We start from the raw sequence: 57,671 nt of genomic DNA, 5'->3' as shown, positions 1-57,671 counted from the left end.
ACACTCTGCCATATAGTTAAAGCTCTCGCCGAGCTCGCCTATTTCGTCATTGGTTGTGACATCTATTCTTCTGTCGAAGTTTCCATCGGCTATTATTCTTGCCGCCTTATTCATCTGGAGAAGAGGTCTTGTTATCCTTCTTGACAAAATATATATCATTGCAATGGCTATTCCGAAACCGACAACAACCGAGAATATCATTATCTCAATTACATTCATCAATGTTTCCTGTATTTCCGGCACAGGCGAACATACAAAAATTCCGCCGTATACATTTCCGTTGGATTTAATGGGATAACCGACAGTCATCATGTTTTCGGAAAACATACCGCCGAGTCTTCCCTGTACGGTAACAATCTTTCCGTTGAGTACACTGTTTATTGTTTCATCGGTTATGGACTTTCCTATCCATTCACTGTTTATCGATGAGGATACAACAGAAACAGAGCCTTTGATGTCTATAACAAATATGCTTGTTCCCATAAAATCCTCTATAACTTCCATTTTGTTTTTAAGACTGTTCATATCAATAACGCCGCTGGACACATATTTTGAATACTGCTTTGCTATTGATCTTGCCTGATCCGTAAGCTCTATGCTTTTCTGGTCAAAATAATAATTACTGCAAAAATAATAAACAGAAGCAGACATTATAACAAGTGCAATCAGAAATGTTCCCAGATATGCTAATGTCTGCTTAAAAAACAAAGATCTTCTTTTTTTAACCTTGACCATGCAATCACCTTGTTTTTCGTTATTTATACGAATTATAAGAATTTATTCGATTAATCATTTGGTTTCAAACTTATAGCCGACACCATGAACGGTCTTTATTGACCATACTTCATCATCACGATTAAGCTTTTCCCTTATTCGTTTGATATGTACGTCAACCGTTCTTGAATCTCCGACATATTCATAGCCCCAAATTTTATCAAGAAGCTGTTCTCTTGTAAAAACCTGATTTTTGTTTTCCGCAAGGAAATACAAAAGCTCAAGCTCCTTGGGCGGAAAAGCAAGGCTTTCACCATGATAAACAACAGAATAATCGCTGAGGCTTATTTTAAGATTTTCAAAGCTGACTGTTTTTGTATCATGTTTTTCCTCTCTTGTTTCACTTCTCCTTAAAACAGCTTTAACCCTTGCGACCATTTCTTTCGGATCGAAGGGTTTAACTATATAATCATCTGCCCCCATTTCAAGACCGAGAACCTTATCAAAGGTATCGCTTCTTGCAGTAAGCATTATTATAGGCACATTGCTTTTCTTTCTTATTTCTGTACAGATCTGATAGCCGTCCATACCCGGAAGCATTATATCCAGAAGTATAAGTGCAGGTGCAAAGGAATAAAACTCATCAAGTGCTTTTCTTCCGTCATCAACCTGTCTTGTTTCGTAGCCTTCCTTTGTAAGATAAAGTGAAATCAGTTCTGATATATGTCTTTCATCATCAACAATCAATATTTTCGTCTTTTCCAATGTTGTCATCCTCCTTAAGCGCACTTTCGATTATTTTGTGAACTCTTTCGGGAAGCTCGTTCTGCTCATCCTTAGACATTCCCTTTGTTTCGATAATCGGGTGATATGTGAGCTTAATATCGGTTGTTTTTATCCAGCCGTTATTATCCTCCATAAGTCTGTGTGTGCCTTCTATCGTCAGCGGAAGTATAGGTGCGCCTGTTTTTGTGGCAAGCTTAAAGCTGCCGCCTTTAAATTCAAGCATCTGCTTTCCGTCGTTTCTTGTTCCTTCGGGGAATATGCCGACGCTTATTCCCTGTTTAACCAGTTTTATTCCGTTTAATATTGTCTGCATGGACTGACGCATATCACTTCTGTCCATAAGCAGTCCACCCATAGCCTTAAGCCATCTTACAAGAATCGGAACCTTTCCGAGCTCTGCTTTTGCCACAAGCGAAATCGGTCTGCCTATTGTGCCGAGAAGATAAAATATATCAGAATTGCTCTGATGATTTGCTATGAGAACGAAAGGTCTGTCATTAGGAATGTTTTCAAGACCTTCGACCGTAAGGTTTGCACCTATGTCCTTAACTCGCTGTGCGGACCATCTGTTGGCAATGTCGCATATATACTCTATTCTTGCGACTTCTCCCTGTTCTTCATTTATTTTTTCCGCAGTTTTTAATCTCGGCGTATAATAAAGAACGCCGGCAATCATTTTAATATAAACCTTAAGTGTTTTAAAAAACATAAGTTAAGCCTCCTGTTTTTTCCAGTGCTTTCTCCATTTTCCCATATGAATATAAATAGAATATGTTATTGCCGAGAATATAGGTCCGGCTATCCATGTGATTGCAATACCTCTTAATCCGAGAGGTGTACGGTGGCTGAGGAAATATGCAGCCGGTATCTTAAGCAGATACTGAAGGAAGAGGCTGTTTACAAGTACAAAGCCGGAATTTCCGCTGCCCTTTAAGAAACCCTGCTCCGGATATGTAAACGCATATGAGAAATACATAAAGCAGGCCACCTTAAAATATGAAACCGATATTGCAATTACCTCCGGGTCCTTTGTAAAAATCGAAGTAAGATTCTGTGCAAAGAAGAAAATAAGTAAAAATACGCATATTACATAGGCAAACGCTATTTTTCTCGCAGACACTATTGATTTTAAAGCTCTGTCCTCTTTGTTTGCACCGAGATTCTGCGATGCAACGGACGCAACAGCATCGTTTATTGCCGAACATGGAAGTATAGCAAAGCTGTCCAGTTTAACGGCTATACCGTAAGCCGCCGCAGATGCAAGGCCGAATGAGTTAGCCATTCCGGTCATACACAGGTTTGAAAAATGTACGCTTACCTGCTGTGCCGCACTTGGAAAACCGTTTGATGCAAGCAACACTGCATAATGCTTGTCAAAGCAGAAATCCTTCGGTGAAAATGTTACTATATGCTTTCTTCTTCTGAAATATACTATACCCAATATGAACGACAAACCCTGTGATATTACTGTTGCATACGCCGCACCGGTAACGTCCATTTTAAGTATTCCCATAAATATATAATCCAATATAATATTGGTTATAGTTGCCGCAAGAACAAAATACATTGAGCTTTTCGAATCACCAAAGCCTCTTTGCAAAGCACATATAAGGTTGTAGCCTATTGTGAAAATCATTCCGCCGAATATAATTCTCAAATATCTCTGTGCATATATAAATGCTTCTTCCGGAGTTGATATGAGTCTCAATATAGTCGGTGTAAGGAACAATCCGAGTATAGACACAACTATTGCCGCAGAAAGGAACATTGTTATAGCTGTGTTTGCGGCTCTTTTAAGAACCTCTTTGTTATCCTGTGCAACATATCTTGCTATAAGCACGCTTACACCTACACCAAAACCGGAAACAGCCATAAGCATTACGTTTACAACCGGTCCGCTTACGGAAACACCCGTCATCTGTGCCGTACCGAGAAATTTTCCCGTAAAATACATATCAACGGCATTATAAAGTGCCTGCATTACATTTGATATAATAAGCGGAAAGGCAAACGCAAGAAGATGTTTATTAATACTGCCTTCAGTTAAATCATTTGATAAAGCCATTGTTTTCTCCTCCAATTCTAATTAACTATCTAACTGGAGTTTATCATACTGAATTTGTTATGTCTAATATATATATCCTCTTTGAATCAATACCTAAAAAGCATTGATACTGTAATTTACTTAATAGATAAATATAATTATACACTCGATAACCTAATGCACAACAAATATCTATCACATTTTATCATTATATTTAGCTTTTTTAAAGAGGAACACCATTAAATTTTATTAATATACGCAAAAAACGGCCCGCCCATATACACAATGTATATGAACGAGCCGTCGCTAAAAATACGGTTCAGCTGTCAGCCGTATTTTACAATCAAAATCAGATTAAATATTTTTTAACCGCTTCGGGAACGGAAGCTTCGGGTTTGCTGTATATAAGAGCAAAATCAACCGAATAATCGTTAGAAATTCTTTCAAGAACTTCACATAAAGCTACAACATCATCATCGGGGAGTTCATCAACTATATTTCCCAGACCATCAATAAATACTTTCTGAATATCTCCGTTCTGAGAAAGTATACCATAAATAAAACCAATCAGAACCTCATAGGAGCAAATCTTGTATTTTGATGTTTCAACAAAACGTATGCCGTAATGAAGGTCATACATATGTCTGCTGTCATCATCAATAAAAACAACATTTCCGTCTACGGTTTTGGAAGCCTCATTAGCCATATCAATGAGCTTTTTTGTTTTACCCTGTCCTTTTTCACCTGCAAGAATCTGAATCATGGTAATTCCCCCTTTTTATGTTGTAAATATACTTATCCGGCATTGCCGGTAATATTCACATATTTTATTATTTTGTTTATACTTATATAATTCTGTCTTAAGTTAAAAAATCCTCTTTTTTTATTACTTAATTATACACATATTTTACTGAAAAAATTTAGTAAACATATATCTATACTTTTAAATAATTCAGCATTTTTATACAACTAATGACATTAATTTCAGCATACATAGTCAAACCAGTCCCATTCGGCCATGGCTATTGCTCTTGCAGTCGGTTCTTCGACAGGCTCAACCGTTCCGAATATTGTAACAAATTCGTGGTAAAGCTCCCCTTCTATAACTGCGTCGCCTGTTATTGTATAAGTATTTTCTTCATTTTCGACATCTTCGATATATTCGCCGATAAGCATAACATCTTCGCCTTCAAGCTCTATTTTATTAACCTCGTCCTGTTTATCCTGTTCAGTAAATACATATTTCATAATCAAATATCACCTCATTTGACATTTTATCATCAATTCATACCGTTTACAATCTTATATATATTAAAATTATGTTGTACTTACCGAAAAAAATGTTATACTATAATAATGTTACACATTAATATATCATAATTTTTTATCATAAACACAATCCGGAGGAAAAGACATGAATTATATAGTCTTTGATCTTGAATTTAATCAAGCTTTTGATTTTAAAACAGGCTCATATTCAAAAAGTAATCCCGAATGCCCATTCGAAATAATACAGATCGGTGCAGTAAAGCTCAACAGCCATTTTGATACGATAGGTGAATTTAACTGCTACATAAAACCGGTTATATATAAACGGCTTCACCCATATGTTGAAAAGATAACAGGAATAACGCAGGAAATAATGGAAAACGGAATAAATTTCAATTCGGCATACGAGGAATTTTCGACATTTGTTTCAAAGGACGATATTCTCTGCTCATGGGGCGGAGATGATGTAAAGGCGTTATTCAGAAACATAAGATACCACAAGCTTTCATCTTCCGCAATGCCGGACAGATACATGAATATCCAAAGCTTTGCCACAACCTATCTCAAATACGAGCCGGGAAAGGCAATCGGTCTTAAAAACGCAGTTGAACTTCTTGAGCTGGAAATAGAATCTGATTTTCATAACGCACTTAACGACGCAATGTATACGGCGGAAATATTCAAAATAGTGCGACCTGAAATTCTCATAACCGAAAAATTCAAACCGTCGGACATTAAATGCAAAAAAACATCATCATCTAAAAAATTAATAAACACAAAAGGATTATTCAAATATTTTTCCCAATCTCTCGACAGAGAGCTTACCGCAGAGGAAAAAGCAATCATACGTACAGCCTACAAATTCGGACGAAACAATACATACGATATTTAAACCAAGAACCCGATACCATCGAATAAAAGTATCGGGTTCTTGGTTTATATCAGCTTTCACTCTACCTTCCGTAGGTTGTATGCCAACCTCGGCTATGTTATTCTGATTTCAGAAAAACGAAAACGGAGGAATAAAAAATGAACAACTATGTTACAGGCAGTACAATAAAGTCACTGCGTGAAAAAAAGAACTACACCCAGAAACAGCTTGCGGATATACTCTGCGTAAGCGACAAAGCAATTTCAAAATGGGAAACGGGCAAAGGCCTTCCCGATATATTTCTTCTCGAGCCGATAGCAAAGGCACTCGGAGTATCTGTTGCCGAGCTTATTTCCGGCGACTGTATAATAAACGGAAACCGTTCCGCAAATATGCTCAGAAGCAAATTTTATGTATGTCCAATATGCGGAAATGTTATTCACTCAACAGGCGAAGGCTGTTTCAGCTGTTGTGGAATAAATCTTCCTATGGCAGAAGCCGAAGAGCCTGACGAAAAGCATATGATAAAAGCTGAACGCATGGAAAACGACTGGTATATATCCGTTGGCCACCCTATGACAAAGGAGCATTATATATCATTTATAGCTTATATCACATCATCAAAAACGCAGCTTGTTAAGCTTTATCCCGAACAGAACGCAGAGACAAGACTTACATCATGCGGTCATGGAATAATATATGCTTATTGCAGTACACACGGTTTATTTTCGATAAGAGTTTAAAAGAATTGTATGTAAACCTCAATATCTGCTATAATCTTCATGGGTGATTATAATGCTTACTTGCTGTTTTACGGGCCACAGAACCTTTTCGAGAGAGCTGTATCCCGAAACATATGACAGGCTTTTGGACACAATAAAGGACGCATATTCAAAAGGCTATACAAATTTCATAATAGGTGCCGCTGACGGTCTGGATTATGAAGCGGCATATGCCTTGAATTTTCTTAAACAGCTCGGCTATAAAATAACCGTCGAATCAGCCGTACCATATCCGCAAATGCTCGAAAAACACACTGCGGCTTATTCCGCCTATGTTGCCGATAAGGTTACCTATGTCTGTGAAAAGCCGTCGGCAGGCTCATATCTTACAAGGGACAGATATATGGTCGATAACAGCAGTCTTGTTATAGCCGTATATGACGGAAGAAAAAGCGGCGGAACTCTTTATACAATGAATTATGCCAAAAAAATCGGAAATGAATTGATAATTATTAAATATGATAAAAAAAGTGACTGAAAAATTTAATTACTAAAATTATAAAATATAATATTTTATAAGCGAAAGGGTTCGGGAAGCCGCAAGCTTCCCGAGTAAAATCCGCAGACGGAATTCACTCCCGTCGAGGAGAACGGAGAGTTTCAAGGATTTTTTGAATTTTAAAAATCCGATGGAATGAACCGTTCATACCTTCAGTAAACAAGTTGAAAACAAAGTTTTCAACTTAACGTAGTATATGCCGCTCCGTATATTCCTGCCTCATTTTTTAATGAGGCTATTTTTATTTCCGTATTCTTTACCGACTTAAAAGCAAAAACATCAAAGTATTTTTTCACAATATCGGTAATGATTTCTCCGGCATATGCAACTCCGCCGGAAAGAAGTATTATCTCCGGATTTGTAACCACAGCAATATTTGCCAACGCCATACCGAGGTATTTTCCGAATACATCAACAGTTTTGAGTGCAACATTATCACCGTTTTTTGCGGCATCAAATATGTCTCTTGCCGTCAAATTTTCTTTTGTCAAAACAGACTTTTCTCCGCTATCCAGAAGCTCTTCCGCTGTTCTGACAATCCCCGTTGCCGAAGCATATGTTTCCAGACAGCCGTTTTTGCCACAGTTGCAATGCCTTTTGCTGTTCATTTCAACTGTCATATGCCCTATTTCACCTGCCGAACCACCAAAACCTTCTATAAGCACTCCGTTATTTATAACCGCTCCGCCGACTCCTGTTCCTATGGTGACAAGAACGACATTTTTATAGCTTTTTGCACTGCCCTGCCAAAGCTCACCGTATCCGGCGGCATCGGCATCATTAAGCACAACGGTTTTTATGCCTGTAAGCTTTTCGGTTATTCCGGCGGCATCTATTTTATTCTGCCAGCCTAAATTCACACAATGCTGAACAACATTGTTCACAACAGGTCCCGGCATACCTATGCCGATACCGGACACGTTTTTCTTTTTTACGGAATTATTTTTCAGCACTTCTTTGACAGCCTCTGCCATATCGCTGAAAACAAATTCACAATTATTTTCATGCCGTGTCGGTATTTCTTTTTTATCAACAAGCCTGCCGTTTTTTTCGAACAGCCCTATTTTTATTGCAGTTCCGCCGACATCAATGCCGACTGCATACATATTTATACTTTCCATAGCATCAAAACAAGTCAACAAGCTCTATCGGTTTATGTATTATTGCGGCCGCACCGGAATTTTTCAAAGATTCCTCTGTATCATATCCGTATGTAACTCCGATACACTTTATTCCGATTTTGTTTGCTCCTTCCACGTCGTAATGTGTATCGCCGACCATTATAATATCGTCCTTATCGGAAATATTCATGCTCTCCATTACATAATTTATAACGGCTGTTTTATTCGGTCTTGTATGTTCTGCCGTATCTCCTCCGATAAGATCAAAATATTCCGTAAGTCCGAAATGAGCAAGAACATCCTTTGCGGCCGCCTCAGGCTTGGAGGTTGCAACACAGAGCACCTTTCCCATTTCTCTGAGCTGTTTAAGTGCATCAACTATGCCGTCATATATATTGCATTCATATTTTCCTATCGGATTATATCTTTCTCTGTAAGATACAAGAAGTTTATCAGCCATTTCCTGCGAAACGCCGAATACCTCCATAAATTTTTCTCCGAGCGGAGGGCCTACAAAAATTTTAAGCTCTTCAAGAGAAGGCGATACCATTGAATTTTTTTCAAGTGCATATTTTATTGAACGTGTAATTCCGGGATCTGACTCGGTTATCGTTCCGTCAAGGTCGAAAAGAATATACTTACAGTTGAATTTTGTCATAATAAATCCGTTTCCTTTCAAAAGTTTATTATTTAATTTATCATTTATTACAAATAAATACAAGTCAAAATTTAAAAGCACAGCATATATATACACTGTGCTCACGAATTGTTTTATGTTATTCTTTTATAATCGGAAGGTTCTGGAGCTTTTCGCCTATCCTTCTTATTGCTTCTGCGTCCTCTTCACCGATATATTCCTTTATTTCATTCTGGGCCTTTTCCCATATGGGAATTGCCTTTTCAATCGTGTCTCTTCCGAATTCCGTAAGCTCAAAAACCTTTCCTTTGCCTTTAACGACATGAATAAGTCCATGCTTCTCCAAGGTGCCTACATTTCTGACCATTGTACTGCGTTCAAGTCCCACATATTCAGCCCACTGGGTTATATTGGCTTTTTCAAGCTCCATAAGTCCTGTCAAAAGATAATATTGTGCTCCCGTTAAGCCAACATTCTTAAACGCATTGTCATAATATTCCTTAAGTGCATTCGCACTTCTTCTCGTATTTATACAGTAGCACGGACTTTTATAAACTCTTGGCATACTCCGACCTCCGTTTCAATTGTGTATATACACTAATGTTAAAACATATTTCATTTTATGTCAAGTACGCCGAAGGCTATATTCTTTATATTATTATTGATAAAATCGGTATTGTTATTATGGAAAGCAATGTAGACGTAAATATCAACGCCGCCGCATATTCTGCATCACAGCCATATTTCTGTGCAAGAATTGCCGTTGTGGAGCCGGCAGGCATAGCCGTCATAATAAGTGCCATACCGGAAATCATTCTGTCAACGCCAAGCGCTCTCAGCGGAACATATGTAATAACAGCAACAAGAATAAGTCTTACAAAGCAGAAAAACAATACGTCCTTCTTAAAAAGCTGTTTCTTATCGGTTCCGCAAAGAATTGCTCCTATAACAAGCATAGAAACGGGACTTGTGCATTTGCTGAGTGAGGCTATCGTTTTTCCGAAAAATCCCGGAATTGTCACTCCGCCGAGCATAAGGAAAAATCCACCGACACAGGCGATTACGCAGGGATGTGTAACAACCTTCTTTATTGTTTCTTTTCTGTCTACATTTGTGAAAAGCGAAAGACCTGCCGACCACATTGTAAATCTTGAAGGAATCTGGAATATTGCTGTATAAAGCACGCCGAGATTACCATACATACACTCTGCCACAGGTATTCCGATAAAGCTTGAGTTTGAAACAATAAGTGCATATTTTGCCGCACTTGCTTTATTCTCCGGATAATTTCTGAACAGAAGCTTTCCTCCGTATATGGACACAATCTGTATTACACAGGATATTGCCACAGAAAGAAAGCAGTTGAATATAAGCTCCGAAGAAACCTCAATGCCGCTTGTAAAGCTGCTTATGATATTACAAGGAAGTATAACATATATAAGCAGATCCGAAAGCGATTTTTTCGATTCATCATTTAAAATACCGATATATTTACAGAAGTAGCCAACAGCCATGAGTAAAAAAAGCTGAAGCTGCAACTGTATCATTGTTGAAAATAAACCCATTACCTGTACCTCCATCAAAATAAAAAAACTCCGTTTCATCAACTGAATTGGAGTTTAGCACTACGTTCTATCCATGTCTAATACCTATTTTCTATAATATAATATAGCTAAAAAACATTGATAAAGTTTATAAATCTTTTAACCGCCGGTGACGGAACGGTATTTTTTCCCCATATCAATATTGCATCGGCATGTCTTTCCGGCCTTAACGGAACAAATACAAGCTCTCTGCTGTCGGCATACTGCAACGCCGTCTGCATTGCAAAGGCATAGCCCAAACCATGCTTTGCAAGCATTATTATGCCGGATATAGAGTTATAAGTGGCATATATATTCATATGTGATTCGTTTTCTCTGAACCATTTTTTAAGCCAGTCATACTGTGCTCTTGTATGCGGCACAAGCAGCGGAAGTCCCGAAAGCATTTCCTGTGTTATATATTTTTCTTTGGCAAGAGGCATATCCTTATTCATTATTATTCCCCATTTTAACGGAGCCTCTATGCTGATACAGTTATAATTTTCATGGTTTATCGGCTCAATAACAAGTCCGACATCCATTATTCCGTTGAGCACCTTTTCCTTTATGTCATCTGTATTTCCGTAAAGCACATCAAAGTTAATATCGGGAGATTTTTCCGTAAATGCCTTAAGCAGCTTCGGCAAAGTTTCCGCTCCGAGAGTTTCTGTACAGCCGATTGAAATAAGTCCGCCGAGCTGTCTTTTTCTTGCGGAAAAAACCTGTTCCGTTTTATCATTGAGCGATATAATTTCTTCCGCATACTGACGGAGTATTCTTCCCTCTTCGGTAAGCGATATTCCTTTTTTACTGCGTTCAAAAAGCTTTGCGTCAAGCTCGTTTTCGAGCTGCATAAGCTGTCTGCTCAATGACGGCTGTGCAATGTTCAGTCTTTCGGCAGCTCTTGTTATATTTTCCTCTTCCGCAACTGCAATAAAATACTTAAGCACACGAATTTCCATAATTCCATCCTCCGAAATATTAGCTTAAGAATATAATAGTCCGTACCATATCCACAAGTCAACAAAAAACGCCGTAAGCCGGTTATTTACCGACCTACGGCGTTAAAATTCTTACGCTCTTGCCATATCCAGTTCATTCATTATAAACGGCAATACTTCCTCCTGCTTTATATTCAGCACAACGGAAAATTCACTATGGAGCATTTTCTGGGCCTCTGCAAAAAATCTTGCATCGCTCTGGTGAAGCTTTTTGCCCTTTGTTTTGAGCTCCTGCTGATGTCTGTGAACAGCTTTTATAAGCGATATAAGCTCCTTATGTCTGCCGTTTTTGATAACCTCCTGATAGGTTGCCTTTCTTACCGACTCGTTATCAATCCACATTTCCTCCTGCTCCGGCATTTCGGAAATAAGGTTCATAATTTCTTCGGACGAAAGTATTCTGTGCATCTTTGCCTCAAGCTTCGGATTTCCGACCGGAACATATACCGTCGATTTTTTATCTCCGACAGGTACAAGAATATAATATTCCTTATCTGCGCCGTTAAACTCCCTAAGCGTAATATCCACAATTTTGCACACACCTTCTGATCCGTATACCACAAGGTCATCCTTGCTGAACATCATAATCCCTCCCTGTTTTTAATAAAAATATTTATTTATACATTTTCTACACATTGTATACATATTATAACATTTATTTTTTTAAAATGTAAGTTTTTTTGCAAAAACAGTTGATTTATCCTGTAAATTAATATATAATAATAAATTTTATATATTTTTTGTACAAAAATAGATACAAAATTTAAAACTTTTTAGTGTTTTTCACAAATATTATTGCCTTATTTTTCGGTTCATATTCACTTTCACTCAGAACCATCTGCATTTATATTGTTAAATAAAATGTTATTTACAATAATTTAAAGCCTTATATGCCTTTTCAATATCCGGTATATAAAATTTTTTCTTTTCATACATAACTACACCTTTATCTTTCCAATGTGAAACACTTCTATTAATACTCCTTAACGGAGCACAACACTGAATACACAAATTCTGTTTATCCATATTTTCAAGCTTGCCTTCTTCATTAGCCAAAAGCAGACAATCCAACACTCGCTCATCAACAGTCATGCTTGAAAGCCTTATTACCTTCTGGGTAATATATACCGCTTTTGTTGAAATCTCGTCAAGCATAGTCACTGCAAAATCCGGACGTTCATTAATCCATTTTAACAGATTATCCTGATTTATCAGAAGCAGACGGCAATCGGTTATTGCCGTAACGGTAGCAATATTTTTTATTTTACAGAATATCTCCATCTCTCCGAGAATACTCCATGGTTCATTCACAAACAGCGGCATAACGGTTCCTCTGCTCAAAAGTATTGATACGCTTGCCGTACCGCTTATAAGAATATACAAAAACTTATGCTCATCATTCTGGATAAGTATAGGCATACCGGCAGATACATTTTTTTCAATCCAGCTTTCTTTAATTTTCTTCGGAGCGTCCTCTAAAATTTTCTGCAATTTATTCATAGTATTTTTCATAATATTTCTTCCTTATTTTCAGTCATATTTACCGATTTTTTATCATTATTTCAAAATTAGTCACTTGACCTTTTTTTAATTTTATACCGGTATTATACTAAAATCAACAAAACACAGGAGGTATTTTAAATGAGAAAGCTTATTATTGACACAGACACAGGCTCGGACGACGCTGTTGCTATACTTATGGCACTTCTTTCCGATGATATTGAGGTGCTTGCAATGACAACAGTAAGCGGAAATGCTCCTCTTGAGCTTGCAACGGCAAACTGCTTACAGACTATGGAGATAACAGGAAATATTGTACCTGTTTATGCCGGAGCAGACAGACCGCTTATAAGAGAACGTGTTCATGCACAAAATGTACATGGTGAAGACGGAATGGGCGATATGGATTTAATCCACCCTACATTAAAAGCCGTTGAAGGCGTTCATGCGGCCGATGCAATTATCGATATTGTCGAAAAAAATCCAAACGAGGTTGAAATCGTTGCAATAGGACCGGTTACTAACATTGCTCTTGCAATATTAAAAGCTCCCGACACAATGAAAAAGGTTAAAGCAATATGGACAATGGGTACAGCCGGATTCGGCCCCGGAAACACAACTTCTGTTGCCGAATTCAACGTATATGCCGATGCTGAAGCATACAGAATTATGATGAACTGCGGTGTTCCCATTTACATAGGCGGATTTGATATTTGCATAGGTGCTGCGGCGTGGACTGTTAAGGATATGGACGAATTGCTTGCATCAGGAAAGCCGATTGCAAAATTCGCCGTTGAATGTAACGAAGGTCTTGCTCAGTTTAATATACGCTGTAAAGGAAGACGTTTTGTTGATTTGCCCGATGCCGTAACAATGGCCCGTGTTCTTTGGGACGATATATGCGATGTAGTTCCCTGCATGGGATATGTATGTATTAATGAGCCTGCTACATACGGACAGGTAGTTCTTTATGACGGTTCTCCGCTTGCCGGCTTAAACGGATTTGAAGACAAGCCTTTCGGTTTTTCCGAACCAAACTGCTATGTCATGAAAAACTTCAATTCAAAGCTCTATAAAGAACGTCTTGCAAAACTACTCACAAAATAAATTTCCGTAACTAAAAAGCTCCTTTATTCCGGTTTTTATATTCGTGCCGGAATAAAGGAGTTCTAATTTTTATGCTTCTACATTTTTAATGTTTTCAACAAGAATATTATACTGCTTTTCAACAGCCGCAAACATATCTGAACATTCCGGAAGCTTATCCTTGCCTCTAAGCTCATCTGTAAGTGCCGCGCTGACCTCGAAAAGCTTGTCAAAGCCGAGATTAAGGCAGATACCCTTTAACGTATGTGCAGCTCTGAAGGCTTTTTCAACATCATTATTTTAAATTCCGTCTTTAAGCTCATTAAAGCTTGGATCATTGAGAAATTTTATTGCAAATCTCTTTACCATTGCACCGTTTCCGAATCTTTTAAACACACTCTTATAATCTGATTCTATTGCCTCATAGCATTCTTCAATCGTCATTGCTCTCTCCCTAATTTTATTTTTTAATATATTTTGCTATTGTTGTAATAATTTTTTGTGAATCAAGGGGCTTTGCAAGATGTTCATTCATTCCTGCCTCCCTGCTCATTTCCATATCCTCTTTAAAAGCATTTGCCGTCATTGCAATAATCGGTATTGTAGAAGCATCAGCTCTGTTCATAGATCGGATAAGCTTGGTTGCCTGTATTCCATTAAGTTCAGGCATCATAAGATCCATTAATATAACATCTATATCTCCCGGCTTAGATTCTCTGAAAATATCGACTGCCTGCTGGCCGTTCCATGCTTTTGTTACAATCGCTCCTTCATTTTCCAAAATGAATTCCACAATTTCCATGTTAAGGTCATTATCTTCAACAAGAAGTACTTTCACTCCTTTTATTAAATCACTTTCCTGTGCTGTTTGTAAAGAGTTATCATCTTCTTTTGCATTTTTATTTATCTCAAACGGTATTTTAACACTGAAGGTTGTTCCTCTGCCTTTTTCGCTTAAAACCGAAATACTTCCTCCCATTTTTTCGACAAGACTCTTAGTTATTGCAAGACCGAGTCCGGTTCCTTTATAAGACGTTCTTACATCACTGTTTTCCTGTGTAAACGGTTCAAACATATGCTTCTGGAATTCTTTGCTCATTCCTATACCGGTATCGTAACAAATAAATTCATATTCCGAACGGTTCGGAGATATTTTTATTTCTCTTGTGCATAATGTAACAGAGCCTTTTGCCGGAGTATATTTAACCGCATTGCTTACGATATTCATATATATTCTTCTCAGATGTAAAGGACTTCCGATTATATTCGGATTTTCAATACTGCCGTTGTCTATTACATCAAATGTAACACCTCTTTCGTTTGCCTGAACCTTTGTCATTGATACAACGTCATTAACAACCGAATTATAATTAAACGGTACATTTTCAAGAGTTATTTCTCCGGATTCAAGCTTACTCATATCCAGTATATCGTTGACCAAGTCAAGCAGATACCCCGACGCCGACCATATCTTTTTTCTGCATTCAGTCTGCTTTTCCATATCATTCGGAAAATGATTGGCAATCTCAAGCATGCCTCGTATACCGTTTATCGGTGTTCTTACATCATGGCTCATTCTTCTGAGAAAATCGGTTTTGGCTATATTTGCCTTATTTGCTTCCTCTGCACTTTTTATCAGCTTATCGTTATATTCATGCTCTTTTTCAATCTGCTCGGTAACATCTCTTGTGGCAAGCACCGCAGAAACTGCATTACCTTCCGCATCTTTTTCTCTCGGAATTATAAACGTCTGATACCATGTACTGTAAATATCCTTATATGTAAAGCTTAAGTTTTCCATATCCTTAAGTCTTTCCTGCATTGTTGATATATCAATAAACTCACTGTATGCCTTACGATATTTTTCGTCCACATACAGATCACAAGCCTGTGTAAGTGCATGGTAATCATTATCCGTATGTCCAAACATACCATTTATTGCTTTAGGTGATTTAAACACCTTCACAACTTGTCTTTTTATATCAACAAGGAATGTTATCAAGTATATTTCACTTATTGCGCCTATAATACTGTTCTGTTTATTAATCTCCATTATATGTGCATTATTTGATTTCTGGTGAATTGCACTCATTATAAACAAAAATGCAACAATTATGAACAGTGTATACAGCATAATATTCATACACTGGCTAAAGGCAGACATCATAGGATAATATACATACAAATGATAATCACGGCATTTTGCTTTTCCGCCGTAATAAGTTTTTCCGTTATACGAAAACTTCAGCAGATTTCCGTTTTGTTTTGTATTATCGAGAACCGATATAACATCGCAGTCTTCAACGTCTTTTCCGTTTATATTTTCATCATTGGCAGAATAAACTCTTTCTCCGTCCGTTATAATAAGCGTTCCGTCCATATCAAGATTATAAACGCTGAGAAGATTTTCCACAGCGGTATATTTTGAACGGACAGCACCCGTATTCTGACAATAGTATCCAATCACAACTCCCGGTTTGTCTCTTCTCGAAACCGCAGCAAAATCATATATTGCACCGTTTGTTTCAACTCTTTCGACAACAACCTTTTCTTCGTGTTCTGAAACATCGCTCATTGTTTTGCTGTCAATAATGCTCTTCCAGAAATAGTAATCAGAATCCGCTTTATTATATTCGCAAAGAAGCTCATTATTTTCGTCCGTAACAATAATTCCGGTTAATCTTTGTCCGTCAGCATGATTTTTAAGATAATTTGAATCAATCGCAGTATTATCCCTTTCCATATCTCTGACTACTTCAATAACTTCATCACTGAGCCACATAAGACTTTTTGATTTATCGGATGCCGTTACCGCATCATAGCTGATACACTGTGATTTAAGATAATCCAGCGTTCCTTGTATCTCGTTTTCGAGATTTCTTCTGTCTCTTATTGAACTCAAAGCAAAAATAATCAAAAATATAGTAATGCCTATAACGATAATCAGCTGACTGAAGCCTTTTTTATTGCTTTTAGGTTTATCTGATGTATTCTTACTCAAATTCCTTTACCTCCAAAGCTTTGTTAGCATCAATACCATATTTTTGTAAAATTTCTTTAGATGTTCCGTCGTTTCTCATTTCTTCAAGTGCCTTTGTCAGTTCATCGGCAAGCTCTTTGTCGCCGTCTTTTTCAAAGGCAACACCGACTTTTGCGTCCAAAAGGCTTTCATCCAAAATTTTATATAATTCCGGAAACTCATTTATATATTCAGCCGCAACAACCTCATGGCAGGCTGCCGCATCAGCATACTCATTTCTTAGCATTGCAAAAACTATATCCATATTTTCAACCGAATATAATCTGCCTACTTTCGGAAATTTATCATTATCTCCTTCCAGCAGCAGCTCCTCCGGCTTTGTGCTGGACATAACGGCTATTGTTTTTCCGTTTAAGTCATCAAGCTCATTAATATCGCTGGATTTTCTGACAACAACAATCTGTCTGCTGTTCATATATGGTCCTGCCCAAAGATACTTTTTTTCTCTTCCTGTATATGTAAAGCAGCTCCATATACAATCTACTTCGCCGTTTTTAAGATATTCATCTTTGTTATCCCATTTAATCGGAATGAAAACCGCTTTTCTTCCTATTCTTTCACAAGCTTCTTTAGCAAGTTCTATGTCTATTCCTGTTAAATCTCCGTTTTCATCGGTATATGTGTACGGCTCGTACACTCCGTCAATTCCGATATTAAGCTCCGGCAGATTATCTTCTTTATACGATTTGTCTGCATTATTTTTTGCACAGCCGCCAAGAAGAGATACTGCCATAAATAAAACACACGGTATAAAAAATTTATTTTTCATCAGGTCAGCTTCCTTTGTTATTTTTCTTCATTGTATCCGAACTGCCATAAATTTGGTTTATCAGATACCCCCCCCCGAAAATTCCCAGTTATTACCTAGCATTTTAGGAGCCTGCATACTCATATTTCTTTGTTTCTGTTCTCTTTCATCAAGGCCGTAACTCATTTCTTCTTTTATTCTGCCCTGTATGTCAACAAGGCACTCGAGAAGAATTGGATTAAATTGTCCGCATTCACCGTTCAAAATCATCTTCATCGCCTGTTCATGCGTAAACGATTTTTTATAAACACGCTTGCTGACCAGTGCATCATACACATCGGCAAGCGAAACAACCTGTGCCGAAATAGGTATTTCATCGCCCTTAAGTCCGTCGGGATATCCCTTTCCGTCATATCGCTCATGGTGCCATCTGCAAATGTCCCTTGCTGTTTTAACAAGCTCTTCGTTTCTGTACACATCAAGGTCTTCCAGTATTGATGCACCTATAACGGTATGTGTTTTCATAATTTCAAATTCTTCATCGGTCAGCTTACCCGGCTTATTAAGTATTTTTTCATCTATTCCTATTTTACCGATATCATGGAGAGCCGAAGCCGTTGTTATAATGACTCCCTCTGCCCATGTTATATTGTATTTATCCGTTTTCTGTACAAGTCTTTCAATCAGCATTCCAGTCAGAATATTAATATTCTGGACATGAAGTCCGCTTTCACCATTTCTGAATTCGACAATCTGGCTGAGTATACCAATCATCATACGGTTATTTTTCTCTTTTTCATAAATCTGGTCTATAATAAGAGTTATAAGTCTTCTCTGTTTAGCATAAAGCTTTATTGTATTTGAAACACGCTGGTATACTATCTTTGCGTCAAACGGTCTGCTTATATAGTCCGAAACCCCCATTTCGTAAGCTCGCCTTATATAACTCTCCGAATCCTCACTGGAAATCATAACTACAGGTATATCTTCTATCCAGTGATTCCTGTTCATAACGCTAAGCACCTGAAAGCCATCCATTTTCGACATGACAATATCAAGAAGGACAATAGATATGCCGGTTCCGTATTGCTGAAGCATATAAAGACATTCTTCACCGTTGCAGGCCTCTAATATTTTATATTCGGATTTAAGCATTTCTGTTAGTATCTCTCGATTCATTTCGGAATCGTCAACAATCAATATCTGCTGTTTAATTCTTTCTCTTTCATGCAGAACGTCCATAGAGTCCTCATCAAAGGCTCCGTTCTGGGTAACAACCATATCTTTCTCGTTCTTTGCCTGATACATAAGTTTATCGGCTCTGACAACGGCGTCCTCCACTGTTTCGTTTTTTGCAATAACTCCGCCTATGCTTACCGAAAGCTTAAGTCTTGTATATCCGGGAATATCTGCTGAACGAATGTTGTTTTTAATCTCTTCAAGCTTCTTATTGAATGTTTCTTCTTCAATTTTAGGCATTACAAGAACAAATTCATCTCCACCGTAACGAACAAAAACATCATTTTTTCTTATAGATTTTCTTATTGTTTTGGCAACGGTAGCAAGCACAATATCACCGGCATTATGTCCGTATGTATCGTTATAAAGCTTGAAATCATCCAAATCTATTACGGCAACACCGGCTGAACTGTTAACGGTTTTGATTTCGTCTTCATAATATGATCTGTTATATGCACCGGTGATCGCATCCTTATAGAGCTTTTCGGTATACATTGTAAGCTTGCCTAAAAGCTTATCATGGCCTTCCAAATCAAGCATTGTATCATCATCAAGCTGTTTCAAAAGCTCCATTACATAAGGCTTTCCGTCAATCTCGACATATTTTGAAATGACCTCATATATATCCGAGTTCAAAAACTCAAGCTTTGTCCTCTGGCTTTTCTCATTAAAAGCCTTAAGCGAGATACAATTATCACATGGATGCGTTTTGTTCCAGAACGAATAACATTCACACGGCAACATACTGATATCATTATCATTGACATCCTGTTTTTTTATTTTACCTATTGAATTTTCATCAAGAAGTCTAACAATATCAAAAACTTCTTCGTAAACTTTCATTTTTTCCTGTGCCTGCTGCATTGTCATGCTATTTTCAGATTCCATACATTTCCTCTCTTCTGTAAAAACCCAAAATAAATATTAAAAATGTAGCTATATCTATTATTGGCATCAAATGTCACATCTGATTTATACATAAGAGCTTAAGCCTAAACAGCATTATCAAAAGCACCTTCAAGTCGCAAATTATGCTCAATACAAAATATAGACAAATTAATTTATTTAAACTGTTATTCTATATTATTGTATCATATATTATCTGATAAATAAATCTAAAATTATTTATCAATTATAACAAACACGGTGATTTTTAATTGCCCATTGCAGACAAAATATAGTTCCTCACACTAATCTTTTTTATTTTCTTTATTTACATGTAACTTTTGTTTTCTTAAATACCATCAGATTATTACAAATTTATTAAAAAATCTGTATCTTAGTCCGATACAGATATTTTTTTTGGCATAAAATCGAGATAATCCGCAGAAACCAGTTCATACTCTATCCCATTTATACTGCCTTCTATTATATTTTTAAAATTTTCTTCTCCGTGGATATGGCCGTACAGAACCTTTTTAACGCCGTATTCCTCAAATATATCGGTAAAGCCGGTTTTCTCAAAGCCTTCACCTATCGGCGGAAAGTGCATTGTTCCTATAATTTTTCCGCCATATCCGGCTCTTACGGCACTGTCCAACGACAGCCTCAACCTTATCTGCTCTCTTTTATATATTTTCATATCGTTTTCGGTAAATTTACTTGTATTCGGGCATATCCAGCCTCTTGTTCCGCAAATTGCATAATCCCCGTAAATACGGAAATTGTTCTGTAAAAATTCAATATCCGGATAGGCAGTCGATACCTTGTTCATGGACTGCCACCAGAAATCATGGTTGCCCATAAGCATAATCTTTCTGCCATTAAGTCCTCTTATTATTTCAAAATCACTTTCAGCTTCCTGAAGATTATTCGCCCAGCTTATATCGCCCGGTATAAGCACGGTGTCATTTTCGCCGACTATGCTCTGCCAGTTATCGATTATCTTTTGGGTATGGTTAAACCATTTTTCTCCGAATATATCCATTGTCTTGTTAATGCCTGTTCCAAAATGCAGGTCAGCTATTGCATAAAGCATTTGTTACTTCCTTTCAGACTCTATACATTTCGGCAACTATATTGAGCTGCTCATTGAAATCCTTAAGCTTTGATATATCTCCGTCCTCATAGAGTGAAATAAACCTTCTGTTAATGTTGTCTGCTTCGTCAACATGGAGCTTAAAATACAAATTCTGAATATTTTCAAGAATGTTGTTGACAAGATTTGTTTTGAGCTCACTCATTTTTTCCGCCTGCATAAGCTCCTCTCGTATTGTGGACATTTCCTCATCAAGCTTAAAGGACGCCTCTGCACAGGCCTTCAGTCTTTCCTTAAGTCCATTCGGCATATTTCCGCTGTATTTATAATTCAGCTCATGCTCGGTAACAGCCCAGAAATTCATTGCAAGTGTTCTTATCTGTATTTCCGCAAGAACCTTTTTAAAGCCGAATGCGGTATTGAGTGCATATCTTATTATTATATGATAGCTTCTGTAACCGCTTTCCTTTTTGTTGGCTATATAATCTCTTTCCTCGACAATTTCAATGTCGTGTCCGTCACGCTGTCTTATTATGTCGGCAATCTTCGGAATATCCTCAACGAACTGGCATATAAGCCTTATTCCGGCTATGTCCTCTACCTCTTCTTCGATTTTATCTCTTTCAATACCCTTTCGGCTTACCTTTTCGATAATGCTTGCGGCTGATTTAACACGGCCTTCAACAGATTCTATGGGTGAATACATACCCATTCTGAGAAATTCTTTTCTTATGTAGTTAAATTTAAGCATAAGCTCATCCACAGTCTGTTCATATGGATAGAGCAGTTCCTTCCAATTTATTATTTCTTTATCCAAAGCTTTTCACTCCATTTTAAACTTTTACCTTTATAGATTATATCATAAACAAATGTCAACCTAAAGCTGTTTTATGTAATTTCGGTTTTTTGTGACATTCTCCATATTCCGGAACACATCACTCATTTCTTGCAAGGTAGCTCCAAGGATCTGTATGCTCTCCGTTTATCCTTACCTCAAAATGACAATGGTTTCCCGTTGCATATCCTGTTGCTCCGCACAGAGCCACAGTATCGCCTTTTTTCACACTGTCACCTGCTTTTACCGAAAGCTCGCTGTTATGACCATACAGAGTTGTTATTCCGCCGCCATGGTTTATTATGACAGTATTTCCATAGCCGTTTATCCAGCCTGCCTCTATAACCACACCATCACCTGCCGCCGTTATCTCCCAGCCGTACGGTGCCGGAATGTCAATACCTGTATGAAATTCATATCCGTTTCCGACAGGACTCATTCTTCCGACATAGCCGCTGCTTACGTAATAATGTCCCGGCACAGGCCATTCAAGCTCTCCGCCGGTATATTGCGTTACAAAATCCTCATTTTTCTCCATGCCGTTTATTATTTCGGCGGCCTTTTCGCTTGCTGTCTGTATTTCCGCAAGCTCTGCCTCAAGCTTTTCTGCATCAAGCCTGTATTCCTCAAGAAGCTTGTTTTTCTCCTCATAAAGGACAGCCGTTTCAAACTCCTTTTCGGTTTTGAAATTTTCGAGTATGCTTTTTGCTTTTTTTCCTTCGGTTATTTCCTCAAGCTTTTCCTTCATTATTTTTTCATTTTCCGCAAGACTGTTCAAAAGCTCATTGTCGTATTCCATAATATCCACAACATACTGCTTTTCAAGAAGATATTCTGATATGTCGGCATATTCAAGCAGAATATTGAAATAATCACATTCTCCGTTTTCATATATAAACCTTATTCTTTCCGAGGCAATTTCAAGCTGTTCATTATATTTTTGTTCTGCCGTATCATAGGCCTCCTGTGCCTTATCTATTTTTAATATCAGCTCGCCTATTTCCTTATCGGCTTTGTCAATATCCACAAACGCCTCCGAAAGCCGGCTGTCAAGTGCCGCTATTTCCTTTTTAAGCTCGTCCTGCTCATCATAATTGACATTGAGCATAGCCTGTTTTGTTTCTTCTTCCGCTTGAAGTCTGGCATATTCGGATTTCATATCTTCGAGCGTTTCGGCATTTGCGGTAAACACTATAATCGGTATAAAAACAACCGTTGCAAATTTCTTTAAATCCATCGCAATCCTCCTGTTAAAATTTTACAGAAGAATTATAACATTTACTCATATACTGCGGTGAAACAATCAATCGCCTTTATATTCCAATATTTCTCATTTTTTATTTACTTCAAGCCATGCCCTGTGAAAGTCATATCGTATGACGTCGCTGTTTGCCGAAAACAGATAGCGTGCGATTATACGGTTTACCTTGTAGCCGTTGTTTTCCGCTGTTTTTATGACATCGGCGGTATTATTGTTTTCATGTACACCGACTTCGGTTTTTATCACACATTCCAGATAATCAAATTCGTCCGTATTTCTTTCCCATAAAAGCTCCGCTCCTATATACGGAAGTCCCATATTGGGCTTAAAGCCTTCGTTTTCATTGAACACAAGACAGCATATATATGGATTTTCGACTGTTCTTTTCATTGACTCCTCATTAAAATAATCAACCTCTATTTTTTCTATATCTGGTATGGATTTTTCAAAGGGTCTGCTGTTTATTCTCTGCATTTCGGCAAATCCGTTTTTATAGGTTCTGAGTGTTTTCAGCATTTTTTCTTTTTCCTGTATTTCCGATATAATTCTTTTTTCGGCTCCGTCGGTAAGCTTCATTATTTCATTTATATTCATATCCGGCAGTTTTTTAAGCTGTTTAACCGGAATCTCCATTTTTCTGTACATATCTATTTCCCAAATATCGAATATATCATTTTTGCTGAACATTCGGTAATTATTGTCGGCACGTTCACTGCCAATCAGTCCTTCAGTTTCCCAATAGCGTATTGCCGATGGCTTAACATTAAAAAGCTTTGCTATATAGTTAATTTTATACTCATTTTTCATAACATTCACCTTGACATTAAAGTAACTTTATAGTTTATAATAACACTCGTTGTTTCAAAATAAAAGGAGTAATTAAAATGGACATAATTAATGACAACGAGGCTAAGCTTTACAAACACTTTCTTACCTCATCTTTAGGCAGTGCAATGGTAATGTCGATATACACAATGGCAGACGCCGTTGCAATAGGAAAAGGAGTCGGTCCTCTCGGACTTTCGGCTCTCAACATAACAACGCCGCTGTTATGCGTACTCATAAGCTCCGGTCTGCTTTTCGGCATAGGCGGTGCATCGCTGATGAGCATACAATACGGACAGGGACAAACAGAAAAAGGTAACCGTATATTCACATCGTCATGTATCGGAATACTTATATTTACGGCAATATACTGGGTTATATACGGTGTGTTTATGGATAGGCTCATTTCTCTTCTGGGTGGAACGCCTGCCATTTATGACTATGTTTACAGCTACATGAAATGGGTGCTTAGATTTCTTCCGGTTCTTCTGCTGGCAAACTTTATGTCTTGTTTTGTCAGAAACGACAACAATCCGAGGCTTTCAATGGCGGCTGTAATCGGCGGAGGAATATTGAACGTATTTCTCGACTGGCTGTTTGTATTTCCGTTAAAAATGGGAATGGGCGGAGCCGCATTGGCATCTATGCTCGGCATGCTGCTTTCGTTACTGATTGCATCAAGCCATTTTCTCAGAAAAAGCTGTCGGTTAAAATTTATTAAACCCAAAAGCTTTATAGCCGATTTCAAAAACATATTAATGACGGGAATTTCAAGCTTTATAAACGAATTTTCCAACGGACTTATCGTATGTCTGTTCAATTTACAGATATTACGTTATTCAAACGAAATAACACTTTCGGTATACGGAGTAATCTCCAACTGCTCCATATTGTTCTGCTCAATGTTCACAGGCATCGGTCAGGCTGTACAGCCACTTATTTCCGTAAGCTACGGTGCCGGAAAGCCGGAAAGAATAAAAAAATTTAAACGCTACGGAATAACAACCGCATTGATTATGGGTGCTGTGTTTACACTTATCGGTGTTGTTTCTCCGATAGGCGTAATGAAGGTTTTCACAACCGTATCGGAGGAAACCGCAGCAATAGGAAATACCGCATTAAGAATATATTTTATTGCATTTATATTTATGGGTATCAATATAATAAGCTCATATTATATGCAGGCCGTCATAAGAAACACAGAGGCATTTATAATATCGTTTTTAAGAAGTATACTTTTCAGCTGTACGCTTGTATTTATAATGCCTAATCTGTTCGGCATATCGGGCATATGGACGGTAATGCCTGTTTCCGAGGCATTGACCGCAGTCATCTCCTTAATTCTTATGAAAAGAAAAAAATAATATTGTATACGCAAAAAGTTCTCCCATGATATTCACAGGAGAACTTTTTTGCTCAGGCTCCGACAAAATACAAAAACGCAATAACCGCCAGAAGTCCGATAATAAAGAATTTATTGAATATTATTTTGAATATAAGCCATGTACAGGTTCCGACAACAAAATAAATTATTATGCCTATTATGTATAATATGGCAAGTATTATAATCAGCGGAAGTAAAAACAACAGCATAACTATCACCGTCCATTCAAATTATTTTATGCTATATTACCGCCATGTGCCGATTATGTCAATTAAATTTATCTGAAGCTTCTGCCTCCGCCGCCATGCGTTCTTCCGCTTGAAGATGTATGCACATGCGAGCCTCCGGAGCTGCTTGGACCACCGCCGTTATTCTTCGGTCTTGGTCTTATTCTTGTTGTTACAAATGAGTTTACAAGTCTGTCGCTGTTTACACTCAGCTTCATATCACTTTTTGACGTATATTCATAAACATCTTCGGCTTTCTTGAAGGCATAGCTTTTTTTCACAGAAAATACACCTATCAATGCGGCCGCAACTCCGACCACAGCACCGACAAGTCCAAAAAACATCATTGTATCGGCTTTGCTGTTTTCCTCCGGCGTTCCCATATTGTAATAGCTTTCGGTCAATCCGATCTGCTGTGTTACACACTCACCGAAATTTCCGTCATAGGCATAGTCCATAACATCATCAAAAATAAGCTGTATTCTGTCATATGTTATGTAATCCATAGCTTCACCGGAGGTAGAAATATAAAGCTCTCCGTTATCCATATCCACAAGATACAATATTCCGTTTTCTGCTCCTCCGAGATTGTCATAATAATCATCGGCATAGGCTTCCACCGTTTTGCCCTGTGCATCTCCTGTCGTAACAACGTAAACGTCCCAGCCGGTAAGCTGCGCAAGACTCTGCGAATCATTTTTGATTTCTACTATATCTGCGTCACTGAACAGTCCTGCCTCATCATAAACCGCCTCTGCCGCAAAAGCCGATGTGCAGATTGAAAGCATAAGCACTGTTATCATAACAAAAGCAAAAACGATTTTTTTAATTCCGTATTTTAATGTCATGCTATCAGACCTCCAATCAGCATAATTACAGCAAAGAATACAGCAAACAATGCCAGACCGAACAAGAACAGCTTTTTGTTGTCAATAGGAAGCTGGCCTACTGTTTTTCCCGTCTGTCCGTTTAGTGCGAAATAATATACCTTATCCTTAGCCACATACGTAACTACCCAGACAGGAAGAAGCACATATTCCCATTTCATATCCACAGGCTTAATGCTTGTGCTTTTGTTTGACAGCATATTATATCCGCCGACTGTATTTTCCAGAAGTCTGCCTGCATATGTATTAACCTGACTTTTAACGGTTTCACTCATTTTTTCCGTTTCAATATCTCGGTTTTCAGCCATAAAACCGGATAAATAAGCCATACTAAATTTTTCCATATCTTCGTCCTTAAACGGCTGAACGCCTGTCGCAAGCTTTGCTCTTTCGTTATCCATAGCAAAGTTTTTGATATTGTCAAAGGTTATTCTGCCTTCACGGACTATGTCATAGACCTTTGTTTCGGTATATTCTATATCTCCGACTACCCAGACACGCAGATTTTTTCCGGTTGCCGTATACCTTCCGTCAACGGTGCAGTCCGTCATCCAATAGGGATAATAAACACCGCACATTTTTTCGACAGCTTTTTTATCAATAAATGCTTTCGGAAGAAATTTCTTAGACGACATCCATTCAAAAAATCTCTTTTCGGCCTCTTCCCTGTTGATTTTGAACGGTATCACATAATCCGGCTTCATGCTTCCTTTAAGCTTTTCGCTCAATATAACCGGAGAATGGCAGTAATAGCAGAAGGTTGCCGTTGTTGTATCATCGGTTATAATTTCAGCACCGCAGTTCGGACAGCTGTACATTCTTGCATGCTCGTCAAAGTTCTCCTCTGCCGACTGCTCCTGTTCCTTGTTTTTATTATTAAGCTCTTCAAGCTCCTCCACCGTAAAATCACTTAAGCAGTAATCACAGTGAAGTATATTTGTTTCGGCATTGTATTCAAGACTTCCGCCGCAATTCGGACATTTATAGACAGTTGTGTTGTCCATTTGATTACCTCCCGTAATTATTGATAATCCTCTTCGTTTATCTTATCTCCGCATTCCGGGCAGAATTTAGGTATAGGCTTACTCATGTCCGGTTCATAGCCGCATTTATCACATTTAACTTTTCTGTTTTCGGGACGTTTGCTGCCGCATTCGGAGCAGAATTTGCCTGTATTTATTGCTCCGCATGAACATTTCCATTCGTCTGCCGGTTTCTGTGCACCGCATTCTGTGCAGAACTTGCCTGTGTTCACTGCTCCGCAGGCACATTTCCATTCGCCTGCCGGTTTTGCTGTGTTATTTGCATTGGCTGCATTTGCCTCTCTCATCTGCTCCATCTGTCTTGTATTGGAGGCAGATGCCGCATTCATAAAGCTGCCTGTTGAATTCATACCCATGCCTACACCCATAAAGCCTGCCATTGAACCGTTTGCATTGCTTCCTGCCGCCTCAATACCTCTTGCAACAGCACCCTGTACATAGCCCTCACGTATTGAAGGATCACCGAGCATTGCACCCTGATTACGCATATTGATAAGCTTTGTGCTTTCCTCATCATAAGAAATGCTTGCGATACCGACCGACTGTATTTCCATACCTCTCTGGGCCTTCCAGTCATCATCGAGTATAGTTGACATGTATTTACTGAGCTCTCTGCCCTTGCTTGCAACAAAGGAAATTCTTACACCGTCAGCCGACATCTGGTTTATCGCAGACTGGAGAGCCTCAAGAAATTCATTGAGATACTGTTCATTAATATCATTTATATCCACACGGTTTTTGTTTCTCGGAACAGCCTCTCTGAAAAACAGAAGCGGATCTGTTATCTTTATGCTGTATGTTCCGTGTGCTCTCAAGAAAAGCTCTGCATTATAAAAGCTGTCAAAATAATTGACCGGCATACGCGTGCCGAACTTTATTCCCTTTATCTCCTGGAGGTTGATATAAAACACCTTCTGTGAGCCGGAAGGAACTCCGCCGAATTTAACTCTGCTGAAGGATTCCTTGAGCGAATCACCGAAATTGCCGTTGAACAATGACGGTGCTGAAGCGTTCTGAACCTTATAATAGCCTTCTTCGGCAGTATAATCTATAACCTTTCCGCCATCCGTAAGTATCATAAACTGGTTCGGATATACTCGTATAATCGAACCATCCGTAATAATATCCTCGGTACCTTTTTTATTGCTGTTTCGTTTGCTGTCACTGCGTGCTTTTTTGCCTTCCGCAAAGACAGTTGTATCGCTCATTTCATCGGGTTCAATAATTTCAAGCCACTGGTCGGCAAGTGCTCCGCCGACTGAATTTAATGCCGCCTTAATAATTCCCATTTGTTTTTCCTCCAGTCAATTATCATTTATTCCAACGCAAATTTATAAACAGCTTCGGCAAAGCCATCGGCATTATTATTTTTTGCAACATATGTAACTCCATGCTTAACGCAGTCCTGACCATTTTCCATTCCTATACTTATTCCTGCTCTTTTAAGCATATCACAGTCATTATCATTATCTCCAAGGCACATGACTCTACTCATATCCGTCCCAAGCATTTCGGCAAGAATTTCAAGAGTTGCGCCCTTCGAGCAGTTTTTTACTCCGACCTCAAGATTATTCACAATGGAGTTTGTAAGTTCAACATCCGGACAAGCCAAAAGATATTTTCGCATTTCATCTCTTTTATCCATATCAGAAAAAATAAGATTTATATTTTCAATCGTCGAATCATTATTCAGTATATCCGAAAAGCTTTCGACAGTTTCTCTTGTGTCCTTAAGCCATTCCGTAAAACGTGGATTAACTCCGTATTCCACAAGCTCATCCATGTATCTTTTCAGAGTATATGCCCTTCCATTTGTGAACACTTCGACCATTATATCCATTTCAAGTCCGTATTTTATTATTTTTTCGGCAGTCAAATAATCCATTTGATTTTTATAAAGCACTTCCCCCGTTTTCATATTCACGATAGCCGCACCGTTTGACGTTACCGCATATTTTATACAATTCAACTCCATAACACATTCAGGCATTGTATACAGCGCTCTTCCCGTTGCCGGAACAATATATATCCCCTCTGATGCCGCTTTTTCTAAAGCTCTTCTGTTGCCATCTGAAATCTGTTTGTTATCAGTAAGAAGTGTTCCGTCAAGGTCGGTAGCAATTATATCTATTTTTTTCATCTATTCATCTCCATAATGGTGTTTTTTCGCAAACTATACTCTATATTACCATAAATCCCTCAAAAACAAAACACAGGCTTTTAAAAAGCCTGTGTAAAGTTATCCGCAAAATCATTATTATATATCAAAAGGTATTATACAAAAAGTCAATTTCTTATCTGTCCCATTCATCGCAAAGGTCGTTGATACGCTTAAGCAGTTTTTCAAGGTCTGCATTCGCTCCACCCTTATTGTGCATGATAACCGTCTTAAGTCTGTTTCCGGCAACCTCAAGCTCTCTGTAAATAGCACTGCCTCTTGCAGCACCCTTGGACATTTCTCCGTCGGGATGCTCAACAAGCTTTTTAATGCCCTTGCTGAGTATAGTATTTGTCATCATATCGAACTCTGCTCCGCTGTAAGGTGCAAATGTATCATATCCGTATTCACGCATAAGGCAGTCAGCAAATTCATCTGTAACCGTATCTTCACCATGAACTATAAATACACGTTTAGGCTTTTCCTTAAAGCCCTGTATCCAGTCGATAAGTCCCTGTTTGTCTGCGTGTCCGCTTACGCCTTCAAGCTGTTCTATTCTTGCCTCAACGGCTATTTTTTCACCGAAAAGCTTGACCGAATCCGTACCTTCTATCAATGTTCTGCCCAATGTTCCGTATGCCTGATAGCCTACAAAAAGAATTGTTGATTCCGGACGCCAGAGATTATGCTTAAGGTGATGGCGTATACGTCCTGCCTCACACATACCCGATGCAGATATTATTACCTTCGGCTCTCTGTCAAAGTTTATCGCCTTGGAATCGTCGCTGGTTACAGACGTAACAAGTCCGTCAAAGGATATAGGATTTATTCCTTTTCGTATGAGCTCCAATGCCTCTTCGTCATAAAAGGCAAGCGTATTTTTGTTGAATACTCTTGTTGCCTCAACAGCAAGAGGACTGTCCACATATACCTTAAAGCCGTCATGACCTTTAACCATGTTGTCTTCTTTTATCTTTCTTATAAAATAAAGCATTTCCTGTGTTCTGCCGACAGCAAATGCCGGTATAACAAGGTTTCCGCCTTTATCAAGCGTTTCCTGTATAAGTCTTGCAAGCTCACCGTAATAATCCGGACGTTCACCATGATAACGGTTTCCGTATGTAGATTCCATTATTACATAGTCCGCTTCATCGGTAAGCTTAGGATCCTCTATGAGCGGCTGGTTTTTGTTGCCGACATCTCCGGAGAAAACAAGCGTTTTTGTTATTCCGTCTTCGGTGAGCCAGAGCTTAATGCTTGACGAACCGAGAAGATGTCCTATATCGGTAAACTGTATGGCAATTCCGTCGCATATATCTATTTTTTCTGTATAACCGCATCTTTCAAAAAGCTGAAGAACGCCTTCCGCATCATTGGTCGTATAAAGCGGTTCATAAGGCTTATCAAGCGAACGCTTTGCCTTACGGTTTCTCCATTCTGCCTCAAACTCCTGTATATGCGCACTGTCACGAAGCATTATTTCGCACAGGTCGGCAGTAGCCTCTGTTGTATATATTTTTCCTCTGAAGCCGTTCTTATAAATAAGCGGAAGATAACCGGAATGGTCTATATGTGCATGAGAAAGAAATACATAATCAAGATCGGACACATTCACCGGAATTTCCTGATTTTCGTATATATCTCTGCCCTGCTCCATACCACAGTCAAGAAGAAAATTCTTTCCACAGGCATTAATAAAATGACAGCTGCCCGTTACCTCATGTGCAGCACCGGAAAAAACAAGTTTCATACAAGCCACCTCCAGCATATTTCACAACTAAATTTATTTATATATCAATTATAACATAATTTAGTCTGTATGAACACTGTTTTTGTTTTCTCACTTTCGTCACTTTGTCCATTATTGAACAAATCCACCCGGATAAACAGTATGGTCTGCACAAGGATTTATTTCCGAAAGCTCATTATTAAGCAGCATAATTCCTCTCTTTATGCTTTCATAACCGTATTTGTTTCGTACAGCCTCAACCATGTTGTCAATTTTAAGCTGTGTTTCCGATCGTTTAAATTCCGGATCAAGCGAAAGCTGGACAGTTTCTCCGAAATCAAGCTCACAGACCTTTATGCCTATGCTTCTTACCGGGCGTCCATAGGTATGTCTGCTTTCAAAAAGCTTTTTGGCTGTTCTGAAAATGTCGTCGGAAACATTTGTTGCATAGCGCAGTTTTTTCTGTGACGATGCCTTATAATAAACATCCTCTTTTATTTCTATCTGTATTGTATTGCATCTTGCTCCGTTTTCCCTAAGTCTGTGTGCAACGCTTTCCGCAAGCACCATAAGAGTTATGTCTACATCACTTTCCTCATATATATCATATGGCAAAGTAACGCTGTTACCTACGCTCTTTATTTTTCTTTTATAAACATAGTCCTGAACAGGCTCAAAATCTCTGCCCAAAGCTCTGTTTCTTGCCTTAAGTCCGTTTCGTCCGAAGTTCTCCGCAATACCTCTTTCGTCGGCATTTGCCAGCATACCTATTGTGGTAATACCAAGCTTTTCAAGCTTATTTCTTGTTGCATTGCCGACATACATAAGTCTGTCAACGTCAAGCGGCCATACAATATCCTTAAAATTATCCGGTGTTATGACAGTTATTCCGTCCGGCTTTTTATAATCACTTCCGAGCTTTGCAAAGCTTTTTGTGAACGAAACGCCTATCGAAACGGTAAGGCCGAGCTTTTCCTTTATTTCACGGTTTATTTTCCGGGCGGTTTCAAGCGCATAATTGAAATCTCCGTCCGGTTTCGATATGTTCAGATAAGCCTCATCAAGACCATAAGGCTCAACAAAATTAGTATATTCATAATAAATATCCCTTACGAGTTTGGAATATTTTTTGTATCTTTCAAAATGCACCGGAACAAGTATAAGCTCCGGACACTTCTGTTTCGCCTGCCATACTGTTTCGCCGGTGTGTATACCGAATGCCTTTGCTTCATAGCTTTTTGCAAGAACAATTCCGTGTCGTTTATTGGGATCACCACATACTGCGACAGGCTTTCCCTTTAAGCTTCGGTCATATAAGCATTCAACAGCCGCATAAAAACAATTCAAATCGGAATGGAGTATAAGTCGCTGCATACAAAGAACCTCTTTTCGTTTATATTTCGAACTTCTGTTCTAATTATAGCAATAGACGTTCCTTTTGTAAAGAGGAAATATCAGTTATGTTCTTATTTTTCAACTCCAAGCCTCATCGAAATAGTCCTCTGCATCGTCAAGACTATCAAAATCATCATAATTATCGTAATAAAAATCCTCCGCATCATCATAATCATAGACATCATAAGGATCGCTGTCATAGAAATTTTTAAAGAATTCATAATCATACTCACTGCTTTTTGAACTTGATTCAGGCGTATAACCGCCGCTGTAAGTTGAATTTGAGCTTTTATATGTAGAGCTGTTATTTTCATATGTAGAACTGTTATTTTTATATGTGGAACTGTTGTTTTCATATGTGGATCTTTTATTTACATTTTTGTATCTTTCATCATCTTTCTGTTTGTATTTTTCAGTTTCTTCGTTCTCTGTTTCGTCATTTTTCGTTTCTTTCGACAATTCATATTCATACTTCATTAGCAATATTCTACATATTATGTCATCTCCTATACATGCCCATATAGTAGCTCCTAAAATTAATACAATAAAAATCTTTGCTATCGTTTTTAAATATTTCTTCACAATATTGTCATCTTTTCCGGCCATATCTATTCCTCATATGTAAGTTTTAATTAAAATATACCACATTTCCCATTACTTTCACACTGTCTTAACAAAACAAATTTTTATTCACAACTTAGTTATATACAGTTCACATGACTACCTTACAATATAACCATCAGCAAAAAAGACTGATAAAAAATTTCTTCATAAATCCTTCCATCTTAGTATCCTGTCTTCGCAAGACAGGATATTTTTTTGCAAAAAAATTTAAACCTCACTTGTTTCCGAATGATTTATTATTGCCGCACTTCCGTCGTCACGAAGTATTTTATATTTGTTGAAATCTCCACCTGTCAATGCGTTTGTGGAATTGCTGAAATCTATAAGCACAGCAACCTTTTTTCCGGTTGAATTTTCTGTTTTTTCCTCAAGTATATAGGTATTCCAGTAATCGCTCCAATTATATTGTTCATTTACCTTTCGTTCGCTTACTATTTTAAAATCGCTGTTCGGCGGTACTGTTCTGTCGTTATTTCCTTCGGCTGTGCTATATGTCTGCTTTTTTGTTGTATCTATTGTCTGATTGTTCTCACTCGGATTTATAACACAGGTCTGCTCAACCTTTTCCCATGAGGTTTTTCCGTTATCGGTACTGCTGAACCATGACTCTATGTTTTCATCTATATTCAGCACATTTTCAAATTTTCCGTTCTGATACATATATCCTCGTATAAATCCACTTTTCTCCCTCGCGCCTATGCTCTGGTTGTTCCTTTCCCTGAATATTATTACATCTGGTCTGTCTGCAAGCTTTTCAATGCTTATATTGTCAACACCGTAAAAATATCCGACTGTTCCGGCATATTCGTAGCTATCGCCGTTTTTTCTGTAAACAGCCATTATGTTGTTTTCCGGCCCGAATGACACCGTAACAAGTGCATCATTGTTGTCACCGTTTCCGAGTATGTTTCCATAATTAACTCTTGTCGCCGTTGCCTCATTTCCAGTAAAGCTGTCGGTCATTTCGGTATCCTTCAAAACCTGTGCCGCTGTTTCCGCACGTTTTGCCGCCGTATCATAGCTATCATAAATTCTCACTAAAATCAGTCCCATAAAATATTTCAATTACATTATATTCAGCAAACCTATTTATAAGCATTAAAAAACCGCCTGTGGTTTAAATCACAAGGCGGTGAAAATCATTATGTTATTAATAACTCTGAAGCTTTCTCATTACTGAACTGTTTTTTGTAATAAGCTTAAATACCGGGCAACCAATACAGGTGATACAAATAAATTCACCAAGCATAACCCATAAGGTTGAAACGATAAACGGTGAGCTATATACAAGATAAAGCTCAAGACCTATTATAAATGAAAGAATAGTAGGCCATAATGATGCGGCAACCATATTTTTTGTTCTCTTAATCATCATTACAGAACAAAATGTATGGAATGTTCCGAAGGCAACGTCAATCAGACCGAGTGGACTGAACATATTCGCTATTGCACAGCCGAGAATAAGTCCGGGTGCAAATATCGGATTGATCCAAGGCAGAAGAACCATTATTTCAGAAATTCTGAACTGGACACTGCCGTATGCAATAGGTGATATTGCAAGAGTTGCCACTGCGTAGATTGCAGCCGTTATACCTGTTATGGCAATAGCTGCGGTATTGATTTTTTTCATATTCAATTCCCCCTGTTTTTTATTTCGGAGATGGTTAGGCAAGGAACATCTCCTAAATCTAATTTGTAATAAAATAAATACCTCGGATAGTATACACCACAATATAGTCTATTGCAAGCATTTATTTCAAATTAATTATCTTCTCAAAAAGCTCTGAGCTGCTGTTTATATTTTCTCCATTTCCCATAACGCATATATATCCGCTGTCCTTGATTGACGCAAGCAGAGGTGCAAAACCGTGCATATCTTCTATTGTCGAAGAAAGAACTTCTTCTCTTTCTTTCTGCACAGCCCCATCGGTTATTCCGGCTATATGTCTTACTATCGCCTGTTTTATTTTCTGCTCTCTGCTGAGAGGTCTGTCAAGGCTGTTTATTGCTCCGATTATATAGTTTGTCATTGCCTTTTCATCTGCATTGAAGCCACTTATAAATTCAGCGGATTTGTCATATACATCAAGAGTTCTCTTTAAATTCGGATCTCTGTAAGAATACATATACATATTTCCGCTCTTAAGGAAATTGCAGCCACAGCCATATGCACCGCCCTGTACTCTTACAACATTCCAGAGATATTCAAGGTCGATTATATTCTTGAGCACAAGAAGCTTTCCGTTGTATTTAAAGCCGTTTTTGCCAAAATCAACAGCCTTTGCAACATACTGTATCTTTCCGGGAGTTATAATACCCTCCGATTTTACCGTTTCCGATATTGTTCCGTTTTTGATAATGCAATTTTCATCGGAAGAACCAAATATTTCTGTAAGGCTCTTTTCTGCCATTTCAAAATTAACATCGTCACAGCTTATTGCCATAGTTAATCTGTCAAAGCTGAATACCGCTTTTGCGACAGCCTTAAGGTTATATATAATTGTATCAATATTTTCATCAAAGCTCTTTTCAAGCTCGCAGAGGAATTTAAAAAAGCCTATTCCGCCTGTTTCGTCCTTGAATTTAAAGGATTCGTTATAATAGCTTAATGCTCTGAAAGCGGAAGTCATATGTCCGCTCTGTGCAAGATAGTTCTCAAGCTTTGAAATTATATCGTTAATTATTATATGTATATTTTCCTTCTTTTCAAAATCCATACGGTTTGCCGACTGATTAATAAGCTCCGCAAGCATTCCTATGTTTCTTGACAATGCCTTTCCGCTTACGGCAAAAACCCTTTTAACTGTTCCATCCATTGCTACATATGAATTACATGATGCACTTATTCCACCTGTATACATATCAGTCTTTGTCGGAAGCTGTGTAAAGCTGTATTTTTCGGTATCAAGCTTGCCGAAAAGCTCCGAAAGAAGTCCGAGCCAGCCATAGCTTTCCTTCGGCATTGAATTAACATCAAAAAGCATTTCCGTATAAACTATATCGTTTGATACCTGAGGAACAAAAATAATATTGTCATTAACCGTTTTCTTTATTATATCCGCCTTTTTGGAAATGTCGCTAAGCTTAAGCGAAGGCATAACCGAAAGATCGTCCTCCTGTGACTGGAAGCTCAAAAGTGCCTTTGTTTCATTCACAATGTTTTCAAGCTCTGTTTCGCTCATTGCTGATTTAATAGCATCAAACTTCTGCTTTTCCTTAAGGTCTGCCTCTGCCTGCATACCTTCCTTCGGCTGAAGTGAAACAAACACCTTTGCATTATTATCAACAAGATATTTTCTGATAAGCTCTTCAAAATATCCGTTTTCTGCCTTTTCTCTTATGGAAGAAATCTGTTTTTTGAAACGGAAGCTTTCAAAAGGATTATCCTTGTGAAGCCATATATCCATTGCCTTAAGTCCGTAAGCAAGCCCTCTCGGTTTATAGCCGTAGTTTTCCTCACTGAACATAAAATCAAAAGCATTTACCGCAGACTCCACAAGCTCCTTATCAAGACCTTTGGATAAAATTCCGTTCAATGAATCTGTAATTATTTTTTCAAACTCATCGGCTGAATTTTCCTTTGCACCCTTTGCCGAAATCATAAACACCGTATCAAGCATTGATGAATCGTACCAGCTTTCCGCATTGGAGCAGAAACCGTTTTCGGTAAGTGCTTTTTTAACCGGAGAGGCATTTGTATCAAGAAGTATATATGAAAGTATGCTTAAACCCATTGTTGTTTCCGCATCATAGGATTTTCCTGTCATCCATGCAGCCGCATACATAGCCTCTTTATTACTTCCGTCCTTCTGTATTACGGGATATTCTTCGTCCTTTTTAACCGCTTTTTCTATGGGCTGTTGAGGCATAATTTCCGTATCAACCGAAATTTTATCAAATGCAGAAAGATATTCACGGTCAATATATTCCATTCGTTCTTCTATATCCATTTTTCCGAAAAGATAAATATAGCTGTTTGACGGATGATAATGGTTTTTATAAAATTCTATGAATTTTTCATATGTAAGCTCGGGAATTTTATCCGGATCTCCGCCGCTTTCGAATTTATAAGGCGACTCTGTGAAAAGTGACGTATTTACCGCACCTTCGATATATCTGTCCGGATCGGAATAAGCTCCCTTCATTTCATTATAAACAACGCCCTTCTCGCAAAGGCTGTCCTGTTTGTTTTCAAGATGAAGATGATGTCCTTCCTGCATAAATATTTCCTTATGCTTAAGCATCATAGGATTGAACACCGCATCAAGGTATACGTCCATAAGGTTCTGGAAATCCTTTTCGTTTCTGCTGGCTATAGGATAAACCGTTTTATCGCTGTATGTCAGTGCATTAAGATATGTATTGAGCGAGCCCTTTGCCAGCTCGTTAAACGGATCCTTTACAGGATATTTTTTAGAACCGCAAAGCACCGAATGCTCAATTATATGCGGTGTTCCGCAATCATCGACGGGAGGTGTTCTGAAGGATATAAAAAACACTCTGTTATCATCGTCGTTTTCTATATACATCAATTTTGCTCCGCTTTTTATATGTTCAAACATATATCCGACCGAAGAAATGTCATTAATCGGTTCTTTATACATAAGTTTAAAGCCATGAAGGCTGTTTCCGATTTCTGTTTTAATCATAATCTCATGTCCTCCTAACTTACTTATTATAAAATAATAGTATCATCATTTCAAACCTATATATTAAAAAAAAATTTAAAAAAGCTATTGACAAACCAATCAGTCTAAATTATAATAATTATCAGATAAAAGAAATTATCAAATAACTAAAGAATATTTAATCGATTTACTTATAAGGAGGAAAAATAATATGAAAAAATTTGTATGTTCAGTATGTGGTTATGTTCATGAAGGTAACGAAGCTCCCGACTTCTGTCCGGTTTGCAAAGCTCCCAAGGAAAAATTCAAAGAAATGACAGGTGAAAAAGTATGGGCTGCTGAACACGTTGTTGGTGTTGCTCAGGGTGCAAGCGAAGACATCATGGCTGACCTTCGTGCTAACTTTGAAGGCGAGTGTTCAGAAGTAGGTATGTACCTTGCAATGGCAAGAGTTGCTCACAGAGAAGGCTATCCCGAAATCGGTCTTTACTGGGAAAAGGCTGCTTACGAAGAAGCAGAGCATGCTGCTAAGTTTGCAGAGCTCCTTGGTGAAGTTCTTACAGACTCAACAAAGAAGAACCTTGAAATGCGTATCGATGCAGAAAACGGCGCAACAGCAGGTAAATTCGACCTTGCTAAACGTGCTAAGGCTGCTAACCTTGACGCTATCCATGACACAGTTCACGAAATGGCAAGAGATGAAGCAAGACACGGTAAAGCATTCGAAGGCCTTTACAACAGATACTTCAAATAATTTCAGATATATTTAACTGAATAAAGCAAAAAATGCCCCTTGCAGATGTTAAATCTGCAAGGGGTTTTGCTTCATGCTTAAGCGCACAAAACAAAAACCGCAGATAAAAACATCTGCGGTTAAATTTACATTTATAAATATTATAAATTAGAGAGCTGCTTTAGCTGTTTCAACAAGCTTAGCGAAAGCTGCTTCGTCGCTTACTGCAAGCTCAGCAAGCATCTTTCTGTTGATTGTTACGTTTGCTGTCTTAAGACCGTGCATAAGCTGGCTGTAAGAAATGTCGAACTTTCTTGCAGCAGCGTTGATTCTTGTGATCCAGAGTGCTCTGTATTCTCTCTTTGTCTGTTTTCTGCCAGCGAAAGAATAAGCCATAGCCTTCATAACTGACTGCTTAGCTACTCTGTACTGTTTTGATCTTGCTCCGTTGTATCCTCTTGCTAATTTTAATACTTTTTTATGTCTTTTCTTTGCGTTTAAAGCGCCTTTAACTCTTGCCATTATTCAATATCCTCCTTGTTCTAAGTCTTATGCGTAGGGAATTAATTTCTTCTTGATTGTCTTAATTACTGTCTTATCTGCAGTAGTTGCTTTTCTAAGATTTCTTTTTCTCTTAGTAGACTTTTTACCAAGGATATGCTGTGTATTTGCTTTATTTCTTTTAACTTTTCCTGTTCCTGTTAATCTGTAGCGTTTTGCTGCAGCTTTTTTTGTTTTTAATTTAGGCATCTTAAATTTCCTCCTTAAATGTACGTTAATGCATTAAATTATGATTTGGGAGCAAGGAACATAACAAGGCTCTTTGCTTCCATTTTTGCAGGTTTATCAACTGTTCCGTACTCTGCAACAGATTTAGCAAAATCTTCAAGTATAACCATACCTGTGTTAGTACGTCCGATTTCACGTCCACGGAAACGAATGCTGACTTTTACCTTATCTCCGTCCTTCAGAAATTCAATGGCTTTCTTAACCTTAACCTGAATATCATGTGCATCAATGTTTGGCGAAAGGCGTAATTCCTTAGTGTCTATGGTTTTCTGTTTCTTACGGGCTTCTTTTTCTTTTTTAGCCTGATCGAATTTGTATTTACCGTAGTCCATAATACGACAAACAGGCGGTTTAGCATTGGGAGCGATTTTTACAAGGTCAAGCTTTTTCTCGTCTGCAAGCTTCTGAGCATCTCTGCTTGAAAAAACTCCGAGCTGTTCTCCTGTTTCGCTGATAAGTCTGACTTCCTTATCTCTGATCTGTTCATTAATCATTAATTCAGTAATGGTTAAGCACCTCCGATACAATAAAAAAAGTGGACAGAGAACTATCCACTTGATAAAATCACAGAAATTTTCTTGATTATTAACCCTAAAAGCAACCGGCCATAAGGTGAGAAGTGGATACTTCTTCTTTGTTACCAAAAGAGTATACCACTTCGCACATCATATGTCAACAGTTATTTTAGTTTTTTAGCATTTTCTTGTTTTGATTTCTTCTTCGATTCTTGCGATGAATTCGGAAAGGTCAGCCTGTCCTTCTTCGCCGTTTGCTCTTGAACGAACGGAAACCTTGCCAGCCTCAATATCCTTTTCACCTACAATAAGCATATAAGGCACTCTTTCGTTTCTTGCTTCACGAATCTTGAAGCCGATCTTTTCATCTCTGTCGTCAAGCTCTACTCTTATGCCTCTTTCTTCAAGCTGTTCCTTAATACCTTCCGCATAGTCAACAAACTTCTCTGAAATAGGAAGAACCTTAACCTGTACGGGAGCAAGCCATGTAGGGAACATACCTGCAAAATGCTCGATAAGTATACCGATAAATCTCTCGATTGAACCAAAGCATACACGATGAATCATTACGGGACGTTTCTTTGTGCCGTCTTTATCAACATATTCAAGCTCGAATCTTTCGGGAAGGTTCATGTCAAGCTGGATTGTACCGCACTGCCATGTTCTTCCGATTGAATCCTGAAGGTGGAAGTCGATTTTAGGACCATAGAATGCACCGTCGCCTTCGTTTACAACATAGTCCATTCCCATATCCTCAAGAGCTCCTCTTAAGCCTTCTGTTGCCATTTCCCAAGCTTCGTCGCTGCCCATGCTGTCCTCGGGACGAGTTGAAAGCTCAACATGATATTTGAATCCGAAAAGTTTGTAAACGCTGTCGATAAGCTCAACAACGCCCTTTATTTCACTTCTTATCTGTTCGGGTGTCATAAAGATATGAGCATCGTCCTGTGTGAAGCAGCGAACACGCATAAGTCCGTGGAGCTGACCGCTCTTTTCATGTCTGTGAACGATACCGAGTTCACCTACTCTTAAAGGAAGGTCTTTATATGAGTGCATTTCCTGTTTGTAAACAAGCATACCGCCGGGGCAGTTCATAGGCTTGATCGCATGCTCAACATCATCTATTACAGTTGTGTACATATTTTCTTTATAGTGATCCCAATGACCGCTTCTTTCCCAAAGCTGTCTGTTAAGGATAATAGGTGTCTGAACCTCAACATAGCCTGCTTTACGATGGATTTCTCTCCAGTAATCAATAAGAGTATTCTTAATAATCATACCGTTGGGAAGGAAGAACGGGAAGCCCTGTCCTTCGTCAAGAAGTGCGAAAAGCTTAAGCTCCTTGCCAATCTTTCTGTGGTCACGTTTTCTTGCCTCTTCAAGCATTGTAAGGTAAGCATCAAGATCAGCTGCCTTTGTATAAGCTGTACCGTAAATTCTTGAAAGCATTTTGTTCTTTTCGTTTCCTCTCCAGTATGCACCTGCAACGCTCATAAGCTTAAATGCCTTGATGGGCTTTGTGCTCATAAGGTGAGGGCCTGCACAAAGGTCTGTGAAATCACCCTGTTTATAGAATGAAATAACAGCGTCTTCTGGAAGGTCTTCGATAAGCTGAACCTTATAAGGCTCCTCCTTCTCCTGCATGAACTTAATTGCCTCTGCTCTTGGAAGCTCGAAACGCTCAAGAGGAATATCCTCTTTAACGATTTTCTTCATTTCTTTTTCGATTGCTTCAAGCTCTTCATGTGTGAAAGCTTTTTCTCTGTCGAAGTCATAGTAGAAGCCGTCATCTATTGAAGGTCCAATAGCAAGCTTTGTTTCGGGGTAAAGTCTTTTTATAGCCTGTGCCATAACATGTGATGCTGTATGACGGAAAGCTCTCTTTCCTTCGGGAGTATCAAATGTACAGATTTCGATTTTGCAATCCTCGTTTACAGTGTATCTTAAATCCTGAACCTCACCATTTACAAGGCCGCAACAAGCGTTTCTTGCAAGACCTTCACTAATATCCTTTGCAATTTCGTATACCGAAATTCCTTCGTTGTATTCTTTTACAATACCGTCTTTTAATGTTACTTTAATCATATCAACTATCTCCTTTCAAATCTATGATTCTTGGGATAGGCATAAAAAAATCCCGTCCCTCAATAAAAATTAAAAGGGACGAGAGTAATTCTCCCGCGGTTCCACCCTAATTGCCATAAAACCACTTAATTTAAAGATTATAACGTAATCAACGGGCTTGATTGGAGCCACTCCGAGTTAGTTTTCAAGGGGAATGTCTACGGAACTTCCACCATCGTCCGCTCTCTTTAAGCACACAGCACCCTTTACTCTTCTCATCAATGCTTTAAACAAGTTCATTATATCACACCAAACAACCTTGTCAACAATTTTTAATTTTATTTTTTATTTTATCAAAAACAGCTTATTAGTGCATTTTTACAAGTACAATTTGAAACATACTCATTTTATATGTTAATTTTTTCAGTAAATATTTAATTATTTTAACGCTTTTCTGTGCTAAATATTGAAAACTTGTATAAATTATACTATAATAGTATACATCAGAAAATAAATGGTTAAATTTAATTATGAGGGGTGTATTATGCAACACAAAAATGGAAGTTTTTCAAATTCATTCGGGTTTATACTTGCCTGTGTAGGCTCGGCGGTAGGTCTTGGAAACATTTGGATGTTCCCTTACAGACTTGGACAATATGGCGGCAGTGCCTTTCTTGTTCCTTATATCCTGTTCGTGGTTTTATTCGGTATCACCGGTCTTTCGGCTGAATTTGCAATCGGAAGACGCGCAAAAACAGGTACTCTCGGTTCTTATGAGCTTTGTTGGAAAGACAAGAGTAAACTCGGCGGAAAGCTCGGCTGGATTCCTCTTGCCGGCTCTCTCGGTATCGCAATTGGATACTCAATAATAATCGGCTGGGTTTTAAGATCGCTGTTCGGTTCATTAAGCGGAACTATTCTCACAGCAGATGCCGGCGAATACTTTGCAAAGGCAACAGTCAGCTTCGGAAGCCTTCCCTGGCATTTCGGTGTTGTTGCCATAACAACTGTACTTCTTCTTACAGGTTCGGCTTTGATTATCGAAAAAGCAAATAAGGTTATGATGCCTTTATTCTTCATTCTTTTTGCTGTGCTCGCCGTAAGAGTATTTTTCCTCAACGGTTCATTAGAGGGCTACAAATTTCTTTTTGTTCCCAGATGGGAAAATCTTAAGGATGTAAACGTATGGATTATGGCAATGGGACAGGCATTCTTCTCACTTTCCATAACGGGAAGCGGCATGATTGTTTACGGCTCATATCTCGACAAAAAAGAAGATATTCTTTCATCCTCATTAAGAACAGCATTTTTTGATACAGTAGCTGCTATTCTTTCAGCACTTGTTATTATGCCAGCTGTATTTGCCTTCGGTATCGAACCTGACAGAGGACCTTCTCTTATGTTCATAACAATGCCCCATATATTCCAGCAGATGCCTATGGGTCGTGCATTTGCGGTTATATTTTTCCTTTCCGTATGTTTTGCCGGAATAACATCGCTTATGAATATGTTTGAGGCCGTTATCGAAAGTATTCAGCAGAAATTCGGTTTAGGCAGAAAAGCCGCCGTTCTTATTTGCAGTTTAATCTGCTTTGGAGTAGGTGTGTTCCTTGAAGGAGAATCATCGGTCGGAAACTGGATGGACTTCATAACTATTATAGTCGTTCCTTTCGGTGCTGTTTTCGGAGCATTCTCGATTTACTATATTTTCGGATACAAAAACATTGAGGCAGAACTTAACGAAGGCAGAAGTAAGCCGATACCGGGCTGGTTCAGGCCTTTGGCTAAATATGTATATGTTCCACTTACAGTAGTCGTATTCATACTTGGTATCATATTCAAAGGAATAGGATAAAGCACAAAAGCGTCTGTATGAAATCAATCACACAGACGCTTAATTTTTACTTATTTTCAAAATATATAACCAACAAAAACAGTACAGTAAATACTATATGGTTTGCCAGAGCCTTGAACAATGTTTTCCTCATCAACTTACTATTGTTTCTGTCTTTTACAGCCTTAACAAAATCCGTTGCATAAAAGTTCATTGATGAAACCAATATCTCTGCCTTCAAAAGCCTGAACAAAGCCTCCGCTCCGGCTGAATACAGATAATATCTTCCTGCTACAACAATAGTCATAACAAAAGCTATATTAATCAGCTTTTTAAGACCGGAAAGCTTTCTTTTCTCCGTTGAAATAAGCTCAAGTATCAGATTCAGAGCAACAAGGCAAGCTTCAATAACAATTATCCAAAGCATACATATCACCTCTTATATCGGCATTTGTACTATTTTGTTCCAATATAATTGTATAGTATTTGTAATCATATGTATATATACTTCAGATAAAATTAAGAATTTATTTAAAATAAGCCAAGTACTTCTGACAAGCTGTATTCCGCTTACAAACAGCTTACAGCCATATACAACTATAAAAATTCCGCACACAATCGATATAATACGCAGAACCTTATTCGAAAATTTAGATTTAAAATGATAAACAACACTTGGCATAAAAAACCACCAGAATGCCGATGCTGCCGCACAGCTTATTATAAACGCCGTTCCGTATTCTGCCGGTATCGCGGCTTTGGACGCACCCAGAAGCATTGAACCGTCTATTATCGCCTGCGGATTGAACCATGTTACAACACAGTTTGTTGCTATAACTTTCTTTATCGGTATCTCAACATTGGCATTAAGTTCTGTATTATCACTTGACTTCAAAATTTTTGTTCCCATAATAATAACTACAATCGAGCCAACAAAAATAAGTGCCAGCTCAAGCCATATTGATGAACTCATTATCGCACCCATTCCATAAAAACAGGCAACCGATAGTGCTACATCAAAAACGCAACTATTGCCGACATAAAAAATACGCGTCTCCTCGATTGAGAAAGCGCGGTATTTATAACAAATATATTTTGTGTTCTTATCGGTGCAACATACGCAAGCCCCCAAAAAGCCCTGTATCATATATTTAATCATAACTTTATGTTCCTTAATTTTATATTTCTATTCTTGCATTAAGGAGCTTTTTCGTATACTCTTCTTTAGGATTTTCAAAAACCTCATCAACTGTTCCGGTTTCTATTATTTTACCTTCTTTCATTACCGCAACCCTTGTGCATACGGCATGAACGACCTCCAGATCATGGGAAATAAAAAGCATTGCAACATTTTGTTCCTTATTCGCCTGCATAAGCAGTCTTAATATCTGTGCCTGAACCGAAACATCAAGCATACTTGTTGGCTCATCACATATAAGCAGTCTTGGATTGAGCGACAATGCTCTTGCTATGGATATTCGCTGTGCCTGTCCACCGCTTATTTCATGCGGAAATTTTTTAAGCTGGTCAAAGGATATTCCGACACATTCGGTCATTTCTCTTACAAGATATTCCTCACTGGATTTATCACACATATCAAAAAGCCTTAACGGCTCAGCACAGGAATAATACAGATTTTTCTTTGGATTAAAGGTCATCTGAGGATGCTGGAAAACCGCCTGTATTTCCTTTCTTAACGGCAGCCATTGCTTTTCGCCTAAATTGCTTATTTCCTCGCCGTTGTATTTTATACTTCCGTCTGTCGGCTTTATAAGTCCAAGTATCATTTTGGTTAATGTACTTTTTCCACAGCCACTCTCGCCGATAAGTCCGAACATTTCTCCTTCATTTATACATAAACTTACATCATCCACTGCATGGATCTTTCTGTTTCCGAGAAAGCCTGTCGAATAATCCTTACAAAGGTTATTTATCTCTAAAAGCATATCAGTTACCTCCGCAATACATATTACATTTAACCGTATGATGCTCGTTTATGCTGAAAGACTTTGGTATCTGCGTATCACACATATGCGTTTTTTCCGTACATCTCGGAAAAAATCGGCAAGTATCAAATGTATCCGTAAATGACGGCATATACCCTTCCATTACATTCAGCCCTCTTGACGGCATAGCTGAAATCAAGCCCTTTGTGTAAGGATGCTTTGGATTATTCAGTACCTCATCGGCCGGACCTGTTTCCACTATCTCTCCGCTGTACATAACCGCAATTCTGTCGGCAATAATGCTTGCCGCACCCAAATCGTGAGTTATAAAAAGCATGGCACATTTCATTTCATCCTTAAGCGCTTTAAGCTCCTTAACAATGTCCTTTCTAAGCACCCAGTCGATTGCTTTTGTAGGCTCATCAACAACAAGAAGATTAGGACTTGTTATTATCCCCATAGAAAGCAGAATTCTCTGTCGCATACCGCCGGAAAGCTCACAGGGATAGTTATCATACATTTCATTTTCTCTCGGCAACTTAAGCTTTGAAAAAATTCCGTTTACAACACCCTTAAGTGTTGCTTTTTCTTTTCCGTTTATCCTGTTTCCTACCGTTATACATTCTGCAACCTGATCACCGACCTTCATAAGCGGATCAAGTGAGGTTGACGGACTCTGAGGAACAGAGGCTATCTCTTTTCCTCTCATAAGTCTGTACTTTTCTTCAGGCATTTCAAGAATATTTTCTCCGTTGTAATATATTTCACCGCTAATATTTGCATTTTCCGGAAGTATTCTTAAAATACTGCTTCCTGTAACACTTTTTCCACAGCCGGTTTCACCTATTACGGCCAGTACTTCATTTTCACTTATATCTAATGAAACGTCATTTAAAACATGAACCTTTTCATCTTCAACCATAAAGCTTACATTAAGATTTTTAACTTCAAGTAATTTCATAATTATTCCGTCCTTACAGTTTCTTTCATTCTCGGGTCAAGTAAATCTCTGAGGCCGTCGCCAAGCATATTAAAAGCAAGTGCCGAAAAAGCTATGGCAATACCGGGAGCAATCGCAACCCACGGAGCATACTGCATATATTCCTTGCCTTCGCTTATCATAACGCCCCAGTCCGGTGACGGTGGCTGGGCTCCGAGTCCAAGAAAGCTTAACGATGCACAATACAATATTATAGTACCTATATCAAGTGATATAAGTATAACTATCTTTGATATAACAGCCGGAAATACATAATTTTTTATTATCTGTGTTTTCGAGTTACCTATTGCCCTTGCTGCCTGAATATATTCGGAGTCTCTAAACATAATCGTTTCTCCTCTGGCAACTCTGGCATATCGTGTCCACTGAACACAGCATATGGCGATAAGAAGATTTGTCTGTCCCTTGCCTAAAAATGTTGATAACGCAAGTGCAAAAACAATAGCAGGAAAGGCAAGCATAACATCAACGATACGCATTATAATCGTATCAACAGCACCGCCTAAATATCCGGAAATAATGCCTAACATAGTACCTATGAATGCACTTATAAATATCGCCGTTACCGATGTCATAAGTGAAATTCTTGAGCCAAGAATAATACGGCTTAAAATATCTCTTCCAAGATGATCTGTTCCCAATATATGTGCTGCACATGGCTTTATAAACTTTTGCGAAATCTCCATCTTTGTCGGATCATAAGGCATGATATACGGGGCTAAAATAGCAACAGCAACAAGTATAGCCGTTAAAACAATACCTACATAAAGTATTATGTTTTTTCTGTTTACTCTTTTCATTTTTTAGCCTCCCCCGAATATCTGATTTCAGGATTGATTGCCGCATATATTATATCCACAACAAGATTAATAGCCGCATATCCAAATGCAATAACAAGAACACAGCCTTCTATCATAGGCATATCCTTTGCATTTATGGCATCTATGAACAGACCGCCTACACCCGGCCATGAAAAAATATTTTCTATTACGACAGCACCGCCGAGTATATGTCCAATCTGAAGACCGAGAACAGAAATAATGGGCGGTATCGCATTTCTTAATATATGTCTGACAATTATTTTGTTTCTTGTAAGTCCCTTAGCCTTTGCAACCCATATATAATCCTGACTCATAACATCAAGCATTGATGCTCTCATCATTCTTGTCGTTGTAGCAATCATACCCAATGACAAAGTAAGTGCCGGAAGGACTATACTTTGAGGACTGTCCATTCCGCTTACAGGAAACAGCTTGAGCTTAAGTGCGCAAACAATAATTAGCACTATTGCAACCCAGAACGCCGGGAATGAAGATGTGATGAGTACAAAAATTCTACTTATATGGTCGAATAGCTTATTATGTTGCAAGGCACTAATAACGCCCAACGGTATGGCTATTAAAACCGAAAAAATGAATGCTGTAATACCAAGCTTAAGCGTATTCGGCAGTCTTAAGCCAATCATATAGCTGACAGGTTTATTATAACGGTAGCTTGTTCCGAAATTTCCCGTAAAGGCATTTTTAACCCATTCTGCATACTGTTTAAAAACAGACTCGTTAAGGTCATATTTTTCCCTTACTCTTTCGAGATTTTCTGTATTTACCGCATCTTCACCGTAAAGCTCATATAATACCGCCGTTGCAGTATCTCCCGGTGTAACGTGTACCGTAAAATATGTAAGAGTTGACACCATCCAGAGGACGCCGACAACCATTAATATTCGTCTGATAAGATATTTTGTCATTTGATTTTCCTCTTATAACATATACTCCGCATAACAATATGCGGAGTATATCTTAAATAACTTATGCTAAATCAGTGTTGTAAGGAACAATGAAATCATGTGCCGCCGCATTGTAATCAAAATTAGTAACTCTGTCACTTAATCCGAATACCGCACCGTAAAGTGCAACCGTATATATTCCGGCATCTTCCTGTGCAACAGCCTGTGCTTCTTTGGAAAGCTCATATTTCTGATCCATATCGCTTACCGCAAGGCTTTCGGCAACAAGCTCATCAACCTTATCGTTATGATAACCGTTGTCGCTGTTTACATAAACCGTGTTAAGATAATATGTCGGTGAAGGCATATAGCATGATGCAACCGAATTAAGCACCATATCATAATTTCCGGAAGCAACATCCTCCGCCATAGCTGTCCATTCCATAACCTCAACAGATGTATCAATTCCTATGTTTGCAAAATAACCCTGTGTTGCCTGTACAATAAGCTGACAGCCGGGTCTTTTTGTGAATGTTATTATTCTGAGTGAAAGCTTTTCGCCGTCCTTATCAAGATAACCGTCACCGTCTGTATCAGTATAGCCTGCCTCTGCCAAAAGTTCAACAGCCTTATCGGGATCATAGTCATAAGTATCCACATCTGTGTTTGCCCAAGGAATATCGTTCATAAGCATACCTTCGGGAACTCCGCCGACTCCAAGAAGAACATCGTTTACTATTTCTTCTTTATTTATTGCATAAATAAGCGCTTTTCTAACCTTTTCGTCCTGAAAAACAGGTTTATTCATGTTGTATTCATATAAATATGTTCTTGCCGTATTAAATTTAGAAACCTTTATATTTTCTGAGTTTGCAAGTGTTTCAAGGTCACTGAACGGAATATCCGAAACAATGTCAACCTCTCCGTTCTGGAGAGCAAGGCTTCTCGCACTTGAATCCTTCATACAGATTATAACTCTCGAAGTAACCGATGTATTTACATCGCCCCAATAGCCATCGTATTTCTCACATACAAATTTTCCGCTTGATACATCAAAATCAGTCTGCATAAAATATCCTGTGCCTATTGCTTTAACAAAATCGCCGTTTTCATCAACCGAGGTCGGTGCAACTATTGTTGTGCCTACATATGAAAGTGCGGCAGGAAGCTCAGTTGTCGGCTGTGTTGTATTTATTCTGATTGTATATTCATCAACAACATCAACCGAATCAATAAATGTTGAGCCTTTGAAGGCTGAGTTTTCGTCACGTTCTCTTTCAAGACACCATTTTACCGCATCAGCATTGAATTTTGTTCCGTCATGGAAGGTAACGTCATCTCTGAGCTTGAACTCCCATGTAGTATCGCCTGTCTGTTCCCATTCTGTCGCAAGCATAGGCTGGAGTTTAAAGTCAGAGTCAGCATAAACAAGCGTTTCACATACTCCGGCAACCTCTTTAAGCATTGTTGCCGAGCTTACATTAGCCGGGTCAGTTGTTGTTACCATATCAGGGAAAGCAATTCTAAGTGTTTTTCCATCTGTTTCTGTTGTAGTTGTCTCAGTTTCTTTTTTTGATGAGCTTGAACAACCTGCAAGAGCAGATACGCAAAGCACTGCCGCAAGCATAAAGCCTACATATTTCTTTAATTTCATAATATCCTCCTTTTAATTAAAAAAACACTATTATAATGGTTTATCTGCCGCAAGAACAAACCAAGGCTGATACCAGTCCATATCCTTTAAGGCTTCATCCTTATATGTATCAGGAAGCTGTTCAATTCTTACGTTGACAAGTCCGTTTCGTTCCATTAAGTTTTTAAGCTCGTCCATTTTTGCACCCTGCACAACAAGCTTATCGTCTACCTCTTTGTTGTCATAGAAATCTTTTTTGTATACCGTAATTCCTTCGTCTTCTTTCATTCGATTAAAGCAGAAGATGCTTCCGCCGGGCTTAATTACTCTCGCCCATTCCTTTATAGCCTTATCCGGCTCAACAAGAGTCCATAAAACTCTTGCGTTTATAACATAATCCGCTGTGTTGTCCATAAAAGGAAGATCAAGTATGCTACCGTACATATAAGCAGCCGATACCTTTTTCTTATCAGCATGATCAACTGCATATTCAAGCATTTTTCTTGAAATATCAACACCTATTGATGTATATCCAAGCTCTGCTGTCATATTTGCAAGGAAGCCTGTTCCCGCACCCATGTCGAGTACCACCTTGTTTTTATCAGCTCCCAAAATCTCCTCAAGATATTTTTTCCATACATCTATGTTTTCTGTATCATGTTCACCATCAAACTCAGATGAGTAGTTATCCCAAAAATCGCCGATTACCTTTTCAACACTGTTTTCCATAAAAATCCCCTTTCATCTTTAAAATTGCAAATAAAAAAACCATGAGGGTATAAAAATATACAATAACCTTCATGGTTTATAATACACTAATAAATAAAATGGTACATTTGCAGCCTTCTTGACTGTCATTCTTTGTACATATTAACATAAAAGCATTTTCATGTCAACATAATTTTAATTTGCAAATTTTCAGTTGTGGCTGTTGACATGATATGTTAATATGAAAATATTAATTCTAACGGAGGTAAAAACATATGGGATTTTATCAAAACACTCGCAAACCGGTCGGATTTGGCGGAACAATAATGGTTAGACTTATGAATGTCTGCCACAGCCCCATAGCGACCTGGGGATTTTCTAAGCTTTCCATGAGAGATAATCTTAACATTCTTGATATCGGTTGCGGAGGCGGCAAAAACATAGCAACCTGGTTAAGAAAAAGCAAAAACAGCCATATAACAGGTCTTGATTATTCGGAAGTAAGCGTTGACGAATCATCAAAGAAAAACAAATGGGCAATCAAAAGGAACCGTTGCGAAATACTCCGTGGAAATGTTGCGGAAATGCCTTTTTCGGATAATACTTTTGACTGCGTATCCGCATTTGAAACAATTTATTTCTGGCCGGGGCTGGAGGAATGTTTTACTGAGGTAAACCGAGTATTGAAGCACGGTGGCATATTTATGGTATGTAACGGCAGTGACGGTGAAAACAAATCCGACGAAAAATGGGTAAACATAATCGAAGGCATGAGCGTATATAACGAGGATCAGCTCCACAGCGCTTTGGAAAAAGCAGGATTTTATAAAATAAAATGCTATATCAATACCGAAAAGCACTGGCTTTGCATTTTTGCAAAAAAGAAATAAAAGATTAAAGCCAATGAAATCTAAAATAAAACTGCCGTCTTCATGGCAGACAATAACCGAAAATTCAGATGAAAGCTGTCTTGATTTTTCCGTCAATATAAATCCGCTCGGAATTCCCGGCACAGTAAAGCAACAGCTTTCAAATCCGGCAGACATCACAGGAGTATATCCAGATCCTTACTGCAAATATCTGTCCTCATGTCTTGCGGAAAAATATAATGTCAATGCAGACACAATTTTATGCGGAAACGGGGCCGACGATTTGCTGTATCGTCTGGTATTTGCATTAAAACCAAAGCACGCTGTTATAATAGAACCTACCTTTGAGGAATATAATCGTGCTTTGGAGCTTGTCGGCTGTGAAGTACAGCACTATATGACAAAAGCGGAAAATAATTTTATATTGGACGAAGGAATATTATCCGTCGTTCAATCGGACTGCGATATACTGTTTTTATGCAACCCCAATAATCCGACAGGACAGCTTGTTGAACCACAGCTTTTGAAAAAAAATCATAAAGCTGTGCTGTGATAAAAATATATTTCTTGTTACGGACGAATGCTTTATGGAATTTATTCCGGATTGGGAAAAATACACTATTAAGGCTATTGCCTCTAAAAACAATAAAATTATTGTAATAGACGCATTTACAAAAACCTATTCCTTAGCCGGATTCCGGCTCGGTTTTTGTATTTCCGGAAATTCTAAGTTACTTTCCGATATGAAGTTATACGGTCAGGACTTTGCGGTTTCCACACCGGCACAGCTTGCCGGAATATGTGCACTTTTGGACTGCTCATATATGCAGAATACTTACAGCCTAATTTCAGAAGAACGCAAATATCTGCTTTCGGAATTGCAGAAACTCCCTGTTAAGGTATATCCGTCATACGGAAACTTTCTGCTTTTAAAAACAGAGTATAAAAACATTTGTCAGAGGCTTATCGAAAAAGGCATAAAAGTAAGGGACTGTTCTAAATTTTACGGATTAGGCTCAGAATACTGCCGTATAGCCATTCGTTTGCATGATGAAAATACAGCTTTAATAAAGGTATTACAAGAAATTTTATAGAATATATGTTAAACAGGCTTTGCCGATATACAGCAAAGCCTGTTTGAATTAATAGCCTTTATTTACAGTCGCATCATTCCGGACATTATACAGCCACCAGATGCACCGCATTTTTTTACTTCTTCTATCTGCTCTTCATTGATTTTTATTCCGCCTATGCCATAAACCGGAATATCAACCGAATCACATACATTTTTTAAAAACTCCAAACCTCTCGGAGGAAGTCCTTTCTTGCAGTCGGTTTCATATATATGCCCTGCCGTAACATAATCAGCACCGAGCCTTTGTGCCTCAAGTGCATCTTCAACGGAATGAACCGAAGTTCCGACAATATCAAAATTGTCAAGCATATCAACAGATTTTTTTAGTACCGTCAATGGCAGATGAATCGCCTTGCAATTAAGCTTAACCGCTGTCTGTGGAAACGAATGCAATATACAAAGCAAATCATATCTACCGCATATTTCCATAACCTGTTTTGCAATCCTTTCATACTCGTTCTCCGGCAAATCCTTTTCACGCAGTATCAGTGCCTTAGGCTTGAATCGGCATACACGTTCTATCTGCTCCAAAAACGGTCTTTCGCAAAGGCTTCTGTTTGTCACTGCAATAACATCATTATGATTAAGGCTCATAAGCTCACCCATTACAATTCTTTATACATAAATATAGTCGCTCATTACCGGCTGTAAACCGTTATCGACAAGTGCATTATAAACCTCATCAACGGAACGTCCGTCGGATATTTCAAACTGATCGTCGCCCTTATCCTCTATGTCCTCAACATGACTGCCTATTCCTGTGCTTACTCCTGCTGATATTTTTGTTGCCGCAATATTTACAAGGTTATCACGAACTCGCTCGCATTCTCTTGTAGATACCGTTATGCTTGCAAAGGGCATAAACAGACGATACGCACAGACAACCTGCAAAAGCTGTTTTTCATGTACGTCCATAGGGTTGATACGGTCGTTATTTATGATAGGTCTTAATCTCGGACATGAGAAAGCTATTTCCGCATGAGGATATTTTCTCTGAAGAAGATAAGCATGGTAGCCAGTTGCAAAAGCGTCCTTACGGAAATCGTCAAGACCGAGAAGTGCCGCAAATCCAACGCCTCTCATGCCGCCCTTAAGTGCTCTTTCCTGTGCATTAAGGCGATAAGGGAATATTCTTTTATGTCCGGCAAGATGGAGTGTTTCATACTTATCCGAATTATATGTTTCCTGGAATACCGTTACATAATCCGCACCGCATTCATGGAGATAAGCATATTCATCAGAATTTACAGGATATATTTCAAGTCCGATTACTTTGAAATACTTTCTTGCTATTTTACAGGCATTTCCTATGTACTGAACATCTGATTTAACTCGGCTTTCGCCTGTAAGTATAAGTATTTCCTGAAGGCCTGTTTTTGCGATAGCCGCCATTTCCTTATCAATTTCTTCATCATTGAGCATAGCTCTGTTTATTTTGTTATGACAATTAAAGCCGCAGTAAATACAATAGTTCTCACAGTAGTTTGCTATATATATCGGTGTAAACATATATATGCTGTTACCGAAATGCTTTTTTGTTTCCTTCTGTGCCGCCTGTGCTATTTCCTCCAAAAGCGGAAGTGCCGCAGGAGAAAGAAGTGCTCCGAAGTCCTCCGGTGTACGGTTGTCATGCAGTAATGCACGGCGTACATCTGCCTCTGTGTATTTATCATAGTCATAAGCATTCATGGCTTCTATAACCTTGTCCATTGTATCGGACTTAAGGACTTCCATTCCGGGAAGGTATGTCATATGATCAATTCTGTTTTTCTTCTGATCCTCAAGTATTTCCTCGCTTAAAATACTTTCGTTTACATGGTTATTATTCATTTCAGTGCCTCCTTAGTCCTCTAAAAATCCCGTTAAAGGTGAAGATGCACTTGCTCCTCTTTCAATTGTACGACCAAGACCTGAAAGATAAGCACTTCTTCCGGCTTCTATTGCTTTTTTGAACGCCTCTGCCATAAGAGGAATATCTCCGGCTGTCGCAACGGCTGTGTTTGCCATAACTGCGGCTGCACCCATTTCCATAGCCTCACAAGCCTGTGAAGGACGGCCAATTCCGGCATCTACAATAATAGGAAGGTCTATTTCGTCTATAAGTATCTGGATAAAGTCCTTTGTGCAGAGTCCTTTATTTGAGCCGATAGGTGAGCCGAGAGGCATTATACATGCCGCTCCGGCATTTGCAAGATCTCTTGCGGCATTAAGATCCGGATACATATAAGGCATTACAACAAATCCTTCCTTTGCAAGTATTTCGGTTGCCTTTATTGTTTCATAGTTATCGGGAAGAAGGTATTTTGAATCATGCACAACCTCGATTTTAACAAAGTTTCCACAGCCAAGCTCTCTCGAAAGTCTTGCTATACGAACAGCCTCGTCTGCGTTTCTCGCTCCTGATGTATTTGGAAGAAGAACTATATCCTTAGGAATATAATCAAGAATGTTTGCAACTCCGCCTTCGTTGGCACGTCTGAGTGCAAGTGTAATTATCTGTGCTCCTGCTTTTTCTATACAAGCCTTTACAAGCTCAAGTGAAAATTTTCCCGAACCGAGAATAAAACGTGAAGTAAACTCATGTCCGCCCAAAACAAATTTATCATCATTTAAATTCATATCAATGCCCTCTCTCTAAATAATCAAACTTCCTCTTCACCGAGGATAAGACGAGTAATCATATTTGCCTCATGTGCCGCACAGACCGCAACTCTCGGAGCCATAAGTCCGTTTCCGTAGCTCGGTGCGGTAACTCTGTCGCCACATAAATAAAAGTTCTTTGTGATGCGTCTTGTCACAATACTGTTACTGCTGCCGAAGCCTGCCATTCCCGATGCGGAAACAAGCTTTTTCTCCGGAAAATATTCCATTATTCCGTTTACTAAAAGTGCCTTTGCATCCGGATTATCAAATGCCTCGCAGACTATATCATTATCGCAGAACAGCTCTTTTATATTTTCCTCCGTAACCCTTACACAATCGGTTTTTATCTCTATATACGGATTGATTTTCATAAGCAGAGATTTTAAAGCCTCCGTTTTATACATACCGACATGCTCCATAAAATACTGCTGACGGTTAAGATTTGTGACATCAACAACATCAAAATCAATAAGATGAAGATGCCCAACACCGATTCTTGTCAATGAATATGCCACATTGGAGCCAAGACCGCCAAGGCCGGCTATTGCCACATTTCCGGCCGACAGAACAGCCTGTATCTCCGGTGAATGTCTTTCATTAAGTGCGGCATAAATTTCCTCTTTAGATAATTGTTTCTGCATTTTATCAACCTCCTCCGACAAAGCTGACAACCTCAAGACGATCTCCGTCCTTTAACATAACCTCGGAATATCTGTATTTAGGCAGTATATCACCGTTCATTTCAACGGCAACTCTCGAAAGCTGATATTTATTCTGTTCAAGATACTCCATAACAGTAAGCTGTGATTCTAAAGCTATTTCCTTTCCGTTTACAGTAATCATACAAAAACCTCCCTTCGAAACTTATGACCGGCTCTGAAAACTAAAAAAGAGCTCACAAAGAATTACACCCGTGGTGGTGTACCCCTTCATGAACTCAGTTCACTCTCAACTGATCATATTAAGTTTAGTAGTAAATTGATAAATTTAAGGTCAGAGCCTTTAAGATTTTGCCGATGTATAAAAAAAGAGAGATACCAAAGTATCTCTCGTAATAATCATATACGTTCCTACGTTGGCATTATCCAAATCAGGTATGGTTACATTCTCATGTACCAAGGGTCGAAGTCTTTGCTTCCTCTCAGCCTTTTACAGCTCCCCTGTTCAATTTACAAATACAGTATACATATTGTATATTAAAATGTCAATATATTACGCCAAATTATTTCAGTTAATTACACTTTATTTAAAATACTCATCAACAAGGCTTTTTGCTTTTTCACTTGAAATATTATAGCTTTCCGATACTTTTTCGGTTATTTTTTCTATATACTTTTAAATTAATAAACCCCATCTGCACAAATAGTACAGACAGGGTTTAAGTTCAACATATTATTAAATTATTATTTCAATTATGCTCCGAGTAAACCGGCAAAAAGACTTTCCAATGAAACAACTGTTTCACCTTCGGCAGGAGCTGTAAGAGGATTTGTATCTGCAGCTGTTACGCTTGCTTTATATTCCATATAAAGCTTAGTTAAATCCATTGCATTGAAATTAAGCTTCATTTCTGAGTTAAGGTTGCTGTCATTCTTTGCAGTTAATTCAACTGTCATATAACCTTCCTGGCTTACCTTCATTTCGATTAATGCAGATGCGTCATCTCCGAGAACAAATTTATAATTAATATTCATGCCGTCCTCTGTTGTTGTAAATTCTGATGTATAAGCACCGTTATTATACTTAAATGAAGAATCTCCAAGCATCTTGCAAATCATATCGTAAGCTGTTTTGATATCATTATAGCTTGTAATACTGTCAACAGGCATAGCTTTAAGCGTCTCTAAAACATAGCCGTCAAAATCTCCGTTTTTGATAAGATTAACAAGCATATTCATATCCATGCCGTTTGAGCCTGTCATATCCATAAGTGAGTTGAAATCTAATTCAAGCCAAGCATCCTTTGAAAGACCGAATGATTCAAAAAGTGTTGATTTAAGATAAAGCTTTCCTGCTTCTGTATTATAAATAACCTTTGTATTTGAATCCTCAATTGCAGCTAAAACAGTTTTTTCAGCATCTGATACTTCGGGATTGCCATCCGCATCCTTTGCATTATAAACATCAGACATATCTAACTTAAGGCCTACATTTATATTTGAAGCCCTTTCATTTGTTTCAC

Annotated in this window: 60 protein-coding genes, 1 pseudogene and 2 other annotated features (2 of these 63 running past the window's edge); of the genes and pseudogenes, 10 read left to right on the top strand and 51 right to left on the bottom strand. The window is 38.4% G+C overall.

Annotation, left to right across the window (positions count from 1 at the left end; genetic code table 11):
* The 6 genes from KQI66_RS03085 to KQI66_RS03060 all read right to left on the bottom strand — a co-directional run.
* On the bottom strand, window positions 1-735 hold the 5' portion of the coding sequence (locus KQI66_RS03085) for an ATP-binding protein (RefSeq protein WP_216427221.1). The gene continues 729 nt to the left of window position 1, outside the view; only the first 735 of its 1,464 coding nucleotides appear in the window; the start codon lies at window positions 733-735; its stop codon lies beyond the left edge, outside the window.
* Window positions 736-789: 54 nt separating this feature from the next.
* Entirely contained in the window at window positions 790-1,488 is a 699-nt protein-coding gene (locus tag KQI66_RS03080) for a response regulator (protein ID WP_216427220.1), read from the bottom strand.
* Window positions 1,451-2,209: a lysophospholipid acyltransferase family protein gene (locus KQI66_RS03075; RefSeq protein WP_216427219.1), complete on the bottom strand. Its 759-nt coding sequence runs from the start codon at window positions 2,207-2,209 to the stop codon at window positions 1,451-1,453. The genes KQI66_RS03080 and KQI66_RS03075 overlap by 38 nt, the downstream gene beginning before the upstream one ends.
* A 3-nt stretch (window positions 2,210-2,212) precedes the next feature.
* On the bottom strand, window positions 2,213-3,565 hold the full coding sequence (locus KQI66_RS03070) for an MATE family efflux transporter (protein WP_216427218.1): 1,353 nt from the start codon (window positions 3,563-3,565) through the stop codon (window positions 2,213-2,215).
* A 328-nt stretch (window positions 3,566-3,893) separates the two neighbouring features.
* A complete protein-coding gene (locus KQI66_RS03065) occupies window positions 3,894-4,307 on the bottom strand; it encodes a twitching motility protein PilT (protein ID WP_216427217.1) in 414 nt (137 codons plus the stop codon).
* A 221-nt stretch (window positions 4,308-4,528) separates the two neighbouring features.
* Window positions 4,529-4,792 (bottom strand): hypothetical protein, encoded by a 264-nt coding sequence (locus KQI66_RS03060; protein WP_216427216.1) that lies wholly within the window; start codon window positions 4,790-4,792, stop codon window positions 4,529-4,531.
* 166 nt (window positions 4,793-4,958) lie between these two features.
* Here KQI66_RS03060 and KQI66_RS03055 point away from each other — a divergent pair, with 166 nt between their 5' ends.
* The 3 genes from KQI66_RS03055 to KQI66_RS03045 all read left to right on the top strand — a co-directional run bounded on the left by KQI66_RS03055 (window position 4,959) and on the right by KQI66_RS03045 (window position 6,944).
* Window positions 4,959-5,705: a 3'-5' exonuclease gene (locus tag KQI66_RS03055; protein ID WP_216427215.1), complete on the top strand. Its 747-nt coding sequence runs from the start codon at window positions 4,959-4,961 to the stop codon at window positions 5,703-5,705.
* 137 nt (window positions 5,706-5,842) lie between these two features.
* Window positions 5,843-6,427 (top strand): helix-turn-helix domain-containing protein, encoded by a 585-nt coding sequence (locus KQI66_RS03050; protein WP_216427214.1) that lies wholly within the window; start codon window positions 5,843-5,845, stop codon window positions 6,425-6,427.
* Window positions 6,428-6,479: 52 nt separating this feature from the next.
* On the top strand, window positions 6,480-6,944 hold the full coding sequence (locus KQI66_RS03045) for an SLOG family protein (RefSeq protein ID WP_216427213.1): 465 nt from the start codon (window positions 6,480-6,482) through the stop codon (window positions 6,942-6,944).
* Between the two features lie 200 nt (window positions 6,945-7,144).
* Here the strand turns inward: KQI66_RS03045 and KQI66_RS03040 are convergent, their stop codons facing one another.
* From KQI66_RS03040 to KQI66_RS03010, 7 genes are all read right to left on the bottom strand, one after another.
* Complete coding sequence (locus tag KQI66_RS03040) at window positions 7,145-8,086, bottom strand: ROK family protein (protein ID WP_253287642.1); 942 nt, start codon at window positions 8,084-8,086, stop codon at window positions 7,145-7,147.
* A gap of 4 nt (window positions 8,087-8,090) precedes the next feature.
* Window positions 8,091-8,744, bottom strand: a complete 654-nt coding sequence (locus KQI66_RS03035; RefSeq protein WP_216427212.1) for an HAD-IA family hydrolase — start codon at window positions 8,742-8,744, stop codon at window positions 8,091-8,093.
* A 118-nt stretch (window positions 8,745-8,862) separates the two neighbouring features.
* The gene (locus tag KQI66_RS03030; RefSeq protein WP_216427211.1) at window positions 8,863-9,288 is read right to left on the bottom strand and encodes a MarR family winged helix-turn-helix transcriptional regulator; all 426 of its coding nucleotides are present in this window, start codon (window positions 9,286-9,288) and stop codon (window positions 8,863-8,865) included.
* 85 nt (window positions 9,289-9,373) lie between these two features.
* A complete protein-coding gene (locus tag KQI66_RS03025) occupies window positions 9,374-10,288 on the bottom strand; it encodes an AEC family transporter (RefSeq protein WP_216427210.1) in 915 nt (304 codons plus the stop codon).
* Window positions 10,289-10,395: 107 nt separating this feature from the next.
* The gene (locus KQI66_RS03020; RefSeq protein ID WP_216427209.1) at window positions 10,396-11,268 is read right to left on the bottom strand and encodes a LysR family transcriptional regulator; all 873 of its coding nucleotides are present in this window, start codon (window positions 11,266-11,268) and stop codon (window positions 10,396-10,398) included.
* A gap of 111 nt (window positions 11,269-11,379) precedes the next feature.
* Entirely contained in the window at window positions 11,380-11,892 is a 513-nt protein-coding gene (locus KQI66_RS03015) for a CarD family transcriptional regulator (protein ID WP_216427208.1), read from the bottom strand.
* Between the two features lie 279 nt (window positions 11,893-12,171).
* Window positions 12,172-12,819, bottom strand: coding sequence for a Crp/Fnr family transcriptional regulator (locus KQI66_RS03010; protein ID WP_216427207.1), 648 nt, complete (start codon window positions 12,817-12,819; stop codon window positions 12,172-12,174).
* A 129-nt stretch (window positions 12,820-12,948) separates the two neighbouring features.
* Here KQI66_RS03010 and KQI66_RS03005 point away from each other — a divergent pair, with 129 nt between their 5' ends.
* The gene (locus KQI66_RS03005; protein WP_216427206.1) at window positions 12,949-13,914 is read left to right on the top strand and encodes a nucleoside hydrolase; all 966 of its coding nucleotides are present in this window, start codon (window positions 12,949-12,951) and stop codon (window positions 13,912-13,914) included.
* Between the two features lie 69 nt (window positions 13,915-13,983).
* Here KQI66_RS03005 and KQI66_RS11550 read toward each other — a convergent pair.
* From KQI66_RS11550 to KQI66_RS02965, 9 genes and pseudogenes are all read right to left on the bottom strand, one after another.
* A pseudogene (locus KQI66_RS11550) lies at window positions 13,984-14,178 on the bottom strand (Hpt domain-containing protein); the annotation flags it as partial.
* 15 nt (window positions 14,179-14,193) lie between these two features.
* The gene (locus KQI66_RS11480) at window positions 14,194-14,337 is read right to left on the bottom strand and encodes a hypothetical protein (RefSeq protein ID WP_330654980.1); all 144 of its coding nucleotides are present in this window, start codon (window positions 14,335-14,337) and stop codon (window positions 14,194-14,196) included.
* 16 nt (window positions 14,338-14,353) lie between these two features.
* Entirely contained in the window at window positions 14,354-16,894 is a 2,541-nt protein-coding gene (locus tag KQI66_RS02995) for an ATP-binding protein (protein WP_216427205.1), read from the bottom strand.
* The gene (locus KQI66_RS02990) at window positions 16,887-17,702 is read right to left on the bottom strand and encodes a substrate-binding periplasmic protein (protein WP_216427204.1); all 816 of its coding nucleotides are present in this window, start codon (window positions 17,700-17,702) and stop codon (window positions 16,887-16,889) included. Before KQI66_RS02990 ends, KQI66_RS02995 begins: the two co-directional genes overlap by 8 nt.
* A gap of 60 nt (window positions 17,703-17,762) precedes the next feature.
* Window positions 17,763-19,808, bottom strand: a complete 2,046-nt coding sequence (locus KQI66_RS02985) for a diguanylate cyclase (protein ID WP_216427203.1) — start codon at window positions 19,806-19,808, stop codon at window positions 17,763-17,765.
* A 391-nt stretch (window positions 19,809-20,199) separates the two neighbouring features.
* Window positions 20,200-20,898: a metallophosphoesterase gene (locus KQI66_RS02980; protein WP_216427202.1), complete on the bottom strand. Its 699-nt coding sequence runs from the start codon at window positions 20,896-20,898 to the stop codon at window positions 20,200-20,202.
* 13 nt (window positions 20,899-20,911) lie between these two features.
* A complete protein-coding gene (locus KQI66_RS02975; protein ID WP_253287641.1) occupies window positions 20,912-21,715 on the bottom strand; it encodes a GTP pyrophosphokinase in 804 nt (267 codons plus the stop codon).
* 118 nt (window positions 21,716-21,833) lie between these two features.
* Window positions 21,834-22,970 carry a murein hydrolase activator EnvC family protein gene (locus KQI66_RS02970; protein WP_216427201.1) on the bottom strand — a complete coding sequence of 379 codons (1,137 nt, stop codon included), beginning with the start codon at window positions 22,968-22,970 and terminating at the stop codon, window positions 21,834-21,836.
* Between the two features lie 93 nt (window positions 22,971-23,063).
* Complete coding sequence (locus tag KQI66_RS02965; RefSeq protein WP_216427200.1) at window positions 23,064-23,801, bottom strand: MerR family transcriptional regulator; 738 nt, start codon at window positions 23,799-23,801, stop codon at window positions 23,064-23,066.
* Between the two features lie 77 nt (window positions 23,802-23,878).
* Between KQI66_RS02965 and KQI66_RS02960 the strand changes: the two genes are divergently transcribed.
* Window positions 23,879-25,183 carry an MATE family efflux transporter gene (locus tag KQI66_RS02960; RefSeq protein WP_216427199.1) on the top strand — a complete coding sequence of 435 codons (1,305 nt, stop codon included), beginning with the start codon at window positions 23,879-23,881 and terminating at the stop codon, window positions 25,181-25,183.
* 52 nt (window positions 25,184-25,235) lie between these two features.
* On the opposite strand, the gene KQI66_RS02955 is transcribed toward KQI66_RS02960, so the two are convergent.
* The 11 genes from KQI66_RS02955 to KQI66_RS02905 form a co-directional block, all read right to left on the bottom strand.
* On the bottom strand, window positions 25,236-25,412 hold the full coding sequence (locus tag KQI66_RS02955; RefSeq protein ID WP_216427198.1) for a hypothetical protein: 177 nt from the start codon (window positions 25,410-25,412) through the stop codon (window positions 25,236-25,238).
* A 68-nt stretch (window positions 25,413-25,480) separates the two neighbouring features.
* Complete coding sequence (locus KQI66_RS02950) at window positions 25,481-26,278, bottom strand: TPM domain-containing protein (RefSeq protein ID WP_216427197.1); 798 nt, start codon at window positions 26,276-26,278, stop codon at window positions 25,481-25,483.
* On the bottom strand, window positions 26,275-27,321 hold the full coding sequence (locus KQI66_RS02945) for a TFIIB-type zinc ribbon-containing protein (protein ID WP_216427196.1): 1,047 nt from the start codon (window positions 27,319-27,321) through the stop codon (window positions 26,275-26,277). Before KQI66_RS02945 ends, KQI66_RS02950 begins: the two co-directional genes overlap by 4 nt.
* A 17-nt stretch (window positions 27,322-27,338) precedes the next feature.
* Window positions 27,339-28,649: an SPFH domain-containing protein gene (locus tag KQI66_RS02940; protein ID WP_216427195.1), complete on the bottom strand. Its 1,311-nt coding sequence runs from the start codon at window positions 28,647-28,649 to the stop codon at window positions 27,339-27,341.
* 26 nt (window positions 28,650-28,675) lie between these two features.
* Entirely contained in the window at window positions 28,676-29,500 is an 825-nt protein-coding gene (locus tag KQI66_RS02935; protein WP_216427194.1) for an HAD family hydrolase, read from the bottom strand.
* Between the two features lie 154 nt (window positions 29,501-29,654).
* Window positions 29,655-31,268 carry an MBL fold metallo-hydrolase RNA specificity domain-containing protein gene (locus KQI66_RS02930; RefSeq protein WP_216427193.1) on the bottom strand — a complete coding sequence of 538 codons (1,614 nt, stop codon included), beginning with the start codon at window positions 31,266-31,268 and terminating at the stop codon, window positions 29,655-29,657.
* A gap of 111 nt (window positions 31,269-31,379) precedes the next feature.
* Entirely contained in the window at window positions 31,380-32,621 is a 1,242-nt protein-coding gene (gene dinB, locus KQI66_RS02925; RefSeq protein WP_216427192.1) for a DNA polymerase IV, read from the bottom strand.
* Window positions 32,622-32,720: 99 nt separating this feature from the next.
* Window positions 32,721-33,248 (bottom strand): hypothetical protein, encoded by a 528-nt coding sequence (locus KQI66_RS02920; protein ID WP_216427191.1) that lies wholly within the window; start codon window positions 33,246-33,248, stop codon window positions 32,721-32,723.
* Between the two features lie 225 nt (window positions 33,249-33,473).
* Window positions 33,474-34,319 (bottom strand): hypothetical protein, encoded by an 846-nt coding sequence (locus tag KQI66_RS02915; protein ID WP_216427190.1) that lies wholly within the window; start codon window positions 34,317-34,319, stop codon window positions 33,474-33,476.
* Between the two features lie 97 nt (window positions 34,320-34,416).
* Window positions 34,417-34,896, bottom strand: a complete 480-nt coding sequence (locus KQI66_RS02910; RefSeq protein WP_216427189.1) for a QueT transporter family protein — start codon at window positions 34,894-34,896, stop codon at window positions 34,417-34,419.
* A 121-nt stretch (window positions 34,897-35,017) separates the two neighbouring features.
* Window positions 35,018-37,915: an insulinase family protein gene (locus KQI66_RS02905; protein WP_216427188.1), complete on the bottom strand. Its 2,898-nt coding sequence runs from the start codon at window positions 37,913-37,915 to the stop codon at window positions 35,018-35,020.
* Between the two features lie 190 nt (window positions 37,916-38,105).
* Here KQI66_RS02905 and KQI66_RS02900 point away from each other — a divergent pair, with 190 nt between their 5' ends.
* Window positions 38,106-38,648 (top strand): NADH peroxidase, encoded by a 543-nt coding sequence (locus KQI66_RS02900; protein WP_216427187.1) that lies wholly within the window; start codon window positions 38,106-38,108, stop codon window positions 38,646-38,648.
* Between the two features lie 147 nt (window positions 38,649-38,795).
* On the opposite strand, the gene rplT is transcribed toward KQI66_RS02900, so the two are convergent.
* The 4 genes from rplT to thrS form a co-directional block, all read right to left on the bottom strand.
* Entirely contained in the window at window positions 38,796-39,149 is a 354-nt protein-coding gene (gene rplT, locus KQI66_RS02895) for a 50S ribosomal protein L20 (protein WP_216427186.1), read from the bottom strand.
* A 27-nt stretch (window positions 39,150-39,176) separates the two neighbouring features.
* Window positions 39,177-39,377: a 50S ribosomal protein L35 gene (gene rpmI / locus KQI66_RS02890; protein WP_216427185.1), complete on the bottom strand. Its 201-nt coding sequence runs from the start codon at window positions 39,375-39,377 to the stop codon at window positions 39,177-39,179.
* Between the two features lie 38 nt (window positions 39,378-39,415).
* Window positions 39,416-39,910, bottom strand: coding sequence for a translation initiation factor IF-3 (gene infC, locus KQI66_RS02885; RefSeq protein WP_216427184.1), 495 nt, complete (start codon window positions 39,908-39,910; stop codon window positions 39,416-39,418).
* A 27-nt stretch (window positions 39,911-39,937) separates the two neighbouring features.
* Window positions 39,938-40,057 (bottom strand) — a sequence feature (ribosomal protein L20 leader region).
* Between the two features lie 51 nt (window positions 40,058-40,108).
* Window positions 40,109-42,013: a threonine--tRNA ligase gene (gene thrS, locus KQI66_RS02880; RefSeq protein WP_216427234.1), complete on the bottom strand. Its 1,905-nt coding sequence runs from the start codon at window positions 42,011-42,013 to the stop codon at window positions 40,109-40,111.
* Between the two features lie 74 nt (window positions 42,014-42,087).
* Window positions 42,088-42,286: a binding site (T-box leader), on the bottom strand.
* Between the two features lie 253 nt (window positions 42,287-42,539).
* On the opposite strand from thrS, the gene KQI66_RS02875 reads away from it, so the two are divergent.
* Window positions 42,540-43,850, top strand: coding sequence for a sodium-dependent transporter (locus KQI66_RS02875; RefSeq protein ID WP_216427183.1), 1,311 nt, complete (start codon window positions 42,540-42,542; stop codon window positions 43,848-43,850).
* A 46-nt stretch (window positions 43,851-43,896) separates the two neighbouring features.
* Here the strand turns inward: KQI66_RS02875 and KQI66_RS02870 are convergent, their stop codons facing one another.
* The 8 genes from KQI66_RS02870 to KQI66_RS02835 form a co-directional block, all read right to left on the bottom strand.
* Complete coding sequence (locus KQI66_RS02870) at window positions 43,897-44,256, bottom strand: hypothetical protein (RefSeq protein ID WP_216427182.1); 360 nt, start codon at window positions 44,254-44,256, stop codon at window positions 43,897-43,899.
* Window positions 44,257-44,268: 12 nt separating this feature from the next.
* Window positions 44,269-44,976, bottom strand: coding sequence for a LysE/ArgO family amino acid transporter (locus KQI66_RS02865; RefSeq protein ID WP_256441564.1), 708 nt, complete (start codon window positions 44,974-44,976; stop codon window positions 44,269-44,271).
* A 31-nt stretch (window positions 44,977-45,007) separates the two neighbouring features.
* Window positions 45,008-45,775 carry an ABC transporter ATP-binding protein gene (locus KQI66_RS02860; RefSeq protein ID WP_216427180.1) on the bottom strand — a complete coding sequence of 256 codons (768 nt, stop codon included), beginning with the start codon at window positions 45,773-45,775 and terminating at the stop codon, window positions 45,008-45,010.
* Window position 45,776: 1 nt separating this feature from the next.
* Window positions 45,777-46,736, bottom strand: a complete 960-nt coding sequence (locus KQI66_RS02855; RefSeq protein ID WP_216427179.1) for an ABC transporter ATP-binding protein — start codon at window positions 46,734-46,736, stop codon at window positions 45,777-45,779.
* A 2-nt stretch (window positions 46,737-46,738) separates the two neighbouring features.
* Window positions 46,739-47,575 (bottom strand): nickel transporter permease, encoded by an 837-nt coding sequence (gene nikC, locus KQI66_RS02850; RefSeq protein ID WP_216427178.1) that lies wholly within the window; start codon window positions 47,573-47,575, stop codon window positions 46,739-46,741.
* The gene (nikB, locus tag KQI66_RS02845; protein ID WP_216427177.1) at window positions 47,572-48,522 is read right to left on the bottom strand and encodes a nickel ABC transporter permease; all 951 of its coding nucleotides are present in this window, start codon (window positions 48,520-48,522) and stop codon (window positions 47,572-47,574) included. Before nikB ends, nikC begins: the two co-directional genes overlap by 4 nt.
* A gap of 61 nt (window positions 48,523-48,583) precedes the next feature.
* Entirely contained in the window at window positions 48,584-50,155 is a 1,572-nt protein-coding gene (locus tag KQI66_RS02840) for an ABC transporter substrate-binding protein (protein ID WP_216427176.1), read from the bottom strand.
* Window positions 50,156-50,185: 30 nt separating this feature from the next.
* Window positions 50,186-50,863, bottom strand: a complete 678-nt coding sequence (locus KQI66_RS02835) for a class I SAM-dependent methyltransferase (protein WP_216427175.1) — start codon at window positions 50,861-50,863, stop codon at window positions 50,186-50,188.
* 254 nt (window positions 50,864-51,117) lie between these two features.
* On the opposite strand from KQI66_RS02835, the gene KQI66_RS02830 reads away from it, so the two are divergent.
* From KQI66_RS02830 to KQI66_RS11240, 3 genes are read left to right on the top strand one after another with little or no spacing between them, the layout of a single operon-like run.
* The gene (locus tag KQI66_RS02830) at window positions 51,118-51,732 is read left to right on the top strand and encodes a class I SAM-dependent methyltransferase (RefSeq protein WP_216427174.1); all 615 of its coding nucleotides are present in this window, start codon (window positions 51,118-51,120) and stop codon (window positions 51,730-51,732) included.
* 13 nt (window positions 51,733-51,745) lie between these two features.
* Window positions 51,746-52,264 (top strand): aminotransferase class I/II-fold pyridoxal phosphate-dependent enzyme, encoded by a 519-nt coding sequence (locus tag KQI66_RS11245; RefSeq protein WP_253287638.1) that lies wholly within the window; start codon window positions 51,746-51,748, stop codon window positions 52,262-52,264.
* Between the two features lie 34 nt (window positions 52,265-52,298).
* Window positions 52,299-52,805, top strand: coding sequence for an aminotransferase class I/II-fold pyridoxal phosphate-dependent enzyme (locus tag KQI66_RS11240; RefSeq protein ID WP_253287637.1), 507 nt, complete (start codon window positions 52,299-52,301; stop codon window positions 52,803-52,805).
* Window positions 52,806-52,867: 62 nt separating this feature from the next.
* On the opposite strand, the gene KQI66_RS02820 is transcribed toward KQI66_RS11240, so the two are convergent.
* The 6 genes from KQI66_RS02820 to KQI66_RS02795 all read right to left on the bottom strand — a co-directional run.
* Window positions 52,868-53,452 (bottom strand): thiamine phosphate synthase, encoded by a 585-nt coding sequence (locus KQI66_RS02820; RefSeq protein ID WP_216427173.1) that lies wholly within the window; start codon window positions 53,450-53,452, stop codon window positions 52,868-52,870.
* Between the two features lie 9 nt (window positions 53,453-53,461).
* Complete coding sequence (thiH, locus tag KQI66_RS02815; RefSeq protein WP_216427172.1) at window positions 53,462-54,676, bottom strand: 2-iminoacetate synthase ThiH; 1,215 nt, start codon at window positions 54,674-54,676, stop codon at window positions 53,462-53,464.
* A 12-nt stretch (window positions 54,677-54,688) separates the two neighbouring features.
* On the bottom strand, window positions 54,689-55,465 hold the full coding sequence (locus KQI66_RS02810) for a thiazole synthase (RefSeq protein ID WP_216427171.1): 777 nt from the start codon (window positions 55,463-55,465) through the stop codon (window positions 54,689-54,691).
* 23 nt (window positions 55,466-55,488) lie between these two features.
* Window positions 55,489-56,130 (bottom strand): sulfur carrier protein ThiS adenylyltransferase ThiF, encoded by a 642-nt coding sequence (gene thiF, locus KQI66_RS02805; protein ID WP_216427170.1) that lies wholly within the window; start codon window positions 56,128-56,130, stop codon window positions 55,489-55,491.
* Window positions 56,131-56,134: 4 nt separating this feature from the next.
* Window positions 56,135-56,332 (bottom strand): sulfur carrier protein ThiS, encoded by a 198-nt coding sequence (thiS, locus tag KQI66_RS02800; RefSeq protein WP_216427169.1) that lies wholly within the window; start codon window positions 56,330-56,332, stop codon window positions 56,135-56,137.
* A 569-nt stretch (window positions 56,333-56,901) separates the two neighbouring features.
* Window positions 56,902-57,671, bottom strand: the 3' portion of a protein-coding gene (locus KQI66_RS02795; protein ID WP_216427168.1) for a hypothetical protein. The gene runs 505 nt beyond the window's last position; only the last 770 of its 1,275 coding nucleotides appear in the window; its start codon lies off the right edge, out of view; its stop codon occupies window positions 56,902-56,904.

It is taken from the genome of Anaerotignum sp. MSJ-24, from assembly GCF_018918145.1.
GTDB lineage: Bacteria > Bacillota > Clostridia > Lachnospirales > Anaerotignaceae > Metalachnospira.
This window is presented reverse-complemented; position numbering and strand designations above follow the sequence as displayed.

Excerpts from the sequence above, each read along its gene's own strand:
- KQI66_RS03080 (WP_216427220.1), bottom strand. The coding sequence starts at position 1,488 with ATGACAACATTGGAAAAGACGAAAATATTGATTGTTGATGATGAAAGA.
- KQI66_RS03075 (WP_216427219.1), bottom strand. The coding sequence starts at position 2,209 with ATGTTTTTTAAAACACTTAAGGTTTATATTAAAATGATTGCCGGCGTT.
- KQI66_RS03070 (WP_216427218.1), bottom strand. The coding sequence starts at position 3,565 with ATGGCTTTATCAAATGATTTAACTGAAGGCAGTATTAATAAACATCTT.
- KQI66_RS03065 (WP_216427217.1), bottom strand. The coding sequence starts at position 4,307 with ATGATTCAGATTCTTGCAGGTGAAAAAGGACAGGGTAAAACAAAAAAG.
- KQI66_RS03060 (WP_216427216.1), bottom strand. The coding sequence starts at position 4,792 with ATGAAATATGTATTTACTGAACAGGATAAACAGGACGAGGTTAATAAA.
- KQI66_RS03055 (WP_216427215.1), top strand. The coding sequence starts at position 4,959 with ATGAATTATATAGTCTTTGATCTTGAATTTAATCAAGCTTTTGATTTT.
- KQI66_RS03050 (WP_216427214.1), top strand. The coding sequence starts at position 5,843 with ATGAACAACTATGTTACAGGCAGTACAATAAAGTCACTGCGTGAAAAA.
- KQI66_RS03045 (WP_216427213.1), top strand. The coding sequence starts at position 6,480 with ATGCTTACTTGCTGTTTTACGGGCCACAGAACCTTTTCGAGAGAGCTG.
- KQI66_RS03040 (WP_253287642.1), bottom strand. The coding sequence starts at position 8,086 with ATGGAAAGTATAAATATGTATGCAGTCGGCATTGATGTCGGCGGAACT.
- KQI66_RS03035 (WP_216427212.1), bottom strand. The coding sequence starts at position 8,744 with ATGACAAAATTCAACTGTAAGTATATTCTTTTCGACCTTGACGGAACG.
- KQI66_RS03030 (WP_216427211.1), bottom strand. The coding sequence starts at position 9,288 with ATGCCAAGAGTTTATAAAAGTCCGTGCTACTGTATAAATACGAGAAGA.
- KQI66_RS03025 (WP_216427210.1), bottom strand. The coding sequence starts at position 10,288 with ATGGGTTTATTTTCAACAATGATACAGTTGCAGCTTCAGCTTTTTTTA.
- KQI66_RS03020 (WP_216427209.1), bottom strand. The coding sequence starts at position 11,268 with ATGGAAATTCGTGTGCTTAAGTATTTTATTGCAGTTGCGGAAGAGGAA.
- KQI66_RS03015 (WP_216427208.1), bottom strand. The coding sequence starts at position 11,892 with ATGATGTTCAGCAAGGATGACCTTGTGGTATACGGATCAGAAGGTGTG.
- KQI66_RS03010 (WP_216427207.1), bottom strand. The coding sequence starts at position 12,819 with ATGAAAAATACTATGAATAAATTGCAGAAAATTTTAGAGGACGCTCCG.
- KQI66_RS03005 (WP_216427206.1), top strand. The coding sequence starts at position 12,949 with ATGAGAAAGCTTATTATTGACACAGACACAGGCTCGGACGACGCTGTT.
- KQI66_RS11480 (WP_330654980.1), bottom strand. The coding sequence starts at position 14,337 with ATGACGATTGAAGAATGCTATGAGGCAATAGAATCAGATTATAAGAGT.
- KQI66_RS02990 (WP_216427204.1), bottom strand. The coding sequence starts at position 17,702 with ATGAAAAATAAATTTTTTATACCGTGTGTTTTATTTATGGCAGTATCT.
- KQI66_RS02985 (WP_216427203.1), bottom strand. The coding sequence starts at position 19,808 with ATGGAATCTGAAAATAGCATGACAATGCAGCAGGCACAGGAAAAAATG.
- KQI66_RS02980 (WP_216427202.1), bottom strand. The coding sequence starts at position 20,898 with ATGCTTTATGCAATAGCTGACCTGCATTTTGGAACAGGCATTAACAAG.
- KQI66_RS02970 (WP_216427201.1), bottom strand. The coding sequence starts at position 22,970 with ATGGATTTAAAGAAATTTGCAACGGTTGTTTTTATACCGATTATAGTG.
- KQI66_RS02965 (WP_216427200.1), bottom strand. The coding sequence starts at position 23,801 with ATGAAAAATGAGTATAAAATTAACTATATAGCAAAGCTTTTTAATGTT.
- KQI66_RS02960 (WP_216427199.1), top strand. The coding sequence starts at position 23,879 with ATGGACATAATTAATGACAACGAGGCTAAGCTTTACAAACACTTTCTT.
- KQI66_RS02955 (WP_216427198.1), bottom strand. The coding sequence starts at position 25,412 with ATGCTGTTGTTTTTACTTCCGCTGATTATAATACTTGCCATATTATAC.
- KQI66_RS02950 (WP_216427197.1), bottom strand. The coding sequence starts at position 26,278 with ATGACATTAAAATACGGAATTAAAAAAATCGTTTTTGCTTTTGTTATG.
- KQI66_RS02945 (WP_216427196.1), bottom strand. The coding sequence starts at position 27,321 with ATGGACAACACAACTGTCTATAAATGTCCGAATTGCGGCGGAAGTCTT.
- KQI66_RS02940 (WP_216427195.1), bottom strand. The coding sequence starts at position 28,649 with ATGGGAATTATTAAGGCGGCATTAAATTCAGTCGGCGGAGCACTTGCC.
- KQI66_RS02935 (WP_216427194.1), bottom strand. The coding sequence starts at position 29,500 with ATGAAAAAAATAGATATAATTGCTACCGACCTTGACGGAACACTTCTT.
- KQI66_RS02930 (WP_216427193.1), bottom strand. The coding sequence starts at position 31,268 with ATGAAACTTGTTTTTTCCGGTGCTGCACATGAGGTAACGGGCAGCTGT.
- dinB (WP_216427192.1), bottom strand. The coding sequence starts at position 32,621 with ATGCAGCGACTTATACTCCATTCCGATTTGAATTGTTTTTATGCGGCT.
- KQI66_RS02920 (WP_216427191.1), bottom strand. The coding sequence starts at position 33,248 with ATGGCCGGAAAAGATGACAATATTGTGAAGAAATATTTAAAAACGATA.
- KQI66_RS02915 (WP_216427190.1), bottom strand. The coding sequence starts at position 34,319 with ATGGGACTGATTTTAGTGAGAATTTATGATAGCTATGATACGGCGGCA.
- KQI66_RS02910 (WP_216427189.1), bottom strand. The coding sequence starts at position 34,896 with ATGAAAAAAATCAATACCGCAGCTATTGCCATAACAGGTATAACGGCT.
- KQI66_RS02905 (WP_216427188.1), bottom strand. The coding sequence starts at position 37,915 with ATGATTAAAACAGAAATCGGAAACAGCCTTCATGGCTTTAAACTTATG.
- KQI66_RS02900 (WP_216427187.1), top strand. The coding sequence starts at position 38,106 with ATGAAAAAATTTGTATGTTCAGTATGTGGTTATGTTCATGAAGGTAAC.
- rplT (WP_216427186.1), bottom strand. The coding sequence starts at position 39,149 with ATGGCAAGAGTTAAAGGCGCTTTAAACGCAAAGAAAAGACATAAAAAA.
- rpmI (WP_216427185.1), bottom strand. The coding sequence starts at position 39,377 with ATGCCTAAATTAAAAACAAAAAAAGCTGCAGCAAAACGCTACAGATTA.
- infC (WP_216427184.1), bottom strand. The coding sequence starts at position 39,910 with ATGATTAATGAACAGATCAGAGATAAGGAAGTCAGACTTATCAGCGAA.
- KQI66_RS02875 (WP_216427183.1), top strand. The coding sequence starts at position 42,540 with ATGCAACACAAAAATGGAAGTTTTTCAAATTCATTCGGGTTTATACTT.
- KQI66_RS02870 (WP_216427182.1), bottom strand. The coding sequence starts at position 44,256 with ATGCTTTGGATAATTGTTATTGAAGCTTGCCTTGTTGCTCTGAATCTG.
- KQI66_RS02865 (WP_256441564.1), bottom strand. The coding sequence starts at position 44,976 with ATGATACAGGGCTTTTTGGGGGCTTGCGTATGTTGCACCGATAAGAAC.
- KQI66_RS02860 (WP_216427180.1), bottom strand. The coding sequence starts at position 45,775 with ATGCTTTTAGAGATAAATAACCTTTGTAAGGATTATTCGACAGGCTTT.
- KQI66_RS02855 (WP_216427179.1), bottom strand. The coding sequence starts at position 46,736 with ATGAAATTACTTGAAGTTAAAAATCTTAATGTAAGCTTTATGGTTGAA.
- nikC (WP_216427178.1), bottom strand. The coding sequence starts at position 47,575 with ATGAAAAGAGTAAACAGAAAAAACATAATACTTTATGTAGGTATTGTT.
- nikB (WP_216427177.1), bottom strand. The coding sequence starts at position 48,522 with ATGACAAAATATCTTATCAGACGAATATTAATGGTTGTCGGCGTCCTC.
- KQI66_RS02840 (WP_216427176.1), bottom strand. The coding sequence starts at position 50,155 with ATGAAATTAAAGAAATATGTAGGCTTTATGCTTGCGGCAGTGCTTTGC.
- KQI66_RS02835 (WP_216427175.1), bottom strand. The coding sequence starts at position 50,863 with ATGGAAAACAGTGTTGAAAAGGTAATCGGCGATTTTTGGGATAACTAC.
- KQI66_RS02830 (WP_216427174.1), top strand. The coding sequence starts at position 51,118 with ATGGGATTTTATCAAAACACTCGCAAACCGGTCGGATTTGGCGGAACA.
- KQI66_RS11245 (WP_253287638.1), top strand. The coding sequence starts at position 51,746 with ATGAAATCTAAAATAAAACTGCCGTCTTCATGGCAGACAATAACCGAA.
- KQI66_RS11240 (WP_253287637.1), top strand. The coding sequence starts at position 52,299 with ATGGAATTTATTCCGGATTGGGAAAAATACACTATTAAGGCTATTGCC.
- KQI66_RS02820 (WP_216427173.1), bottom strand. The coding sequence starts at position 53,452 with ATGGGTGAGCTTATGAGCCTTAATCATAATGATGTTATTGCAGTGACA.
- thiH (WP_216427172.1), bottom strand. The coding sequence starts at position 54,676 with ATGAATAATAACCATGTAAACGAAAGTATTTTAAGCGAGGAAATACTT.
- KQI66_RS02810 (WP_216427171.1), bottom strand. The coding sequence starts at position 55,465 with ATGAATTTAAATGATGATAAATTTGTTTTGGGCGGACATGAGTTTACT.
- thiF (WP_216427170.1), bottom strand. The coding sequence starts at position 56,130 with ATGCAGAAACAATTATCTAAAGAGGAAATTTATGCCGCACTTAATGAA.
- thiS (WP_216427169.1), bottom strand. The coding sequence starts at position 56,332 with ATGATTACTGTAAACGGAAAGGAAATAGCTTTAGAATCACAGCTTACT.